At 64.3% G+C, this 46,872-nt stretch carries 41 protein-coding genes; 23 read left to right on the top strand and 18 right to left on the bottom strand.

The window, feature by feature from the left end:
- Nucleotides 1-183: 183 nt before the first annotated feature.
- The 4 genes from C6A77_RS17275 to C6A77_RS17260 all read right to left on the bottom strand — a co-directional run bounded on the left by C6A77_RS17275 (nucleotide 184) and on the right by C6A77_RS17260 (nucleotide 4,340).
- Entirely contained in the window at nucleotides 184-948 is a 765-nt protein-coding gene (locus C6A77_RS17275; RefSeq protein WP_003251792.1) for an amino acid ABC transporter ATP-binding protein, read from the bottom strand.
- Nucleotides 949-958: 10 nt separating this feature from the next.
- The gene (locus C6A77_RS17270) at nucleotides 959-2,056 is read right to left on the bottom strand and encodes an amino acid ABC transporter permease (RefSeq protein WP_114170551.1); all 1,098 of its coding nucleotides are present in this window, start codon (nucleotides 2,054-2,056) and stop codon (nucleotides 959-961) included.
- 10 nt (nucleotides 2,057-2,066) lie between these two features.
- Nucleotides 2,067-3,245, bottom strand: a complete 1,179-nt coding sequence (locus C6A77_RS17265; protein WP_114170550.1) for an amino acid ABC transporter permease — start codon at nucleotides 3,243-3,245, stop codon at nucleotides 2,067-2,069.
- A 66-nt stretch (nucleotides 3,246-3,311) separates the two neighbouring features.
- A complete protein-coding gene (locus tag C6A77_RS17260; RefSeq protein WP_015271736.1) occupies nucleotides 3,312-4,340 on the bottom strand; it encodes an amino acid ABC transporter substrate-binding protein in 1,029 nt (342 codons plus the stop codon).
- A gap of 332 nt (nucleotides 4,341-4,672) precedes the next feature.
- Between C6A77_RS17260 and C6A77_RS17255 the strand changes: the two genes are divergently transcribed.
- Nucleotides 4,673-5,329, top strand: a complete 657-nt coding sequence (locus tag C6A77_RS17255; RefSeq protein WP_114170549.1) for an alpha/beta fold hydrolase — start codon at nucleotides 4,673-4,675, stop codon at nucleotides 5,327-5,329.
- A gap of 101 nt (nucleotides 5,330-5,430) precedes the next feature.
- Complete coding sequence (gene rhlB / locus C6A77_RS17250) at nucleotides 5,431-6,888, top strand: ATP-dependent RNA helicase RhlB (protein ID WP_114170548.1); 1,458 nt, start codon at nucleotides 5,431-5,433, stop codon at nucleotides 6,886-6,888.
- 128 nt (nucleotides 6,889-7,016) lie between these two features.
- On the opposite strand, the gene moaE is transcribed toward rhlB, so the two are convergent.
- The 5 genes from moaE to C6A77_RS17220 all read right to left on the bottom strand — a co-directional run bounded on the left by moaE (nucleotide 7,017) and on the right by C6A77_RS17220 (nucleotide 11,163).
- Complete coding sequence (gene moaE, locus C6A77_RS17240; protein WP_114170547.1) at nucleotides 7,017-7,463, bottom strand: molybdopterin synthase catalytic subunit MoaE; 447 nt, start codon at nucleotides 7,461-7,463, stop codon at nucleotides 7,017-7,019.
- A 2-nt stretch (nucleotides 7,464-7,465) separates the two neighbouring features.
- Nucleotides 7,466-7,711 (bottom strand): molybdopterin converting factor subunit 1, encoded by a 246-nt coding sequence (moaD, locus tag C6A77_RS17235; protein WP_114170546.1) that lies wholly within the window; start codon nucleotides 7,709-7,711, stop codon nucleotides 7,466-7,468.
- Nucleotides 7,711-8,181 carry a cyclic pyranopterin monophosphate synthase MoaC gene (gene moaC, locus C6A77_RS17230; protein WP_085692187.1) on the bottom strand — a complete coding sequence of 157 codons (471 nt, stop codon included), beginning with the start codon at nucleotides 8,179-8,181 and terminating at the stop codon, nucleotides 7,711-7,713. Before moaC ends, moaD begins: the two co-directional genes overlap by 1 nt.
- Nucleotides 8,182-8,359: 178 nt before the next feature.
- Nucleotides 8,360-9,754, bottom strand: a complete 1,395-nt coding sequence (locus tag C6A77_RS17225; protein WP_114170545.1) for a PhoH family protein — start codon at nucleotides 9,752-9,754, stop codon at nucleotides 8,360-8,362.
- Nucleotides 9,755-10,035: 281 nt separating this feature from the next.
- Entirely contained in the window at nucleotides 10,036-11,163 is a 1,128-nt protein-coding gene (locus C6A77_RS17220) for a polysaccharide deacetylase family protein (RefSeq protein WP_114170544.1), read from the bottom strand.
- 136 nt (nucleotides 11,164-11,299) lie between these two features.
- Here C6A77_RS17220 and yaaA point away from each other — a divergent pair, with 136 nt between their 5' ends.
- The 15 genes from yaaA to C6A77_RS17135 all read left to right on the top strand — a co-directional run bounded on the left by yaaA (nucleotide 11,300) and on the right by C6A77_RS17135 (nucleotide 30,528).
- Nucleotides 11,300-12,079, top strand: coding sequence for a peroxide stress protein YaaA (gene yaaA / locus C6A77_RS17215; RefSeq protein WP_114170543.1), 780 nt, complete (start codon nucleotides 11,300-11,302; stop codon nucleotides 12,077-12,079).
- Between the two features lie 832 nt (nucleotides 12,080-12,911).
- Complete coding sequence (locus C6A77_RS17210; protein ID WP_114170542.1) at nucleotides 12,912-14,228, top strand: UDP-glucose/GDP-mannose dehydrogenase family protein; 1,317 nt, start codon at nucleotides 12,912-12,914, stop codon at nucleotides 14,226-14,228.
- 73 nt (nucleotides 14,229-14,301) lie between these two features.
- A complete protein-coding gene (locus tag C6A77_RS17205) occupies nucleotides 14,302-15,783 on the top strand; it encodes a glycosyltransferase family 2 protein (RefSeq protein WP_114170541.1) in 1,482 nt (493 codons plus the stop codon).
- Nucleotides 15,784-15,819: 36 nt separating this feature from the next.
- Entirely contained in the window at nucleotides 15,820-16,986 is a 1,167-nt protein-coding gene (locus C6A77_RS17195) for an alginate biosynthesis protein Alg44 (protein ID WP_114170540.1), read from the top strand.
- Between the two features lie 51 nt (nucleotides 16,987-17,037).
- On the top strand, nucleotides 17,038-18,477 hold the full coding sequence (gene algK, locus C6A77_RS17190) for an alginate biosynthesis TPR repeat lipoprotein AlgK (protein WP_114170552.1): 1,440 nt from the start codon (nucleotides 17,038-17,040) through the stop codon (nucleotides 18,475-18,477).
- Entirely contained in the window at nucleotides 18,474-19,952 is a 1,479-nt protein-coding gene (locus C6A77_RS17185; protein ID WP_114170539.1) for an alginate export family protein, read from the top strand. Before algK ends, C6A77_RS17185 begins: the two co-directional genes overlap by 4 nt.
- Before the next feature lie 22 nt (nucleotides 19,953-19,974).
- Nucleotides 19,975-21,534, top strand: a complete 1,560-nt coding sequence (gene algG, locus C6A77_RS17180; protein ID WP_114170538.1) for a mannuronan 5-epimerase AlgG — start codon at nucleotides 19,975-19,977, stop codon at nucleotides 21,532-21,534.
- Between the two features lie 13 nt (nucleotides 21,535-21,547).
- Nucleotides 21,548-22,990, top strand: coding sequence for an alginate O-acetyltransferase (locus C6A77_RS17175; RefSeq protein ID WP_114170537.1), 1,443 nt, complete (start codon nucleotides 21,548-21,550; stop codon nucleotides 22,988-22,990).
- 7 nt (nucleotides 22,991-22,997) lie between these two features.
- Entirely contained in the window at nucleotides 22,998-24,101 is a 1,104-nt protein-coding gene (locus C6A77_RS17170; RefSeq protein WP_114170536.1) for a mannuronate-specific alginate lyase, read from the top strand.
- A gap of 130 nt (nucleotides 24,102-24,231) precedes the next feature.
- A complete protein-coding gene (locus C6A77_RS17165) occupies nucleotides 24,232-25,689 on the top strand; it encodes an MBOAT family protein (protein WP_114170535.1) in 1,458 nt (485 codons plus the stop codon).
- A gap of 10 nt (nucleotides 25,690-25,699) precedes the next feature.
- A complete protein-coding gene (locus C6A77_RS17160) occupies nucleotides 25,700-26,857 on the top strand; it encodes an alginate O-acetyltransferase (protein ID WP_114170534.1) in 1,158 nt (385 codons plus the stop codon).
- A gap of 19 nt (nucleotides 26,858-26,876) precedes the next feature.
- Nucleotides 26,877-27,524 (top strand): alginate O-acetyltransferase AlgF, encoded by a 648-nt coding sequence (locus C6A77_RS17155; protein ID WP_114170533.1) that lies wholly within the window; start codon nucleotides 26,877-26,879, stop codon nucleotides 27,522-27,524.
- Between the two features lie 36 nt (nucleotides 27,525-27,560).
- The gene (locus C6A77_RS17150) at nucleotides 27,561-29,015 is read left to right on the top strand and encodes a mannose-1-phosphate guanylyltransferase/mannose-6-phosphate isomerase (protein WP_114170532.1); all 1,455 of its coding nucleotides are present in this window, start codon (nucleotides 27,561-27,563) and stop codon (nucleotides 29,013-29,015) included.
- 84 nt (nucleotides 29,016-29,099) lie between these two features.
- Entirely contained in the window at nucleotides 29,100-29,564 is a 465-nt protein-coding gene (locus tag C6A77_RS17145; protein WP_114170531.1) for a multidrug transporter, read from the top strand.
- A gap of 151 nt (nucleotides 29,565-29,715) precedes the next feature.
- Nucleotides 29,716-30,528: an SDR family oxidoreductase gene (locus C6A77_RS17135; protein ID WP_114170530.1), complete on the top strand. Its 813-nt coding sequence runs from the start codon at nucleotides 29,716-29,718 to the stop codon at nucleotides 30,526-30,528.
- A gap of 127 nt (nucleotides 30,529-30,655) precedes the next feature.
- Here the strand turns inward: C6A77_RS17135 and C6A77_RS17130 are convergent, their stop codons facing one another.
- From C6A77_RS17130 to C6A77_RS17115, 4 genes are all read right to left on the bottom strand, one after another.
- Nucleotides 30,656-32,107, bottom strand: coding sequence for an efflux transporter outer membrane subunit (locus C6A77_RS17130; RefSeq protein WP_114170529.1), 1,452 nt, complete (start codon nucleotides 32,105-32,107; stop codon nucleotides 30,656-30,658).
- Nucleotides 32,104-33,165 (bottom strand): HlyD family secretion protein, encoded by a 1,062-nt coding sequence (locus C6A77_RS17125; RefSeq protein ID WP_114170528.1) that lies wholly within the window; start codon nucleotides 33,163-33,165, stop codon nucleotides 32,104-32,106. The genes C6A77_RS17130 and C6A77_RS17125 overlap by 4 nt, the downstream gene beginning before the upstream one ends.
- A 28-nt stretch (nucleotides 33,166-33,193) precedes the next feature.
- Nucleotides 33,194-34,735, bottom strand: coding sequence for an MFS transporter (locus C6A77_RS17120; RefSeq protein ID WP_114170527.1), 1,542 nt, complete (start codon nucleotides 34,733-34,735; stop codon nucleotides 33,194-33,196).
- 196 nt (nucleotides 34,736-34,931) lie between these two features.
- Complete coding sequence (locus C6A77_RS17115; RefSeq protein WP_114170526.1) at nucleotides 34,932-35,840, bottom strand: LysR family transcriptional regulator; 909 nt, start codon at nucleotides 35,838-35,840, stop codon at nucleotides 34,932-34,934.
- A gap of 269 nt (nucleotides 35,841-36,109) precedes the next feature.
- Here C6A77_RS17115 and C6A77_RS17110 point away from each other — a divergent pair, with 269 nt between their 5' ends.
- The 3 genes from C6A77_RS17110 (at nucleotide 36,110) to C6A77_RS17100 (ending at nucleotide 37,444) form a co-directional block, all read left to right on the top strand.
- Nucleotides 36,110-36,556, top strand: coding sequence for a universal stress protein (locus tag C6A77_RS17110; RefSeq protein ID WP_114170525.1), 447 nt, complete (start codon nucleotides 36,110-36,112; stop codon nucleotides 36,554-36,556).
- Nucleotides 36,557-36,647: 91 nt separating this feature from the next.
- Nucleotides 36,648-36,974, top strand: coding sequence for a type II toxin-antitoxin system PrlF family antitoxin (locus tag C6A77_RS17105; protein WP_114170524.1), 327 nt, complete (start codon nucleotides 36,648-36,650; stop codon nucleotides 36,972-36,974).
- Nucleotides 36,971-37,444, top strand: a complete 474-nt coding sequence (locus tag C6A77_RS17100; RefSeq protein WP_114170523.1) for a type II toxin-antitoxin system YhaV family toxin — start codon at nucleotides 36,971-36,973, stop codon at nucleotides 37,442-37,444. Before C6A77_RS17105 ends, C6A77_RS17100 begins: the two co-directional genes overlap by 4 nt.
- An 80-nt stretch (nucleotides 37,445-37,524) precedes the next feature.
- On the opposite strand, the gene C6A77_RS17095 is transcribed toward C6A77_RS17100, so the two are convergent.
- The 4 genes from C6A77_RS17095 to C6A77_RS17080 are packed head-to-tail and all read right to left on the bottom strand — an operon-like array spanning nucleotide 37,525 to nucleotide 42,319.
- Nucleotides 37,525-38,385 (bottom strand): HlyD family secretion protein, encoded by an 861-nt coding sequence (locus tag C6A77_RS17095; RefSeq protein ID WP_114170522.1) that lies wholly within the window; start codon nucleotides 38,383-38,385, stop codon nucleotides 37,525-37,527.
- Nucleotides 38,386-38,395: 10 nt separating this feature from the next.
- Complete coding sequence (locus tag C6A77_RS17090) at nucleotides 38,396-38,596, bottom strand: DUF1656 domain-containing protein (protein WP_008097766.1); 201 nt, start codon at nucleotides 38,594-38,596, stop codon at nucleotides 38,396-38,398.
- A gap of 19 nt (nucleotides 38,597-38,615) precedes the next feature.
- Complete coding sequence (locus tag C6A77_RS17085) at nucleotides 38,616-40,793, bottom strand: FUSC family protein (protein ID WP_114170521.1); 2,178 nt, start codon at nucleotides 40,791-40,793, stop codon at nucleotides 38,616-38,618.
- Entirely contained in the window at nucleotides 40,790-42,319 is a 1,530-nt protein-coding gene (locus tag C6A77_RS17080; protein WP_114170520.1) for an efflux transporter outer membrane subunit, read from the bottom strand. Before C6A77_RS17080 ends, C6A77_RS17085 begins: the two co-directional genes overlap by 4 nt.
- A 191-nt stretch (nucleotides 42,320-42,510) precedes the next feature.
- Here C6A77_RS17080 and C6A77_RS17075 point away from each other — a divergent pair, with 191 nt between their 5' ends.
- Together C6A77_RS17075 and C6A77_RS17065 are read left to right on the top strand one after the other, a co-directional pair.
- Nucleotides 42,511-43,458 (top strand): LysR family transcriptional regulator, encoded by a 948-nt coding sequence (locus tag C6A77_RS17075; RefSeq protein ID WP_114170519.1) that lies wholly within the window; start codon nucleotides 42,511-42,513, stop codon nucleotides 43,456-43,458.
- A 178-nt stretch (nucleotides 43,459-43,636) separates the two neighbouring features.
- The gene (locus C6A77_RS17065; protein ID WP_114170517.1) at nucleotides 43,637-44,611 is read left to right on the top strand and encodes a D-glycerate dehydrogenase; all 975 of its coding nucleotides are present in this window, start codon (nucleotides 43,637-43,639) and stop codon (nucleotides 44,609-44,611) included.
- A 119-nt stretch (nucleotides 44,612-44,730) separates the two neighbouring features.
- On the opposite strand, the gene C6A77_RS17060 is transcribed toward C6A77_RS17065, so the two are convergent.
- Complete coding sequence (locus C6A77_RS17060) at nucleotides 44,731-45,633, bottom strand: DMT family transporter (RefSeq protein ID WP_114170516.1); 903 nt, start codon at nucleotides 45,631-45,633, stop codon at nucleotides 44,731-44,733.
- Between the two features lie 264 nt (nucleotides 45,634-45,897).
- On the opposite strand from C6A77_RS17060, the gene C6A77_RS17050 reads away from it, so the two are divergent.
- Entirely contained in the window at nucleotides 45,898-46,773 is an 876-nt protein-coding gene (locus tag C6A77_RS17050; RefSeq protein WP_114170514.1) for an AraC family transcriptional regulator, read from the top strand.
- Nucleotides 46,774-46,872 lie beyond the last annotated feature (99 nt).

Raw genomic sequence — 46,872 nt, 5'->3', positions numbered from 1 at the left:
CACAAGGCTTGAGGCCGGTGCTATCCCTGTGGGAGCCGGCTTGCCGGCGATGGGCCGCAAAGCGGCCCCAACAGCATCAATGCAGGATTTGGCTCCCACAAGTACTGCACAAGGCTTGAGGCCGGTGCTATCCCTGTGGGAGCCGGCTTGCCGGCGATGGGCCGCAAAGCGGCCCCAACAGCATTAATGCAGGATCTGGCTGAGGAACAGCTTGGTCCGGTCACTGCGCGGCCGGTCGAAGAAGTCGTCCGGGGCCGCCTGCTCGACGATTTCACCCTTGTCCATGAAGATCACCCGGTTCGCCACGGTCCGGGCAAAGCCCATTTCGTGGGTCACGCAGAGCATGGTCATGCCATCCTCGGCCAGGCCAACCATGGTATCGAGCACTTCCTTGACCATTTCCGGGTCCAGCGCCGAGGTCGGTTCGTCGAACAGCATGATCTTCGGCTTCATGCACAGCGCGCGGGCAATCGCCACCCGCTGCTGCTGACCACCGGACAACTGCCCCGGGTACTTGTGCGCCTGCTCCGGAATCCGCACCCGCTCCAGATAGTGCATGGCGATTTCCTCGGCCTTGCGCCGCGGCATCTTGCGCACCCACATCGGCGCCAAAGTGCAGTTCTCCAGGATGCTCAAGTGCGGGAACAGGTTGAAGTGCTGGAACACCATGCCCACTTCGCGGCGGATGGCCTCGATCTGCTTGAGGTCGTTGGTCAGTTCCACGCCGTCGACGACGATGCGCCCCTGCTGATGTTCCTCCAGACGGTTGAGGCAACGGATGGTAGTGGACTTGCCCGAGCCGGACGGCCCGCACAGCACGATGCGCTCGCCCTGGCGCACGTTCAGGTTGATGTCCTTGAGCACATGGAACTGGCCGTACCACTTGTTCACGCCCTGCATCTGGATGATGCCTTCGGGGCCGGCAGGCTGCTTGATCGCTTCACTCATTTCGAAACTCCTAACGCTTGTGGCCAGTGTCCAGCTTGCGCTCCAGGTGCATGGAGTAGCGGGACATACCGAAACAGAAAATCCAGAACACCAGGGCGGCGAACACGTAGCCCTCGGTGGCCATACCCAGCCAGGCCGGGTCGGCAGCGGCTTGCTTGACGCTGTTCAGCAGGTCGAACAGGCCGATGATGATCACCAGGCTGGTGTCCTTGAACAGGGCAATGAAGGTGTTGACGATGCCGGGGATCACCAGCTTGAGCGCCTGTGGCAGGATCACCAGGCCCATCGCCCGCCAGTAGCCCAGGCCCATGGCCGCGGCTGCTTCGTACTGGCCCTTGGGAATGGCCTGCAGGCCGCCGCGCACCACCTCGGCGATGTACGCCGACTGGAACAGGATCACGCCGATCATGGCCCGCAGCAGCTTGTCGAAGCTCATGCCTTCGGGCAGGAACAACGGCAGCATCACCGACGACATGAACAGCACGGTGATCAACGGCACGCCGCGCCAGAACTCGATGAAGGTCACGCAGACCACCTTCACCGCCGGCATCCGCGAACGCCGCCCAAGGGCCAGCAGGATCCCCAGTGGCAAGGCGCCGACGATACCCACGGTGGCGATCACCAGGGTCAGCATCAGCCCGCCCCACTGGCTGGTCGGTACGCTTTCCAGGCCCAGCACGCCACCATGCAGCAGGGTATAGGCCAGTACCGGGTACAGCACCAGGAAGCCCAGGCCGTAGAAGGCCTTGCGCGGGAAGCGCTTGATGAACAGCGGTGCGGCGCCAAGCACGGCGAGCCACACGGTGAGGTCCACGCGCCAGCGCAGCTCGGCCGGGTAATAGCCATACATGAACTGGCCGAAGCGCTGCTGCACGAACACCCAGCAGGCGCCTTCCTTGGTGCAGTCGGCGCGCGTGGTGCCGACCCAGTTGGCATCAAGCAACGCCCACTGCAGCAACGGTGGCACGATCAGCCACACCAGATAAATGGCAAACAGGGTCAGCAGCGTGTTGAGCCAGCTGGAGAACAGATTGGCACGCATCCATGCGAGCACGCCGACGGTTTTTACCGGTGGCGGCATGTCGGGTTTGAAAACATGGGCATTCACAGGCGTATCCTCACCGCTCGATCAGCGCAATGCGCTTGTTGTACCAGTTCATCAGCAGCGAAATGCTGATGCTGATGGCGAGATAGACACTCATGGTGATGGCGATCACCTCGATGGCCTGACCGGTCTGGTTGAGCACGGTACCGGCGAACAGCGAGACCATCTCCGGGTAGCCGATACCGGCCGCCAACGACGAGTTCTTCGCCAGGTTCAGGTACTGGCTGGTCAGCGGCGGAATGATCACCCGCAGTGCCTGCGGAATGATCACCTTGCGCAGGGTCGGTCCCTCGCGCAGGCCCAGCGAGCGCGCGGCCTCGGTCTGGCCGTGGCTGACCGAACGGATACCGGAACGCACGATCTCGGCGATGAACGCTGCGGTATAGATGGTCAACGCCAGGGTCAGCGCCAGCAGCTCGGGGATCAGTACCCAGCCACCGACGAAATTGAATCCTTTCAATTGCGGCACTTCCCAGTGCACCGGGGTGCCGAACAGCAGCGCGCAAGCGCCCGGAATGGCAATGAACAGCGCCAGCCCGACCCAGAACTTGTGGAACGGCACGCCGGTTTCGTCGAAGCGCTTGTTGGCGTACCGCACCATCGCCACGATGGCCAGCAGGGCCAGGGCCAGGGCAATGACGAACGGCCAGAAGCCCTCGGCCATGGTCGCGCCAGGCATGTTCAGGCCGCGGTTGCTGATGAAGAAGGTGTCTTCGATGCTGATGCTGCCCCGTGGCCCTGGCAGGGTCAGGAACACGGCGAAGTACCAGAACAGGATCTGCAACAGCGGCGGGATGTTGCGGAAGGTTTCCACATACACCGTCGCCAGCTTGTTGATCATCCAGTTCGGCGACAGCCGCGCCACGCCGATGATGAAGCCGAGGATGGTCGCCAGCACCACGCCGATGAAGGTCACCAGCAGGGTGTTGAGCAGGCCGATGACGAACACCCGCGCGTAGCTGTCGGATTCCACGTAGGGGATCAGATGCTGGGCGATGCCGAAGCCGGCACTGCGCTCGAGGAAGTCGAAGCCCGAGGTGATGCCCCGGTGTTGCAGGTTGGTTTGCGTGTTATGGAACAGATACCAGCCCAGACCGACCACGAAGGCTATCGTGAGAATCTGGAACAGCCACGCGCGCACACGTGGATCGCTCAGGGATAACCCCTTTTGTGCGCCGATTCGATTTTGCATGAAGTGCCCCGGAAAGTAGGGTTCCGAACAGCCTGCGGCGGCGGGATGCCGCCGCAGGTGCAGCCATCAGCGCACAGGTGGCGCGTACTGGATGCCGCCGTTGTTCCACAGGGCGTTCATGCCACGGTCGATCTTCAGGTCGGTGCCCTGGCCGAGGTTCTTCTCGAACACTTCGCCGTAGTTGCCGACTTGCTTGACGATCTGCACTACCCAGTCTTTGGGCAGTTTGAGGTCCTTGCCGTACTCGCCATCGGCGCCCAGCAGACGGGCGACGTCCGGGTTCTTGGTGCCTTTGGCCTCAGCCTCGACGTTCTTCGAGGTGATGCCCGCCTCTTCGGCGTTGAGCATGGCGAACAGGGTCCACTTGACGATGCTGAACCACTCCTCGTCGCCCTTGCGCACCACCGGGCCCAGTGGCTCCTTGGAGATGGTTTCCGGCAGTACCACGTACTCGGTTGGCGCGGCCAGCTTGGAACGCTGGGCGAACAGCTGCGACTTGTCCGAGGTCAGCACGTCGCAACGGCCGGACTCCAGCGACTTGGCGCTTTCGTCAGAGGTATCGAAGGTGATCGGGGTGTATTTCAGGCCATTGGCACGGAAGAAGTCCGACACGTTCAGCTCGGTGGTGGTGCCGGCCTGGATGCAGATGGTCGCGCCATCGAGTTCCTTGGCGCTGGATACGCCCAGCTTCTTGTTGACCAGGAAACCGACGCCGTCATAGTAGGTGACACCGGCGAATACCAGGCCCATGCCGGCATCGCGCGAGCTGGTCCAGGTGGTGTTGCGCGACAGCACATCGACCTCGCCCGACTGCAGGGCGGTGAAGCGTTCCTTGGCGTTGAGCTGGCTGAACTTGACCTTGGTCGCATCGCCGAACACGGCGGCGGCCACGGCGCGGCACACATCGGCGTCGATACCGACGATCTTGCCCTGCGCATCAGGTACCGAGAAGCCTGGAAGACCGTCGCTCACGCCACACTGGACGAAGCCCTTCTTCTTTACCGCGTCGAGGGTGGCGCCGGCCTGGGCATTGCTCACGGCGCCCAGCGCGGCGGCAGCGGTCAGGACTGCCAGGGTGGTTTTCAACATCTTCATTCACAACCTCCAAATCGCTCTTGTTGTATCGAGCCGGAATTGCACCGCACCCTTTTGAGGCGTATCCGACCCGTATTGGCTTGTTATTGGGTCAATTGGCGCAATGGACTGTTCTTTGACAGCCTTCGCGTGCAAAGGGTGTTACCGTCACGGCCTGCCCTTTGCATCACTGGTTGGATTGCAAAGCGCGTACCAGCTTCGCTGGCTGTAGCGTTTAAGCGCTCGTCAAGTAGGGAAAGTTGTATCGTTGCGACATTCTTTTTCCGACAATCATTTGCGGCGCCTTCTTTTTACGCACGCCATTACAAGATCCGCACACTTTCGGAGCAGTCATGACCAACCCGCTGATTCTCGAACCACAGAAAACCGCTGATGCCTGTGTGATCTGGTTGCACGGCCTGGGGGCCGACCGTTACGACTTCCTACCGGTTGCCGAATTCATGCAGGAGCGCCTGCTCGGTACCCGCTTCATCATGCCCCAGGCCCCGACCCGGCCGGTGACCATCAACGGCGGCTACGCCATGCCCAGCTGGTACGACATCAAGGCCATGACCCCGGCCCGCGCCATCGACGAAGCGCAGCTTGAAGCGTCGGCCGAGCAGGTCGTTGCCCTGATCAAGGCCGAGCAGGCCAAAGGCATCAGCCTGTCGCGGATTTTCCTCGCCGGTTTCTCCCAGGGTGGCGCGGTGGTGCTGCACACTGCCTATATAAAGTGGCAAGAGGCCCTGGGTGGGGTGATCGCTCTGTCCACCTATGCGCCCACCTTCAACGACCAGCACCAGTTGAGCGCCTGCCAGCAACGCACGACGGCCCTGTGCCTGCATGGCGTGCATGACCCGGTGGTGATCCCGGCGATGGGCCGCACCGCCTTCGAGTACCTCAACAGCTGGGGCGTGGCCGCCCGCTGGCACGAATACCCGATGGAGCACGAAGTGGTGGTCGAAGAGCTGAACGACATCCACCACTGGCTGGCCGACCAACTGCAATAAGCCACAGCCGCCTGTAGTTGTAAGGCTATTCCACTACGCCGCACCTGAATCTTGCATTACACTGCCCGGCGTACATTCCTTAACCAGTTGATGAGACGACCGTGCTCAAGGCACTCAAGAAAATATTCGGCAAGGGAGACGCCGCGCCTCAGGCCGCCGCTCCTGCTGCCAGCGTGACGCCGCCGGCGCCCGCCAGCGAGGCCCGGGCTGCAGCCCAGCCGGCCGCCCCGCGCGCCACCCCCGCCGCCAAGGCTGAACAACCTGTCGCCGTTGCGCCAGCCGCTGAAAAGCCGGCCAAGGACAAACCACGTCGCGAGCGCAAGCCCAAGCCGCAGGCCAGCCTGTGGAAACCGGAAGACTTTGTGGTCGAGCCGCAGGAAGGCAAGACCCGCTTCCACGACTTCAAGCTGTCCAACGAGCTGATGCACGCCATCCACGACCTGGGCTTCCCGTACTGCACGCCGATCCAGGCGCAGGTGCTGGGCTACACCCTGCGTGGTCAGGACGCCATCGGCCGGGCCCAGACCGGTACCGGCAAGACTGCGGCGTTCCTGATTTCGATCATTTCCCAGCTGCAGCAGACGCCGCCGCCCAAGGAGCGCTACATGGGCGAGCCGCGCGCGCTGATCATCGCGCCCACCCGCGAGCTGGTGGTGCAGATCGCCAAGGACGCCGTCGCCCTGACCAAGTACACCGGCCTGAACGTGATGAGCTTTGTCGGCGGCATGGACTTCGACAAGCAGCTCAAGGCCCTGGAAGCGCGCCATTGCGACATTCTGGTGGCCACCCCAGGCCGCCTGCTGGACTTCAACCAGCGCGGCGAGGTGCACCTGGACATGGTCGAGGTGATGGTGCTGGACGAAGCCGACCGCATGCTCGACATGGGCTTCATCCCGCAAGTGCGTCAGATCATTCGCCAGACGCCACCGAAAAGCGAGCGCCAGACCCTGCTGTTCTCGGCCACCTTCACCGACGATGTGATGAACCTGGCCAAGCAGTGGACCACCGACCCGGCCATCGTCGAGATCGAGCCGGAGAACGTGGCCAGCGAAACCGTGGAGCAGCATGTGTACGCGGTGGCCGGCAGCGACAAGTACAAGCTGCTGTACAACCTGGTGACCCAGAACAAATGGGAACGGGTGATGGTGTTCGCCAACCGCAAGGACGAAGTGCGACGCATCGAGGAAAAACTGGTGCGCGACGGCATCAATGCCGCGCAGTTGTCGGGTGACGTGCCGCAGCACAAGCGTATCCGCACCCTGGAGAGTTTCCGCGAAGGGCGTATTACCGTGCTGGTGGCCACCGATGTGGCGGGGCGCGGGATCCATATCGATGGCATCAGCCACGTGATCAACTTCACCCTGCCGGAAGACCCGGACGACTACGTGCACCGCATCGGCCGTACCGGTCGCGCCGGTACCAGCGGTGTGTCGATCAGCTTTGCCGGGGAGGATGACTCGTATCAGCTGCCGGCGATCGAATCGCTGCTGGGGCGCAAGATCAAGTGCGAGATGCCGCCGGACGAACTGCTCAAGCCGGTGCCGCGCAAGCACCACTGACCTGTGCCGGCCTCTTCGCGGGCTTGCCCGCTCCCACAGGTACTGCACAGCTTTCGAAACCTGTGCAGTACCTGTGGGAGCGGGCAAGCCCGCGAACCGGGGCAAAGCCCCGGCCATCGGTATCCTGTCTACCAGCGCCCTGCAGCATCCTGGTCACTCTGCCTGCCTTCCACCCACCGCGGCCCTTCCTGGGTATTCTCTTTCTTCCAGAACGGCGCCCGGGTCTTCAGGTAGTCCATGATGAAGTTGCAGGCATCGAACGCCGCCTGCCGGTGGGCACTGGCCACCCCGACGAAGACGATCGGTTCGCCCGGTTCCAGCGCCCCGATGCGGTGCAACACCTCGACCTTGAGTAACGGCCAGCGCTGCTCGGCCTCGACCACGATCTTCGCCAAGGCCTTTTCGGTCATGCCCGAATAGTGCTCGAGAAACATTCCGGCCACTTCACGGCCGTCGTTGAAATCCCGCACATAGCCGACAAAGCCGACCACCGCGCCCACACCGACATTGGCCGCATGCATGGCATTGGTCTCGGCACCCGGGTCGAACGGGCTTTCCTGTACGCGCACAGCCATGCTCAGCCTCCGGTCACCGGCGGGAAGAACGCCACTTCATCACCGTCCTGCAGCGGCTCATCAAGCTTGCACAGCTCTTCGTTGCGCGCGCACATCAGGTTCTGCTCGGCCAGTACCGCATACTGCCCGCCCTTGGCCACCAAGGCCTGGCGCACATCGTCGAGCACCTTGAACGCGCCCTCCAACCGCTCCGCATCCACGCCCAGCAGCTCGCGGTAACGGGCGAAGTACATCACCTTGACCTTCATCACGCCTCCGCCTTGTAGTGGCCGCTCTTGCCGCCGAGTTTCTCCAGCAGGCGCACCTGCTCGATGACCATGCCTTTATCCACAGCCTTGCACATGTCATAGATCGTCAGGGCCGCAACGCTGGCCGCAGTCAGCGCTTCCATCTCCACGCCGGTCTGCCCGGCCAGTTTGCAGCGGGCGACGATGCGCACGGCATCCTGCCCCTCGGCGCTGAGCTCGACCTTGACGCTGGTCAGCATCAGCGGGTGGCACAGCGGGATCAGGTCGCTGGTCTTCTTCGCCGCCTGGATCCCGGCAATGCGCGCCACGGCGAACACGTCGCCCTTGGGATGCTCACCGTCGACGATCATCTGCAAGGTCTGCGGCAACATGCGCACCCGCGCCTCGGCGGTGGCCTCGCGCTCGGTCACGGCCTTTTCAGTGACGTCGACCATGTTGGCCCGCCCCTGGGAATCAAGATGTGTCAGCACTGCTCTGCTCCTGTGAAGGGAACCCGCAGTGTAAACCTGTGGGTCAGGTTTGAGCAGCGATATGTGTCAACAGGAATGGCCTCTTCGCGGGCTCGCCCGCTCCCACCCAGGCGTAGAACCTGTGGGAGCGGGCGTGCCCGCGAAAAGGCCGGGCAGTGATCTGCCCGGCTGCATAGCTTTACAAATGCGACTCGGCGTACTCGGCCAGCACCGAGCGGGGCACGCCCTGCAGGGTGATGTGCACGCCATGGGGGAAGTCCTTGAAGCGCTCGGTCAGGTAGGTCAGGCCCGAGCTGGTCGCGGACAGGTAGGGGGTGTCGATCTGCGCCAGGTTACCCAGGCAGACCACCTTGGACCCGGAGCCGGCACGGGTGATGATGGTTTTCATCTGGTGCGGCGTCAGGTTCTGGCACTCGTCGATCAGGATCAGGCTCTGCTGGAAGCTGCGGCCGCGGATGTAGTTCAGCGACTTGAACTGCAACGGTACGCGCTCGAGGATGTACTCGACGCTGCCGTGGGTGCTTTCGTCATCCATGTGCAAGGCTTCGAGGTTGTCGGTGATGGCGCCCAGCCAGGGCTCCATCTTCTCGGCCTCGGTACCCGGCAGGAAGCCGATCTCCTGGTCCAGCCCCTGCACACTGCGGGTGGCGATGATGCGCCGGTAGCGCTTGCTGACCATGGTCTGTTCGATGGCCGCAGCCAGGGCCAGGATGGTCTTGCCGGAACCGGCGGCGCCGGTCAGGTTGACCAGGTGGATATCCGGGTCGAGCAGGGCGAACAGCGCCAGGCTCTGGTGGATGTCCCGTGGCTTCAGGCCCCAGGCCTCCTGGTGCAGCAGCGGCTCCTGGTGCAGGTCGAGCAACAGCAGTTCATCGTTGCGGATGCCCTTGATCCAGCCGACGAAGCCCTGCTCGTCGATGATGAACTCGTTGACATGCACCGCCGGCAGGTTGTCGGTCAGCTGCACCCGGTGCCAGGTGCGGCCACGCTCCTGACGGGTATCGACCTTGCTCACCCGGTCCCAGAACGAGCCACTGACGGAGTGATAGCCCTTGGACAGCAAGGACACGTCATCGACCAGTTGGTCCGTGCTGTAGTCCTCGGCGGCGATGCCACAGGCGCGCGCCTTCAGGCGCATGTTGATGTCTTTGGTGACCAGCACCACATCCAGGTCGGTGCGCCGGGCCCGGACTTCCAGCAGCTGGTTGATGATGATGTTGTCGTTGAGGTTTTCCGGCAGCAGCTTGTTCGGCTCGTTGCGCGGGGTCATCAGGATGGACAGGAAGCCCTTGGGCCCGCTTTTGCCACGCTGGATCGGCACGCCCTGCTCGACGTCGCTGGGCGAGGCATCACCGAGGGTCTGGTCGATCAGGCGGATGGCCTGGCGGCATTCGGCGGCGATGCTCTGCTTGCCGGCCTTGAGTTTGTCGAGTTCCTCCAGCACCGTCATCGGGATGGCGACGTGGTGCTCCTCGAAGTTGAGTAACGCGTTGGGGTCGTGAATCAGGACGTTGGTATCGAGCACATACAGGATAGGCTTGCTGGAGGAAGGGTTGCGTCCTTGGTCATCCATACTCGGTCACCTTATGTCGAAGCCACACGGCGTGGTCTGTTACGCCGCAGAGTGACTGCCGTTCTCCCGTGGCCGCGTTGTTACGGGCGGGAAGGAAACCTGGCTAGGTGGGGCCTGGATGACGCCACCTGTGCTGCAGGAATCGGCTGTCTGGTTTCTTCATACAGCAAAAACGATGACCGAAAAAAGCATTTTTACGCCTTTTTGAAGTTTATTTTTCCGATTGACGAAGGGGCCTTGGCGACAGCCCGAGAGGGGACTACAGTCAGAAGTCACACCCTCTATTCGCGATATCCATATTCCCGACAATCTTCCCAGCCGATGCCGCTCTGCGCGGTATTGCGCAACAACCATTCCAGCGCCGGCTGGGCCTTGGCCTGGCTGTCATGGAACTGCACCACCCCCTTGCGCCATAGCAGCATCAAGGTCAGTACGCGCTGCGCCGAAGCCTCGGCGCTCAATGCGCCATCATCCTGGGCATCGATATCCCACAGCGACACGCGCAACTGCTGGCTGGCCATGAACGCCTCGCCATCGGCCCGACGCTGGCCGTACGGCGGCCGGAACAACGGTACATAGTGCTCCGGCAGGTCCGCCTGCACCTGCGCCTGGCTGCGCCGCAGCGAGTCCTGCCAGGCTGTCCACTGCGCGTGCGACCGGTACTCCCACCCCTGAATCCCCACGCACTGCCCGCCATACAGCCGGCGCAAGGCATTCGCCGCACCGGCGTCGCGGCGTTGCTGCAGGCGGTTGCCGAGCACGAAGAACGTGCCCGCGAGCTTCTGTCGGCGCAGGTACTCGGCCAGCAGGTCGGTAGCCCCGCCATCCGGCCCAGGCCCGCCAACGAAGGTCAGTAGAAACACCCGGTCGTTCAGTTCATCGCCATTGCGCTCACGGGCCGACAGCCGCTCCACCTCGCTGCTGGTCTGTGGCAGCAAAGCGGCCTTGCGCAGTTGCTCGTCCAGGTAGCGCACATGGAACTGGTGGCTCGGCTCGATCCAGGCTGTATAGAACGTGCCGACATCGGTGGCGAACGTCGCCGCCTGGGTGCGCAATTCTGTCATCGTAGTGACCGGGTAGCAGAACGACGCATCTTGCTCGCAACTGCGTTGCGCCTGTTGATAACCCTCCCACAACCGCTGCCACATGCGCGCGCGCAGCTGGCGCACCTTCTGCAGGTTGATCTGCCGCAGCCCCAGCCTGGCCGCCAGCGCCGCGTCGTCCAGCAGCTCGCTTTCGTGCAGCACCCGGGCGAATGAAAGGATCTCGGCCCGCGAGGCGACATCGAACAGCGCCGGGCTGTCCAGCTGTTCGGGCCACAGGCTGCGGTCCAGGCTGGCCTGGGGGGATGGGGCGGCTTGCGCGGCCAGGCTCAGCAGAGCGGCCAGCAAGGCAGAAGCAATGCGCACGGTTGAAGGCTCCGCAACGGCGAAACGCGCACTATAGCGCCTGCATCGGGCAGGGTCTGTGACTATCGTCGCGATAGTTTGGACTTGCACCGCCCAGCCCGTAGAATTCCCGCCAACGATGCCAGGAGCCGACCCGATGCTGACGGTGATTTCCCCCGCCAAGACCCTCGACTACGACACCCCGCCGGTGACCGAGCGGTTTACCCTCCCCCAGTACCTGGATGACTCCCAGGAATTGATCCAGCAATTGCGCGAGCTGTCGCCGGCGCAGATCAGCGAACTGATGCACCTGTCCGACAAGCTCGCCGGCCTGAATGCCGCGCGCTTCGGTAGCTGGACGCCGGATTTCACCCCGGCCAATGCCAAGCAGGCGCTACTGGCGTTCAAGGGTGACGTTTATACCGGCCTGGACGCCGAGAGCCTCGCCGAGGACGACTTCAGTTACGCCCAGGGCCACTTGCGCATGCTCTCGGGCCTGTACGGCCTGCTGCGCCCGCTCGACCTGATGCAACCCTACCGCCTGGAAATGGGCACCAAGCTGGCCAACGCCCGCGGCAAGGACCTGTACGCCTTCTGGGGCACACGCATCAGCGAATGGCTGAACCAGGCCCTGGCCGAACAAGGTGATGATGTGCTGCTGAACCTGGCCAGCAACGAGTATTTCAGCGCGGTGAAACGCAGTGCGCTGCAAGCCCGGGTGATCAATGTCGACTTCAAGGACCTGAAGAACGGCCAGTACAAGATCATCAGCTTCTACGCCAAGAAAGCCCGCGGAATGATGAGCCGCTTCGTCATCCAGCAACGCATCAGCGACCCGGAGCAACTCAAGCGGTTCGATGTGCAGGGCTACTACTACAGTGCCGAGCAGTCGAAGACCGATCACCTGGTGTTTCTGCGCGATCACCCTGCCGAGTGAGCCTGTAACGCCCGCCCTCTCAAGTCACCATTGCACCCAGTGCAATGCCTGTGGGAGCGGGCGTGCCCGCGAATGGGCGAAAAACGCCCGCCCTCGCCCCGCAACGGGGCACACTTCACTTCGCCATCGCGCCACTAATTCGACGCCAAAAAAACGACTCATCAGTACTTATAGCCAAACGCCATAAGACCGTTCGTAGCTTTTTTGACGAATTTTTCAAAATTTTTTTCGATGCTGGCACAAAAATATCTCGCAACAGTTTCGCCCTTTATATATCGGGGCGAAACCCCTGTGTGCTATCAAATTGAAATCTGTCCGCCACTGAAAAAATATTTAGAAATCTTTCATCCGCGTCGAACCACCCAGGAACTTCTGCTACGACGGATCGCTCATAGTGCCGTAACGATTTTCCCGCCCCCGGGTTGTGAGAAATGACTTACAGATGACAGCAGGTATCCACTGCCTGCCTCGATATAACTAGACAGGTATCACGGGAACCCCCGAAGCCCCCTGTCCAAGCAGGAGAAGCGCGTCCTTACAATTCGTCCTAGTGGTTGATTTCAAAGGATTTTTCCACTTGAAAGAACAAGCACAGCAACGCGCCACGTAGCGCATTGCAATAAAGACGGCTGCATTCCAGGGCACGTTTTTTAATTAATGGCTTTTTACTGCCACATTTGAGCGCATAACTTTTTGCGTTCCGGATTTATTTTGCCTGCGCTCGGCGAAGTGTGCATTCGCCACGGATCCGTGCGCCCGAAAACTGTTGTTAATCAACCCAGTCCGGCGCTCTTCGCAGAGGCCGACGTGATAAACACATGAGGTGATAGCGATGCGTATCAGCATCTTTGGTTTGGGTTATGTGGGTGCAGTCTGTGCAGGCTGCCTGACGGCGCGAGGCCATGAAGTGATCGGTGTGGACGTGTCCAGCACCAAGATCGACCTGATCAATCAGGGCAAGTCGCCCATCGTCGAACCTGGCCTGGAAGCACTGCTGCAACAAGGCATCGCCAATGGCCGCCTGCGCGGTACTACCGATTTCGCCGAAGCCATCCGTGCCAGCGACGTGTCGATGATCTGCGTGGGTACCCCAAGCAAGAAAAACGGCGACCTGGGCCTGGAGTACATCGAGTCGGTGTGCCGCGAAATCGGCTACGTGCTGCGTGACAGCGAGCGCCGCCACACCATCGTGGTGCGCAGCACCGTGCTGCCGGGCACCGTGAAGAACGTAGTGATCCCGATCCTCGAAGACTGCTCGGGCAAAAAGGCCGGCGTCGACTTCGGTGTCGCGGTCAACCCGGAATTCCTCCGCGAAAGCACCGCGATCAAGGACTACGACCAGCCACCGATGACCGTCATCGGCGAACTGGACACCGCCAGCGGCGACATCCTGCAGGCCCTGTACGAAGAACTCGACGCGCCGATCATCCGCAAGCCGATCGAAGTGGCCGAGATGATCAAGTACACCTGCAACGTGTGGCACGCCACCAAGGTCACCTTCGCCAACGAAATCGGCAACATCGCCAAAGCCGTAGGCGTGGATGGCCGTGACGTGATGGACGTGGTCTGCCAGGACAAGGTGCTGAACCTGTCCCAGTACTACATGCGCCCTGGCTTCGCCTTCGGCGGCTCGTGCCTGCCAAAGGACGTGCGCGCCCTCACCTACCGCGCCGCCAGCCTCGATGTCCGCGCCCCGCTGCTCGACTCGCTGATGCGCAGCAACGAATCGCAGGTGCAGAACGCCTTCGAGCTGATCGAAGCCCACGACAAGCGCAAGGTCGCCCTGCTCGGCCTGAGCTTCAAGGCCGGCACCGACGACCTGCGTGAAAGCCCGCTGGTGGAACTGGCCGAGCGCCTGATCGGCAAGGGCTACCAGCTGGACATCTACGACGAGAACGTCCAGTACGCCCGCGTTCACGGCGCCAACAAGGACTACATCGAGTCGAAGATCCCGCACGTGTCGTCGCTGCTCAACGCCGACTTCCAGAAGGTGATCGACAACGCCGACATCATCGTCCTCGGCAACCGTGACGAGCAGTTCCGTGCCCTGGCCCAGCAAGCGCCGGCCGGCAAGCACGTGATCGACCTGGTCGGCTTCATGAACAAACCGACCTGCACCACCAGCCGTACCGAAGGCATCTGCTGGTAAGTGCCTGGCCGGGCAGCGGCGGCTCCCCAACGCCGCTGCCCACCTTTTCCCGAATTCTCGACGGATGCTGAACATGCAAAGGCTCCAGACAGTGCTGTTGCAGTGCGCCGGGTGGCTGCTCTACGTGAGTCTGCTCATGCTGATCGCCCTGGCCCTGCCAGCCGATATCTTCGACTCGCAGTCGAAGCACTTCATCTTCCTGGTCGGCGCAGTCGGCATCTGGCGCTATTCCATGGGCGCCACCCATTTCATCCGCGGCATGATCTTCCTCTACGGCGTGTACCCGTACCTGCGCCGCAAGGTGCAGAAAATGGGCGACGCCGCCGACCCGTCGCACGTGTACCTGATGGTCACCAGCTTCCGTATCGAAGCGCTGACCACTGCCCAGGTGTACAGCTCGGTGATCCGCGAGGCGATCAACTGTGGTTTCCCCACCACCGTGGTCTGCTCGCTGGTGGAGATGTCGGACGAACTGCTGGTGAAAAGCCTGTGGGCCAAGTACAACCCGCCAGCCCATGTAAAGCTGGACATCGTGCGCATCGCCGGTACCGGCAAGCGTGACGGCCTGGCCTACGGCTTCCGCGCCATCTCGCGCATGCTGCCGGACGAAAACGCCGTGGTGGCGGTGATCGACGGCGATACCGTGCTGGCCGATGGCGTGGTGCGCAAGACCGTGCCGTGGTTCAAGCTGTTCCCCAACGTCGGCGGCCTGACCACCAACGAGTTCTGCGAAGTGCGCGGCGGCTACATCATGAGCGAGTGGCACAAGCTGCGCTTCGCCCAGCGCCACATCAACATGTGCTCGATGGCCCTGTCCAAGCGGGTGCTGACCATGACCGGGCGCATGTCGATGTTCCGCGCCAGCGTGGTGACCAACCCCGAGTTCATCGCCGACGTCGAAAGCGACTCGTTGATGCACTGGCGCCTGGGCCGCTTCAAGTTCCTCACCGGCGACGACAAGTCCAGCTGGTTCAGCCTGATGCGCCTTGGCTACGACACCTTCTACGTGCCGGACGCCGCCATCAACACGGTCGAGCACCCGCCGGAGAAGAGCTTCCTCAAGGCCAGCCGCAAGCTGATGTACCGCTGGTACGGCAACAACCTGCGGCAAAACTCCCGCGCACTGGGTCTGGGCCTGCGCCGCCTGGGTCTGTTCACCAGCGTCGTGCTGTTCGACCAGCGCGTGTCGATGTGGACCAGCCTGCTGGGCCTGACCGTGGCGGTGATCGCCAGCCTCAAGTTCGGCCTCGGCTTCCTGCTGGTGTACCTGCTGTGGATCGGCATCACCCGCCTGATCCTCACCATCATGCTGCTGTGCTCCGGCCACAGCGTAGGCCCGGCCTACCCGTTGATTCTCTATTACAACCAGATCGTCGGCGCGCTGATGAAGATCTACGTGTTCTTCCGCCTCGACAAGCAGTCCTGGACGCGTCAGCCCACTGCCCTCAAGCGTGACCTCGCCAGCTTTCAACAATGGTTCAACACCTGGTCCTCGCGGACCATGACCTTCTCGGCTGCCAGCATCTTCGTTGCTGTGCTGTTCATGGTCGTGTGAGCCCAACCCGGATCGGAACTAACAGGAACAAACCACATGAATACCGCCGTGAACGTCAACGTCGTGCATGAGTCCGAAGCCCAGCGCCAGCATGCACGGGTACGCATCCCCGCCAAGCTGCGGTTCCTGGATGCCCAGCGCCAGGCCCATGATGTGAAGGTCGACGACCTCTCCGCCGGTGGCCTGAGCTTCCATACCAAGCAACCCCTGTCGGCCGGCGAAGTGCTGCGCGGGCGGCTGCAGTTCACGGTCGACAACCTCGGCCTGTCGATGGACATCGAGTTCCAGGTGCGCTCGTTCAACCCGGACAGCGGCCGTACCGGCGCGCAGTTCCAGAACCTCGAACCACGCGACATCGCCACCCTGCGCCACATCATCACCTCGCACCTGTCGGGTGAGCTGATCAGCGTTGGCGACGTGCTCAGCACCCTGCAGCGCGACAACTTCACCAAGGCGCGCAAACAGAAGGACGGCGGTTCCGGCCTGAGCGCCTTCGGTCGCCTCAAGGCGGTTACCGTCACCCTCGGCGTGTTCGTGGTCGGCGTCGCTGCCTTCGGCTTCATCGCCAAGTCGCTGTACGGCATGTACTTCGTCAGCCATGCCGAAGCCGGCGTGGTCGCGGTACCCACCACCAACGTCACCATGCCGCGCGACGGCACCGTCAACAGCCTGGTCGAAAGCGGTGGGCAGATCGCCAAGGGCGCGCCACTGGCCAGTTTCACCACCAGCATGCTGGACATGCTCAAGGGCAACCTGGAAGACGCCCAGCTGGAGCCGGCGAAGATCGAAGAACTGTTCGGCAAGCAGCTGTCCGGCACCCTCACCAGCCCGTGTGACTGCGTGGTTGCCCGCCAGCTGGTGGACAACGGCCAATACGCCGCCAAGGGCCAGCCGATCTTCCAGCTGATCCCGCGCACCACCAACCCGATGGTCGAGGCACGCTTCAGCTACCGCCAGTTCGACGAGGTCAAGCCAGGTACCCGGGTCAACTTCCAGGTCGCCGGCGAAGACGAAGTGCGCACCGGCCAGATCGTCAGCAGCGCCAGCCTCAACAGCGAAGACCTGGCTGCCGACATCCGCGTGCAGATCAAGCCAGACAGCGCGATGCCTGCCGAACTTGCCGGCCGCCCGGCTTCGGTCAACAGCGACCGTGGCCCATCGCTGGACTGGCTGATCGACAAAGCCATGGCCCGTGGGCTGTAAGAGGGTCGGACGATGATCTCTGATACCAACACCTACCCTGTGGGAGCGGGCATGCCCGCGAAGAAGCCAGCAGGAGCACTGCGCGTGAACCTGGGCCTGTGTGGCCTGGCCATGGCCATCGCATTGGCCGGCTGTGCCGGCCTGCCTGACCAGCGCCTGGCCAACGAAGCCATGAAGCGCGGTGACACGGCATTGGCCGAGCGCAACTACAAGGCGTTGGCCGACCTGGGCTACAGCGAAGCGCAAGTGGGCCTGGCCGATATCAAGGTCGCCACCCGCGACCCGGCGAAAATCAAGGAAGCCGAGGCCACCTACCGCGCCGCGGCGGCCACTTCGCCGCGTGCCCAGGCGCGCCTTGGCCGCCTGCTGGTGGCCAAGCCCGACAGCACCCAGGCCGAGCGCGAAGAAGCCGAGACCCTGCTCAAGCAGGCCGCGCGTCAGGGCGAAAGCAACACCCTGATTCCGCTGGCGATGCTCTACCTGAGCTACCCGCAGAGCTTCCCCAAGGTCAACGCGCAGCAACAGATCGACCAGTGGCGCGCTGCCGGCAACCCGGAAGCGGGCCTGGCCCAGGTGCTGCTGTACCGCACCCAGGGCACCTACGACCAACACCTGAGCGATGTGGAAACCATCTGCAAGGCCGCACTGAACAGCACCGACATCTGCTACGTCGAACTGGCCACCGTGTACCAGAAGCGTGGCCAGGCCGACCAGCAGGCTGCCCTGCTCGACCAGCTCAAGGCCGCCTACGCCCGTGGCGCGGTGCCGGCCAGCCGGGTCGACAGCGTAGCCCGGGTGCTGGCTGACCGCAGCCTCGGCCAGACCGACGAGAAAACCGCCAAGGACCTGCTCGAGCAGGTGGCCCCGGCCAACCCGGCATCCTGGGTCAGCCTGGCGCAGCTGGTCTACGACTTCCCCGAACTGGGCGACACCGACCAGCTGATGGCCTACATCGACAAGGGCCGCGAAGCCGAACAGCCACGCGCCGAACTGTTGCTCGGCCGCCTGTACTACGAAGGCAAGACCCTGCCTGCGGATGCGCTGAAAGCCGAGCAACACCTGCAGGCCGCCGCCGACGCCGGCGAAGTCAGCGCCCATTACTACCTGGGCCAGCTGTACCGCCGCGGCTACCTGGGCAACGTCGAGCCGCAGAAGGCCGTCGACCACCTGCTGGCCGCCGCCCGTGGCGGGCAGAACAGCGCCGACTACGCCCTGGCCCAGCTGTTCAGCGAAGGCCACGGCATTCGCCCGCAACCGGGCAACGCCTGGGTATTCGCCCAGCTGGCCCAGGTCAACCCGTCGCCGCAGTCCGCAGAACTGCTGCAGCAACTCGACCAGCAACTCACGCCTGACCAGCGCAGCCAGGCGCAAACCCTGCTCGCCCAAGAGAAGCAGGCCCGCGGCAGCATGAGCCAGGGCGCCAACAGCACCCTGGCCATCGAAGCCCTGCAAGACGACGAACAAGAAGTAACCGGTGAGGACTCGCTATGACGCTCAATCCCTTCGTGAAAGCCGGCATCGGCCTGAGCTTCGCCCTGCTGTGGTCCTGCCCGACCCTGGCGGAAATGACCGCTGAAAAGAACTTCGGCCTGGATGTGAAAATCACCGGCCAGTCGGAAGACGACCGTGACCTGGGTACCCGCTCGGGCGGCGACGTCAGCGGCCTGGGCCTCGACCTGCGCCCCTGGGTGTATGGCGAGCGTGGCAACTGGAGCGCCTATGCCATGGGCCAGGCGGTCACCGCCACCGACACCATCGAAACCGACACCCTGCGCCAGAACGACGACGGCACCACCACCGACACCGCCGCCGACGGCCGCGAGCAGGACAAGAGCTACCTGGCCATGCGCGAATTCTGGGTCGGCTACAGCGGCCTTACCGCCTACCCCGGCGAGCAGTTGCGCTTCGGTCGCCAGCGCCTGCGCAGCGACGATGGCATGTGGCGTGACACCAACATCGAAGCGCTGAACTGGACCTTCGACACCACCCTGCTCAAGGCCGACCTGGGCGTGGCCCAGCGCTTCAGCGAATACCGCACCGACCTCACCGAGCTGGCCCCGGAAGACAAGGACCGCACGCACCTCTACGGCAACGTCGCCACGCAGTGGACCCCTGGCCACTGGGTCGGCGTACGCGCCCACCACAGCCACGACAGCGGCAGCCTGAAAAACCCCGGCGAAACCGTCGATGCGCTGGACAAGACCCGCACCGGCGACCTCACCTGGCTGGGCCTGGAAGCCAACAGCGACGCCTACAACTGGCGCAACGATCACACCGTCAATTACTGGGGCAGCGTCACCTGGCTGACCGGTGACCGCGATACCCTCAGCAGCCAGGTGGTCGGTGATGAAACCGTAGCCACCGGAAAGCAAAGCGGTGACGTCAACGCCTGGGCCACCGACCTCGGTATCCGCCTGCGCCTCGACCCGCAGTGGCAGGTCGGCGCGGCCTACGCCCGTGGCAGCGGCGGCGGTGGCGATGACGGTTCGAGCAACTACGAGCAGACCGGCCTGGAGAGCAACCGCTCCAACTACACCGGTACCCGTTCGCGCGTGCACCGCTTCGGTGAAGCCTTCCGTGGCGAGCTGGGCAATCTGCAGGCCGCCACCCTGTTCGCCTCCTGGCAGCTGCGCGACGACTACGACGCCAGCTTCATCTACCACAAGTTCTGGCGTGTCGACGGTAACCAGAACATCGGTTCCAGCGGCATCAACGCGGTGGTCAACGACAACGGCGTCAACCGCCCGCTGGTCGATGGCGAAAAAGACCTCGGCCAGGAAATGGACGTGGTCGTGACCAAGTACTTCAAGCAAGGCCTGCTGCCCGCGTCGATGAGCCAGGCCATCGACGAACCGTCCGCCCTGGTACGCCTGCGTGCCGGCGTGTTCAAGCCGGGCGACGCCTACGGCAAGGAAGCGGACTCGTACATGCACCGTGCCTTCGTCGATGTGATCTGGCGCTTCTGAGGCCGGTAGGGGACTTACCGTTATGAACCTTCACCCGCACCTACGTCACAGCCTCCTGGCCAGCGCTTTGCTGCTGGCCGCAGGCCTGGCCGTCGCCGCCGAGCCGACGACGATTGCCAAGGAGCTGCAGCAGGCCAAGACCTATACGGTTTCCAGTGCACCGGTCGAACCGCTGCACATGGACCCGCCGAAGCTGCCCGACCTGACCGGCTATACCGCCGAGGCGGTGCAGAAGAAGATCGACCGCCGCCACAAGGGCAAGGTCAGCGTGCGCCGCATGTTCCAGGAGGACACCCTCAAGGAATTCGTCGGCGGCGACAACAAGGCGGCCGAATGGGTCCAGCGCCAGCATGGCATTCCGCAGGCGATCTTCGTCGACGACGGCCATATCGACCTGGTCGAGCTGAGCAAGAAGGTGCCTAAACAGTACCTCAGCGAAGTGCAGCCGGGCGTGTACCTGGCGCGCCTGCCGATCGTGGTCGGGCAGAAGGGCATCCTCGAGATCGACGGCAAGGTCAAACAGCTGCGCCTGTCGCAGGAAGGCGGTTCGTTCCTGGTCAACGACGGCAAGCTGTTCGTCACCGATACCCAGGTGACCGGCTGGCGCGAAAAGGACAACGGCCCGGCGACCTTCCGCTCGCCCAAGGAATTCCGCCCGTTCCTGCTGTCGTGGGGCGGTACCGAGACCTACATCGTCAATACCAAGATGGCCAGCTTCGGCTATGCCAAGTCCAAGTCGTACGGCGTGAGCATCTCGCAGTACACGCCGAACATGGCCAAGCGCATGGGCCGTGCCGAACCCACCGGCTGGATCATCGGCTCGGAGTTCAGCGACATGTGGTACGGCTTCTACTGCTACGAGACCTCCGATTTCGTGGTCAAGGACAGCACCTACCGCGACAACATCGTCTACGGCATCGACCCGCACGACCGCTCGCACCGGCTGATCATCGCCGGCAACACGGTCTACGGCACCAAGAAGAAGCACGGCATCATCGTCTCGCGTGAGGTCAACGACAGCTGGATCATCAACAACAAGAGCTTCGACAACAAGCTCTCGGGCGTGGTGATCGACCGTAACAGCGTCAACAACCTGATCGCCTACAACGAGATCTACCGCAACCACACCGACGGCATCACCCTATACGAAAGCGGCGACAACCTGATCTGGGGCAACAAGCTGATCAACAACCGCCGCCACGGCATCCGCGTGCGTAACAGCGTGAACATTCGCCTGTACGAAAACGTCGCCATGGCCAACGGCCTGGTGGGTGTGTACGGCCACATCAAGGACCTGTCCGACACCGACCGCGACATCGCCCTCGACCCGTTCGACACCAAAGTGTCGCTGATCGTGGTTGGCGGCGAACTGGCCGCCAACGGTTCCGGCCCGCTGTCGATCGACTCGCCGCTGTCGGTCGAACTGTACAAGGTGTCCATGCTCGCCCCGCGCAAAGCCAGCGGCATCAGCCTCAACGGCGTACTGGGCGAACGCCAGGACGAAATCCTCGACCTGCTGGTACGCCAGCAAAAGGCTGTGCTGATCGACCCGGTCGAACGCCAGACCGAAATGATCGATTAAGGAAGCCCAGACCATGACTCCACACCTGATGAAACTGCTGGGCCTGTCCGCCGCCCTCCTGGCGATCAGCCAGGGCGTGCGCGCCGAAGACGTCAAGGCCCCGACCTTCACTGCCGAGCCTTGCTGCCAGCTGTGCCCTGAAGCGCATGACGCCAGCCGCTACACCACCCGCTACCAGCAGAACTTCACCACGCTGGTGCAGGCCCAGGGCGACTGGCTGTTCCGTACCCGCGAAGACCTGCGCACCGAGTTCAACACCACCGCGGCCGGCTACAAGCGCCTGCAGCAAGTGCACGACGCCTTCAAGAAGCGCGGCGTGGAACTGGTCGTGGTGTACCAGCCGACCCGCGGCCTGGTGAACCGCAACATGCTCAACCCGGCCGAAAAAGCCGCGTTCGACTACCAGAAGGCGCTGGGCAACTACCAGGCCATGCTCAAGCGCTTCGCCAGCATGGGCTACAACGTCCCCGACCTGTCGCCGCTGACCAACGAACAACTGGCCGCTGCCGACCAGGGCAAGGACTTCTACTTCCGTGGCGACCAGCACTGGACGCCATATGGCGCCGAGCGCGCAGCCAAGATCGTGGCCGACACCGTGCACAACATGCCGGCTTTCGAAGGCATCCCGCGCAAGGAATTCGAAACCAAGAAGTCCGGGCGCATGGGCAAGACCGGCACCTTGCACAACGTCGCCGGCCAGCTTTGCGGCACCAGCTACGCGGTGCAGTACATGGACCAGTTCGCCACCGAGCCGAAAGGCTCCGACGCTGGCGGTGACGACCTGTTCGGTGACACCGGCAACGCGCAGATCACCCTGGTGGGTACCAGCCACAGTGGCAAGAACTACAACTTCGCCGGCTTCCTGCAGCAATACATCGGTGCCGACGTGCTCAACGTCGCCTTCCCCGGCGGTGGCCTGGAAGGCTCGATGATCCAGTACCTGGGCAGCGAGGAATTCCAGAAGAACCCGCCGAAGATCCTGATCTGGGAATTCTCGCCGCTGTATCGCCTGGACCAGGAAACCATCTGGCGGCAGATCCTCGGCCTGCTCGACGACGGCTGCGAGGACCGCCCGGCGCTGATGAGCGCCAGCACCACGCTCAAGCCCGGCAAGAACGAGCTGATGGTCAACGGCAAGGGCGGCGTGCTCAAGGACCTGGTCAACCGCAACATCCAGATGGACGTGAAGTTCGAAGACCCGTCGGTGAAGGTGCTGCAGGCCACCCTCTGGTACCTCAACGGCCGTCACGAGGACATCAAGCTGGAAAAACCGGAAACCTCCGAAACCGACGGGCGCTTCGTCTTCCAGATGCGCGAAGACGAAGACTGGGCCAGCCAGAGCCTGCTCGCGTTCGAGGTCCAAGGGCCGGAAAGCGGCACCCAGAAGGTCGAGGCCAAGCTCTGCAAACGCAACAACTTCGCCGCGCCCGCGCAGACTGCGCAGGCCGGCCAGTGAGGCGATCATGACCAAGCTCAAGCGAATCCTGCGCCCTGCCCTGCTCACCCTGGCCTTGTTCGGCGCTGCCGCGCAGGCCGCGCTGGTGCCACCGCAGGGGTACTACGAGGGCATCGAGAAGCTGAAGACCGGTGACGGCAATTTCCGCTGCGAAGCCGCGCCCAAGCCTTACACCGGCGCGCTGCAGTTCCGCAGCAAGTACGAAGGTTCGGACAAGGCCCGGGCAACGCTGAACGTTGCCTCGGAAAAAGCCTTCCGCAAGTCGACCGAGGACATCACCACGCTCGAGAAGGGCGTGAGCAAGATGGTCGGCCAGTACATGCGTGACGGCCGCCCGGCACAACTCGACTGCGCCCTGACCTGGCTGGGCACCTGGGCGCGTGCCGATGCGCTGCTGTCCACCGATTACAACCATACCGGCAAGTCCATGCGCAAATGGGCGCTGGGCAGCATGAGCGGGTCGTGGCTGCGCCTGAAGTTCTCCAACTCGCAGCCGCTGGCTGCGCACCTGGCCGAGGCCGAGCTGATCGAGAAGTGGCTCGCCCGCCTCGCCGAACAGACCGTGCGCGACTGGAGCGACCTGCCGCTGGAGAAGATCAACAACCACAGCTACTGGGCAGCCTGGTCGGTAATGGCCACGGCCGTGGCCACCGACCGTCGCGACCTGTTCGACTGGGCCGTGAAGGAATTCAAGGTCGGCGCCAACCAGGTGGATGAGCAAGGCTTCCTGCCCAATGAAATCAAGCGCAAGCAACGCGCCCTGGCCTACCACAACTACGCGCTGCCGCCGCTGGCGATGATCGCCAGCTTCGCCCAGGCCAATGGTGTCGACCTGCGCAGCGAGAACAATTTCGCCCTGCAGCGTTTGGGCGAAGGCGTGCTGGCAGGTGTCCGTGACCCCAGCCACTTCAAGACACGCGCCGGCCAGAAGCAGGACATGAGCGACCTGAAGATCGACAGCAAGTACTCCTGGCTCGAGCCGTGGTGCGCGCTGTACCGCTGCGTGGGTGACACCCTCGAACGCAAGCACGACATGCAGCCGTTCAACAGTTTCCGGCTCGGTGGCGATCTGACCCGGGTCTACGACCCGAGCGCAGAGAGCAAGAAGTAACAACCCCGATTCGGGTGTGACAACTGTGGGAGCTGGCTCCCACAGAGCTACTAGGTTGCCTTCCGGTGTTGCACTGGGGGGTTTGGGGGGCGCTGTGCCCCGGATGCTGTGAACAAAAAGGAGAACCGGGATGGTCTTCTCGTCCAACGTGTTCCTGTTCCTGTTCTTGCCGATCTTCCTCGGCCTGTACTACTTGAGCGGGCAACGTTATCGCAACCTGCTGCTGCTGGTCGCCAGCTACATCTTCTACGCCTGGTGGCGGGTGGACTTCCTGGCCCTGTTCGCCGGGGTCACCCTGTGGAACTACTGGATCGGCCTGAAAGTTGGTGCCGCCGGTGTGCGCACCAAGCCGGCGCAGCGCTGGCTGCTGCTCGGCGTCGGCGTCGACCTGGCGATCCTCGGCTACTTCAAGTACGCCAACTTCGGCGTCGACAGCCTGAACGCGATCATCACCTCGTTCGGCCTGGAGCCGTTCATCCTTACCCACGTGCTACTGCCGATCGGTATCTCGTTCTACATCTTCGAGTCGATCAGCTACATCATCGACGTGTACCGCGGCGACACCCCGGCCACCCGCAACCTGATCGACTTCGCGGCGTTCGTGGCGATCTTCCCGCACCTGATCGCCGGCCCCGTGCTGCGCTTCAAGGACCTGGTCGACCAGTTCAACAACCGCACCCACACCCTGGACAAGTTCTCCGAAGGCTGCACCCGTTTCATGCAGGGCTTCATCAAGAAAGTGTTCATCGCCGACACCCTGGCGGTGGTGGCCGACCACTGCTTCGCGCTGCAGAACCCGACCACCGGCGACGCCTGGCTCGGCGCCCTGGCCTACACCGCGCAGCTGTACTTCGACTTCAGCGGCTACAGCGACATGGCCATCGGCCTGGGCCTGATGATGGGCTTCCGCTTCATGGAGAACTTCAAGCAGCCGTACATCAGCCAGTCGATCACCGAGTTCTGGCGGCGCTGGCACATCAGCCTGTCGACCTGGCTGCGCGACTACCTGTACATCACCCTGGGCGGTAACCGCAAAGGCACCTTCAACACCTATCGCAACCTGTTCCTGACCATGCTGCTGGGCGGCCTGTGGCACGGCGCCAACTTCACCTACATCATCTGGGGCGCCTGGCACGGCATGTGGCTGGCCATCGAGCGCGCGCTGGGCCTGGACACCAACCCGCAGCGCTTCAACCCGGTGAAGTGGGCCTTCACCTTCCTGCTGGTGGTGGTCGGCTGGGTGATCTTCCGCGCCGAGAACCTGGAGGTGGCCGGTCGCATGTACGGCGCCATGTTCAGCTTCGGCGAATGGCAGCTGTCGGAACTCAACCGTGCCCAGCTCACCGGCCTGCAGATCGCCACCCTGGTGGTCGCCTACATCACCCTGGCGTACTTCGGCCTGCGCGACTTCTACCGCAACGCCCGGCCAACGCCCAAGGCCACCCCGGTGCAGGTCAACAGCGACGGCTCGATCGGCCTGGACTGGACCCGGGTCATGACCCGCGCGCTGGTACTGCTGCTGTTCGTGGCCTCGATCCTCAAGCTTTCGGCGCAGAGCTACTCGCCGTTCCTGTACTTCCAGTTCTGAGGTAGATGACATGACCCGGACATTACGCATTACCTATTCGCTGTCGTTCCTCGGCCTGCTGGTGGGCATGGGCGTGTGGTCCACCGGTGGCCTGCAGAGCTTCCAGCGCACCGAGCAGATGACCCTGCTCAACGGCAAGCTGGCCAAGGCCGCCGAGACCCACTACGACGAGCAGTTCCCGATCAAGCGCCTGGGCACCAACCTGTGGGCGGCGATGGACTTCAAGCTGTTCAACGAAGGCCGCCCCGGCGTGGTACTGGGCCGCGACCAGTGGCTGTTCAGCGACGAAGAGTTCAAGCCCACCGCCGGTGCCGACCAACTGATGGAAGAAAACCTGGCGCTGATCCGTGGCGTGCGCGACACCCTGCAGCAGCACGGCAGCCAGCTGGTGCTGGCGATCGTGCCGGCCAAGGCGCGGGTGTACGCCGAGTACCTGGGCAAGGAGCTGCCGACCAGCCTGCACGATGACCTGTACAACCGGTTCCATGCCCAGGCGCGCCAGGCCAACGTGTTCGCCCCGGACCTGATGGCGCCGATGGAGCAGGCCAAGGCCCGTGGCCAGGTGTTCCTGCGCACCGACACCCACTGGACGCCAATGGGCGCCGAAGTCGCCGCCCAGGCCCTGGCCGAAGCGGTCGGCCGCCAGAGCCTGCTCAACGGTGAGCCACAAACGTTCATCACCGAAGCCGGCAGCACCGCACCGTACAAGGGCGACCTGACCAACTTCCTGCCACTGGACCCGCTGTTCAGCAACCTGCTGCCGGCGCCGGACAACCTGCAGAAGCGCACCACCCGCCCGGCCGCGGCCGAGGGTGAAGGCGGTGACGCGCTGTTCGCCGACACGCAGATCCCGGTGGCACTGGTAGGCACCAGCTACAGCGCCAACCCGCACTGGAACTTCCTCGGCGCGCTGCAGCAGGCGCTGCGCAGCGACGTGGCCAACTACGCCGAGGACGGCCATGGCCCGCTGCTGCCGATGCTCAAGTACCTGCAAAGCGATGCCTTCAAGAACGCCGCGCCACAAGTGGTGGTGTGGGAATTCCCCGAACGTTATCTGCCAATGAAAAACGACCTCAGCAGCTTCGACCCGCAGTGGATCGCGCAGCTGAAGAACTCCCGTAAATCCGAAGAAAACCTGGCCTTGTCGTCCACCCGGACGAACCACTGATAAAGAGAGGAACACGCAAATGACTACCAAGACTTCCGTTGCCAAAGCCCTCACCCTCGCGGCCGGCCTGTCCCTGGCCTCGATGCAGGCCTTCGCCGGCGCCGACGCCGCGCTGTACGGCCCGAGCGCACCGAAGGGCTCGACCTTCGTACGCCTGTTCAACGCCTCCAGCGCACCGACCGCAGCGTCGGTCGGCAACACCCAGATCAAGCAGGTTGGCGCCCAGGCCAGCAGCGACTTCAGCTTCCTGCCAGGGGGTGACTACACCGCCCAGGTCGGCGGCAAGAGCGTGCCGGTCAAGCTGGCCTCGGACAAGTACTACACCCTGGTCAACAGCGCCAGCGGCGCGCCGAAGCTGATCGAGGAACCGCCGTTCAAGAACAAGCAGAAGGCCCTGGTTCGCGTGCAGAACCTGAGCGACCAGCAACTGACCCTGAAGACCGCCGACGGCAAGACCGAAGTGGTCAAGCCGGTAGCCGCCAACAGCCGTGGCGAGCGTGAAATCAACCCGGTCAAGGTCAACCTGGCGCTGTACCAAGGAGACAAGAAAGTGGGTGACGTGAAACCCGTCGCCCTGGAGCGCGGCGAAGCCGCAGTGCTGTACGTAACGGGTTCCGGCAACACCTTGTCGCCGGTGTGGGTAACTCGCCCCGTGGCTAGCAACTGATTGCCCCTGCCTCTCAACGACTATTGGAGAAACATGATGATCCCGGTAATTCTTTCTGGTGGTAGCGGTTCCCGTCTGTGGCCTCTGTCGCGCAAGCAGTTCCCCAAACAGTTCCTGGCCCTGACCGGTGAACACACCCTGTTCCAGCAAACCCTCGAGCGCCTGGTGTTCGAAGGCATGGACACGCCGATCGTGGTCTGCAACAAGGACCACAAGTTCATCGTCCAGGAACAGCTGGCCGCGCTGAAGCTGGAAACCCAGGGCATCCTGATGGAGCCGTTCGGTCGCAACACCGCGCCGGCGGTGGCCATGGCGGCCATGAAGCTGGTCAATGAAGGCCGCGACGAGCTGATGCTGGTGCTGCCGGCCGACCACGTGATCGATGACCAGAAGGCCCTGCAACGCGCCCTGGCCCTGGCCACCGTGGCCGCCGAGCGCGGCGAGATGGTGCTGTTCGGCGTGCCGGCGACCAAACCGGAAACCGGCTACGGCTACATCCGTTCCAGCCAGGACGCCCTGCTGCCCGAAGGCGTGGCACGCGTAGCGCAGTTCGTCGAGAAGCCCGACGAGAAACGCGCCGCCGAGTTCGTCCAGGCCGGTGGCTACTTCTGGAACAGCGGCATGTTCCTGTTCCGCGCCAGCCGCTTCCTCGAAGAGCTGAAAAAGCACGATGGCGACATCTACGACACCTGCGTGCTGGCCCTGGAGCGCAGCCAGGAAGACGGTGATGTGCTGAGCATCGACGAAGCCACCTTCGCCTGCTGCCCGGACAACTCCATCGACTACGCGGTGATGGAAAAGACCCAGCGCGCCTGTGTGGTGCCGATGTCGGCCGGCTGGAGCGACGTAGGCTGCTGGTCGTCGCTGTGGGAAGTGCACGAGAAGGACGACAACGGCAACGTCACCAAGGGCGACGTGGTGGTGCAGGACAGCCACAACTGCATGATCCACGGCAACGGCAAGCTGGTGTCGGTGATCGGGCTGGAGAACATCGTGGTGGTCGAGACCAAGGACGCCATGATGATTGCCCACAAGGACAAGGTCCAGGGCGTCAAGCAGATGGTCAAGACCCTCGACGAGCAGGGCCGCAGCGAAACCCAGAACCACCTGGAAGTGTACCGCCCGTGGGGCTCGTACGACTCGGTGGACATGGGCGGCCGCTTCCAGGTCAAGCACATCACGGTCAAACCGGGCGCCAGCCTGTCGCTGCAGATGCACCACCACCGTGCCGAGCACTGGATCGTGGTGTCCGGCACTGCCGAGGTGACCTGCGACGAGAACGTGTTCCTGCTTACCGAGAACCAGTCGACCTACATCCCGATCGCCTCGGTGCACCGCCTGCGCAACCCGGGCAAGATCCCGCTGGAGATCATCGAAGTGCAGTCCGGCAGCTACCTGGGCGAAGATGACATCGAGCGTTTCGAGGATGTATATGGCCGTACCTCCACGCCGATCAAGCGTGGTGTTTCGGTGAAGACCATCGCGCAGTAAGCCAGTACCAGGGGCCGCTTTGCGGCCCCTTCCCATTTCAGGCTACGATGCTCGGACCCTGCGCAACCAAGGTCTGCGAGCCCCATGATCATCGGTGCCTTCCTCATCCTCACCTGGCTGGTGCTGCTGTTGCGCTACCCGGCCAAGGCCTTGCCGATCTCGCTGGCTGCCGTGTGCGGCCTGGGCCTGGTGGCCCTGTTCGTCGTCTGGCAGGACAGCCGTGAAAGCTCGCGCCTGGCCCGCCTGGACTTGCGCCTGAGCTACGCCCCCGAACACTGCCCCGCCGACCGTGCCTTGCAAGTGCACATGAAGAACGGCAACGACGTGCCGCTGACCGAGTTGCGCTGGCGGGTGGCCGCGTATGCGCCGGGCGACACGGTGAACCTGGCCGAGAACACCTACAATGCCCCGCGCTACCGTGGGCCGGGCGAACTGCAGCCGGGGGCCGAGTGGAAAGACTGCCTGCCGCTGCCGCCGCTGCGTTCCGGCTACCGGCCGCAGACACTGGAGTTTCGTGCGGAGCATCTGCAAGGTACGTTTGCCAACTGATGTATCGCCTGTGCGGGCCTCTTCGCGGGTAAACCCGCTCCCACAGGGACTCCACAAGTCTCAAATTCTGTGGTGTACCTGTGGGAGCGGGTTTACCCGCGAAGAGGCCCGCACAGGAAAAACCAATCTCCCTGACAACAGGCCCCGAACCATGCCCACCGTCCTGATCACCGGTTGTTCCAGCGGCATCGGCCGCGCCCTGGCCGACGCCTTTCGCGATGCTGGCCACCAGGTCTGGGCCACCGCCCGCAAACCTGAGGATGTCGAGCAACTGAACGCCGCCGGCTTCACCGCCCGGCAACTGGATGTGAACGACAGCGAAGCGCTGGCGCGCCTGGCCGAGGAGCTGCAAAACCTCGATATCCTTATCAACAATGCCGGCTACGGCGCCATGGGCCCGTTGCTCGATGGCGGCGTGGACGCTCTGCGCCAGCAATTCGAGACCAACGTCTTCGCCGTGGTCGGCGTTACCCGCGCGCTGTTCCCGGTGTTACGCCGCTCACGGGGCCTGGTGGTGAACATCGGCAGCGTCTCCGGCGTGCTGGTCACCCCGTTCGCCGGCGCCTACTGCGCCTCGAAGGCTGCGGTACACGCCCTGAGCGACGCCTTGCGCCTGGAGCTGGCGCCGTTCGGTATACGGGTGATGGAAGTGCAGCCGGGGGCGATCGCCTCGCAGTTCGCCAGCAATGCCCAGCGCCAGGCGGAGCAAGTGCTGGCAGCGGATTCGGCGTGGTGGCCGTTGCGCGAGCATGTGCAGGCACGGGCGCGGGCATCGCAGGACAAGCCGACCCCGGCGGCGGTGTTTGCCCAGGGGGTATTGGCGGCGGTCGGCAAGTCGCCGGTTCCGGCGGTGGTGCGGCTGGGGAATGGCAGTACAGCGTTGCCGCTGATGGCCCGCTTGCTGCCACGGCGGGTGCTGGACTGGGCGTTACGCAAGCGCTTCGGCCTGTTGCGCCCGCTTTGAATTTTCGGCCGCCTGCGCTGGCCTCTTCGCGGGCTCGCCCGCTCCCACAGGGATGGCGCAGGTCCGGGCTCACACTGTACTTGTGGGAGCTGGCTTGCCGGCGATGGGCCGCACAGCGGCCCCACCTTCACACTTTGTTTTCCGGTCGCTCATCAAACGCCTGCCAGCCGCCACCCAGGGCCTTGTACAACCCTACCAGCGCCTGCGACACCGCCGCCGAACTGTCGATGAACTGCTCTTCGCTGGCCAGCAACGCACCTTGCACGGTCAGCACATTGAGAAAGTCCACCGCCCCTTCCACATACTGACGCTGGGCGGTTTCCAGGGCGATGCGGTTCTGCCGCACCGCCTCAGCCAGGTGGTCGCGGCGCAACTGGCTGGCGTTGTACAGGCGCAGCACATCGTCGATTTCATGCCAGGCCCCCAGCACCACCTTGCGGTAGGCCAGCGCTGCTTCCTGCTGCTGCGCCTCGCGCAGTTCCAGGGTGCCCTTGAGCCGGCCACCCTCGAAGATCGGCAGCGACAGCTGCGGCCCGAAGGCGAAGCGGCGCGAATCCCAGGCGCCGAAATCGGATAGCTGCATGGCCTGGAACCCGACACTGCCCGACAGCCGGATGCTGGGGTAGAAGTCGGCCTTGGCCACGCCAATGCTGGCGGTGGCTGCATGCAGGCGGGCCTCGGCCTGGCGAATGTCCGGGCGGCGCTCGGCCAGTTCGGAAGGCAAGCCAATCGCGAAGCGCTGCTGCGGCGCAGGCAGTTCACCGCCCTGCAGCAACTCGGCCTGCAGGCTGCGCGGGGGTTCGGCGGCGAGCAGGCTGAGGGCGTTGATCAAGTCATCGCGCCGCGCTTCCAGGCTGGGCAGGCGCGACTCGATCGAGGCGACCTGGGCACTGGCCTGGGCCACATCCAGGCGCGTGGCGACGCCTTCGGCCTGGCGGTTTTCGGACAGCTTCAGGCTGTGCCGGGCGACCTCGAGGTTATCGTGCGTCACCTCGAGCGTATGCTGCACCGCGCGCAGCTGGATGTAGTTGCCGGCAGTTTCCGCAAGCAAGGCCAACAGCACCCCGCGGCGGTCGTTCTCGGCCACTTCGACCGTGGCATCGGCAGCTTCGACCTGGCGCCGCACACGGCCCCACAGGTCCAGCTCCCAACCGGCCACCAGGTCGCCCTGCCAGAGGTTGAAGGCTTGCTTGCCGGCCTTGCCGGATGGGTCACTCAGGCCGTCGGCACTGTTGCGCGCGCGGCTGTAGCCGGCGTTCACATCCACCGACGGGGTTTCGTCGGCAGCCACGCTGCTGCGCAGGGCGCGGCTTTGCAGCAAGCGGGCGCTGGCCATCTGCAGGTCGAGGTTGCGCGCGGCAACGCGCTGAATCAGCGCACTCAGGCGGGCGTCGTGGAAGCTGTCCCACCAGCGCAGTTCCAGCGGTTCGGCCTGCGGCTGGCTGGCCGCTGCCGCGCCTTGCAACGGCGCCCACTGCTGCGGGGCCTGGCTGTGGGGGCGCTGGAAGTCCGGGCCCAGCGTACAGCCCGCCAGCCACATGGCCAGCAGCAACGGGCTCAAGCGTAATGCCGGTTTCATCGTGCGCTTACCTCGGTGCCTTGCAGCTTGTCGCCACGGGTGTCGATGGTCGCTTCCACCGACATGCCCACGCGCAGGCGGGCCAGCAGCGGCTGGCCGTCATCGAAGACGATCTTCACCGGGATGCGCTGCACCACCTTGGTGAAGTTGCCGGTGGCGTTGTCTGGCTTGACGGCGGCGAAGGTCACCCCGGTGGCCGGGGCGATGCTCTGCACATGGCCGTGCAGCTTCTCGCCGGCAAAGGTATCGACACTGATGCTCACCGCCTGGCCGGGCTGCACATGGGTCAGCTGGGTTTCCTGGAAGTTGCCGACCACATAGGCTTGCTGCAACGGCACCACCGACAGCAGGCGGGCGCCCGGGTTGACGTAGGCACCGACCCGCAGGGCGCGCTCGCCGACCATGCCGTCCACAGGCGCGGTGATGCGCGTGTAGGACAGATCGAGCCGGGCCTTTTCCAGCCCCGCCTCTGCCCGCTTCAGCTGCCCGTCGGCACTGGCCACCTGAGCAGTAAGGATATCCACCTGCTTGCGCGCCGCTACCAGCGCCGCCTGGGCATTGGCCAGGCGCGCGCGGGCCTGATCGACCCCGCTACGCGCCTGCTGGGCGTTCTGCACGGTGCCGGCGCCTTGCTCGGCCAGGCGGCTGTAGCGAGTGACCTCATGGTCGGCGAATGCGGCTTCGGCCTGGGCTGCTTTCACTGCGGCCTCGGCCTGGGCAATCAGCGCCGCCTGGCGCTCGAGGGTGGCGCGGGCATCGGCGCTTTGCGCCTGGGCCACCAGCAACTGCGCCTGCGCGGCATCCAGCGCGGCCTGGTAGTCACGCGCGTCGATGGTCGCCAGCAACTGCCCGGCCTTGACCTGCTGGTTGTCCTCTACCAGCACCTCCTTGATGAAGCCGGCGACCTTGGGCGCGACCACGGTGTAGTCGGCGATTACATAGGCGTCATTGGTGCTCTGGCGCTGGTCGCTGCCGAACATCCAGGGGCCGACGATGCCGGCCAGGACGGCCACGGCAAGCACCGCGCCGATGAACAGGGTTTTGCGCTTGTTGGTCATTTCAGTGGTTCTCGAATTCATCCAGGGTTCAGGCCACCGCGCGCGGCGGATAGACCCGGGTAGGCACGAAAGGAATCAGGCAGATCAGGGCCACGGCAATGCAGGCCATGACCAGATAGAGGTCGGCCGAGGTCAGCACCAGCGCCTGGTCGTGGATGCGCCTGGCCAGGCCGGCAGCGTTATCGTCGATCAGCGGGGCATTGCCCAGGCTGTCTACCAGGTGGTTGGAATGGAAATGCCGGCGCAGCGTGCCAAGGGCGTCCAGCAGGCCACCGGCGATCACCGCGGCCAGGCCCTTGACGGTGTTGAACCAGCTGGAAGCGAACGGGCCTTCCTGCGGGGTCATGCCGTTGGTGGACAGCATCAGCAAGGGCAGCACTGCCATCGGCTGGCCGAACACCTGCAGCAGATAGAACGGGTAGAAGTCGCCGCGGATCCACTCGGCGGTCAGCAGGCTGCTGCCGACACAGGACACCGCCAGCATCGCCAGGCCGATGCCCAGCACCCAGCGGCAGTCCACCGCACGGATGTTGCACAGCGCCGCCGTCAGTGGCAGGGCGAGCAGCTGCGGCATGGCCACCAGCAGCATCAGCGGGCTGGTCTGCGCCGGGCGGTAGCCCTGGATCTGCGCCAGGTAGGCCGACGGAATGCTGCCCACCCCCGAGAGCACGATCAGCACCCCGGCCAGGGTCACCAGGGCGAAACTCAGGTTGCGCCGCGACAGCATGCGCAACTGGAAGAACGGCAGTGGCTCGGACCATTCGTTGAACAGAAACAACACCAGCAACAGCAGGCCACCGCCGAGCAGCCAGCAGATCAGCGGCGAGTCGAACCAGCCCCAGCGGTCGCCAAGCGACAGGCCCAGCACGATGCAGCTGATGGCCGGCAGGCCGAGCAGCACGCCACGCCAGTCGAACTGCCTGAAGCGCTCCAGGCGCAGCGGGTCCTGCGGCAGGCCCCAGCCGACGCAGGCGATAGCCAGCGCCGAGGGCAGGATGATCTGCCAGAACGCCCATTGCCAGCCGACGTATTCGGTCCATAGCCCGGCCAGCGGGGTACCGAGGTTAGGCCCGAAGGTGGCGGTGAGGGCATAGCAGGCCAGGCCGTAGACCTTGATGCCCGGTGGCAGGAAGCGCAGGGCCACGCTCATCAGCATCGGCGGCAAGGCGCCGGAGGCGAAGCCCTGCAGCACCCGCAGCAGCATCAGGTTGTGCAGGTTGGGGGCGAACGGCTGCAGCAGGCCGAGCACGGCGAACAGGCCGATGGCGCTCATGGTGAAACGCCGCAGCGAGAAGGTGGTAGCCAGCCATGGTGCGAAGGCCATGGCGGACACCGAGGCGGCGCTGTACACCGCCAGCAGCCACGCGCCTTCGTCGGCGCCGATGCCCATCGCCCCACGGATATCGGCCAGGGAAATCTTGGTCACCGACTCGTTGAGGCCTGCGCACAACACAGCCAGCAACACGCCGAACAAGCCGACCACCACCTGCAGGCCAAACGCAGTCTGCGCAGGCGCGGCCGGCACGGGGGCAGCGGCCAGCGTGGCAGACGGGGCGGACAGGGAACTCATGAACAGACATCTCCAGCAACAAATTTGCGACTGGAGCAAGTCTAAGAAGGTCGAATGCTGACGAAAACTGACTTATCGGTAGGTTTATGTTGCGTCAGGCGCAATCCAGGGGAAAACCGAGTCGCCCTCTTCGCGGGTAAACCCGCTCCCACAGGCACCGCACATCCCTGTGGGAGCGGGTTTACCCGCGAAGCTTTCAAGGATCAACGCTGCAGCAAGCCTTCAAGGTCTGCCGCAACCAGCGATGCGCCGGGTCATTGTGAAACCGTGGGTGCCACGCCTGCAGCACCGTCACCCGCTCCAGCGGCACCGGGATCTCGAACGCGCGCAGCGGTAAGCCCAGCTTGTTCACGCTGTTGAGAATATTCGCCGGCATCGGCAGGATCAGGTCGGAATCCGGCAACGAGAACAGCGCCGAATGAAAGCTCGGGGTAATCAGCGCCACCCGCCGCTGCACCTTGCAGTTGGCCAGCTCGACATCGATCGGCCCGTTGGCCCGGCCACGGCGGGACACGCTGATCTGTGGATAACCGGCAAAGCTGGCCGGTGTGATCGGCTGCGCGAAGATCGGGTGGTCGCGCCGCGCCAGGCCCACGTAGTAGGTCTGGAACAGGCTCTGCACCTTGATCTCCGGCCCCAGGTCCACGGTCGAGCTGATGATCAGGTCGGTCCGCCCGTCGCGCAGCACGCTGTCGTCATCACCGCCAGGGCTTTCCGGCACGAAGCGCAGCACCGTGCGCGGCGCCTGCTCGTGCATGCGCCGCAGCAACTGGGCGCCGTACAGGGCGATGAACAGGTCGTTGGTGCGGATGTTGAAGGCCCGATCAAGCTTGGGCAGGTCGACCTCGTCGGCACTGCGGAACACCTCGCCGGCCTGCTCCACCAGGCTCGCCACCTGCTCGCGCAGGGCCAGCGCCCGGGGCGTCGGCACCAGGCCACGGCCAGCGCGCACCAGGATCGGGTCACCCAGGGCATCGCGGATCCGCCCCAGGGTCCGGCTCATCGCCGCCGGGCTCAGGTTCATGCGCTGCGCAGCGCCCACCACGCTGCCTTCATCGAGCAGCGCATCGAGGGCGACGAGCAGGTTCATGTCCGGGAGTTGCATGGCTGTTTTCCGATACAGCTGTGAGGAACGGCGATGGTAGCAGGTTGCTGGATTGCACCAGACGCAATGCGCTCGTGCGTGGTGGGGCATTTATTCAGCCGGCGGGTTGGGCCAAGAATGATGGGCGGCAGGTTCGGCCCTTTCGCGGGTGAACCCGCTCCCACAGCTACACCAGCATTGAAACCAGTGCAATTCCTTGTGGGAGCGGGTTCACCCGCGAAAGGGCCGGAACAGACAATCACTCAGCCAGCCCGGAACAAGGATCTTCAATGCCCAGCCCCGTCCTGATCGCCATCGACGCCTCCCCCGCTGCCACCACCCTGCTCACCCTAGCCCGCCGCTACTGCCGCCCCGACGAGCACGAACTGCATGTGCTGCTGGCCATCGACGCCACCTTCGCCGTGCACGACAAACCCGCGCCCTACACTGCCGAGGAACTCGAGGAATACCCCGCCGCCTGCGAGGAACAGCACCTGGCCGACCGTGCCGTGGCCGAGGCAGTGCGGGCATTGCAGCAAGCCGGCTTCGCCTGCCAGGGCTGCATGGTGGCCGGGCAGCCGGTCGAGGCCATCGTGGCCAAGGCGCAGGCGCTGAACTGCGAGCTGATCATCATGGGGCACCGCCACCTGTCGCGGCTGGGGCGAATGCTGGACCCGTCGATCAGTGCGAAAGTGATCGATCGGGTGGAGGTGCCGGTGTTGGTGGGGGTAGCCTGACCGCTTATCACATGGCAATGCATGTGCATTGACCCAGCAATGCAATCGCATTACCTTGGAAAGCACCGTTGCAAACCCAAGGACATCGCCCATGGCCAACTCCCTCGACGTCGAGTCCACGCTGACCGATCGCTATCAAACCACCGTTCCCGAAACGGTACGGCGTGCCTTGGGCTTGAAAAAGCGTGACAAGATTCATTACTCGATTCGCCCTGACGGTGGGGTAATACTCACCCGCGCAGAGGCGACCGAGGACGATCCGGTACTGGGCAAATTTCTGAATTTCCTGGCGCACGATATCGCCAGCAATCCTGAGCGGCTGCAGGTTGTCGATGCCGGCCTCATCGCTCGTCTCGACAAGCTTGTCGGCGACGCGGAGGTCGACCTGGATCAACCTCTGTCGGCGGACGATGAATGAGCGATGCGAACAGAAAGCCTCTGGTAATTAATGGATGGACCGTATTTGCCCACCCGCTGTTTCTGGCCCAGCTGGACGCGCTCAGCGATCAAGTCCTTGCCCAGATGAAGAAAGACCCTGCAGGCTACACAAAAAAGAACGCCTATAAACGGCTGGCGGCCATACAGCGGCTGGCTTTCGATGTGATTCCCCAAGACCCGACCAAAGCTGATTACCGACAAGGTGCAACGCTTGGCGGTGATCACAAGCACTGGTTCAGAGCGAAATTCTTCCAGCAATACCGATTGTTCTTTCGCTACCACACCCCCAGCAGGATCATCGTGCTGGCCTGGGTCAATGACGAGTCGAGCAAGCGGGCGTACGACAGTAGCGACGATGCTTACAAAGTCTTTCAGAAGATGTTGCATAGCGGCCACCCGCCGGACGACTGGGACCAATTACTGCAAGAGGCCGAGACTGCAGCAGATTGAGCTATCTCGCTCAAACACATTGTCATTGGCCAATGCGGCCGCTCCTCCGGGGCCGCGCCAGGCGGTGGTAACGGCGACGGTCACCCCTCGCTCGGCTTCACCACCACCGTACAGGTCGTCCCCGCTGCCAGCAGAAACCCTTGCGGCACTTCATCGATATGAATGCGCACCGGTACCCGCTGTGCCAGGCGCACCCAGTTGAAGGTCGGGTTCACGTCGGCGATCAGCTCGCGGCTCTGCGGGTTGTCGCGGTCGTAGATGCCGCGGGCGATGCTCTCCACATGGCCCTTGAGGCGCTCGCCGCTCATCATCTGCAGTTCGGCCTGATCGCCCACGTTCACATGCGGCAGCTTGGTCTCTTCGAAGAAGCCGTACACCCAGAACGAGTGCTCGTCGACCACCGCCATCACCGCTTCACCGGTCCGTGCATAGTCCCCCCTGTGGATATTCAGGTTGGTCACGTAACCGTCCACCGTGGCCACGATATGCGTGCGCTTGAGGTTCAGCTCGGCGGCGGCCAGTTCGGCCAGGGCCTGCTGGTAGTCGGCCTGGGCGGCGTTGGCGATGTTGCTGGCGTCGTCGCGGTTTTCTCTGGAGATCACCAGGTTGTCCATGTCGGCGCGGCGCTTGGCGTTGACCTTGCGCATCTCCCAGGTGGCCTTGCGCGAAGCGACCAGGGCCTTGGCCTGGTCGACCGCCAGCTGGTAATGCTCGGGGTCGATCTGGATCAACAGGTCGCCCTTCTTCACCCGCTGGTTGTCCTTGACCGGCACATCCACCACATAGCCAGGCACATCGGCGGCGACGTTGATGATGTCGGCACGCACGCGCCCGTCGCGGGTCCACGGCGTGGTCATGTAGTGCAGCCACAACTGGCGACCGATCACCACGGCAGCGGCCAGCACCAGCAGGGTGGCGATCAGGCTGAAGAACTTTTTCATCGAAGGATTCTCACCAGTAGAGCGACAGCGCCAGGGCGCCGAACAGGCAGACGAACAGGCTCAGGCGCAGCAACGCCGGGTGCCAGAAGAAGCGGTAGCCATCATGGCTGGCGATGAACCGGTCCAGGCCCCAGGCCAGGCCCAGGGCAAACAGGAACATCAGGGTCATGGTGGGCATGTACACGCCATGGAAGGCGATTTCACGGGGCATGATTTCAGGGAGCATGGTTTTACTGAGCACTGTGCAGTCCTTTCGCCGGGGCCAGCGGCGACTGTGGGTCGAGCAGGGAAGAACGGATGAAGTGCAAGTAGCTCTGCACGCGGCGCAGCACCGAGGTGTCGAAGTGCCGGGCGAAGGGCTCGTCGGTGGCCTGCACGCGGGCAATGGCGTGGTCCACCGCGACCAGGGCGCGCTCATGGTTGCTGGCACTGGGTTGCAGGAACAGCCGCGCCAGGGCGCGGCCCATGACGCGAATCGCCTGGCGCCACGCTTGCGACTCGGCGTAGGCCGGGTGCACCGGTGCGCGGGCCTGCTCCTTGCGCAGCTCGATGATGGCGTGGCCAACTTCCAGCACGGTGAACATCCAGCCCATCAACTGGCTCTGCACCTGCGGCTTGCCGGCGGCCAGGCCATAGGCCTGGTGCAGCAGATCGCGGGTGCGGCTTTCGAAGGCCGTGCCGATGCCGCGCAGGCGGCCGCTGATGGCGAACAGCACCTGCTCGCGCAATTCCTGCTCCAGGCGGCTCCACAACCAGCGGCTGTTCGGCGGCAGGATGATCGCCCCGGCAGCAGCGCAAACGAACATGCCGATGATCATGCCGATGTAGTCGTTGATGAAGCTGTACGGGTCATACACGGTGAGGTTGTTCGGCACCGAACCAATGGCGAAGAACACCAGCAGGCCGACACCGTAGCCGGCATAAGCCGGGCGCGACGAAAGGAACGCGCCAAGCACGAACACCGGCGCCAGCACCATGCACAGCAGCGCGAAACCGTCGATCCAGGGGAACACGAAGAACGTTTCGAAGAAGCCGACGAAAGCGCCGATGGCGGTGCCGCACGCCATCTGGAACGACATGCGCTTGGGGTTCGGCGAAGCCGCCGAAAGGCCCACGGTGACCGTCGCGATCAAGGTCATCATGGCGCCGCTGGGCCAGTCGCTGAGCAGCCAGTAGCTGCCCAGCAGCAACAGCACCGCCGAGGCGCGCACCCCGGCGGCCAGCGATACCAGCCAGCTGGTCTGCGCCACGTAGGGCTCGTCCCACTGCTCACGCTCGTGCCTGTGCGCGGCCAGCGAGGCGTGGGTTTCGGCGTAGCTGAACATCTCGTCGACGAAGCGGTACAGCAGCTCGAAGGCCGTGTGGAAGTCGAGCAGGTCGGCGTCGCTGGGGTCGGTCGCCAGGTACTCGGCACGCAACCCGCGCACCTGTGCCTGCAGGCCTTCCTTGTAGGCGGCCAACTCCAGCGTCAGGCGCAGTGCATCGGCGTCGGTCAGCGCCCGGCCGACGTAGGGCTGCAGCAGCTCCACCAAGGTATTCAGGCCCGGCTCGATGGCGCTGACGATCTGCAGCGGGCCACGCGCGCGCAGGCGCTCCAGCAACCGATGCAAGGCATTGAAACGGGTGGTGATGGCCATGAACTCGCTGTTCATGCGGACCAGGCGGCCAGAGCGGCGGCGCATGTGCGGGTCTTCGAAGGCGGTAACGTTGCGCAGGCTCTCCAGGCCCACCGCCTCGGCGACGAAGCGCACGTTGCTGGTTTCGAAGCGGTCGCGCTGGCTGTCGCCACGCAAGGCCTCCACCACCACCCCGGCGAACACGCCAAAGCGCTGGTACAGGGCGTTGCGCATGGCGGCACTGGCCGACTGCGGCAGGATCGCGGCGCTGACGAAGGTCGATACCAGAATGCCCAAGGCAATCTCCAGCACCCGCCATACCGCTGCCATGAACGCCTGGTCGGGGTGTTGCAGCACCGGCAGGCCGATCATTGCCGCGGTGTAGCCGGCCAGCACGAAGCCATAGGCGCGGAACGTGCGGTAGCGCATGGCCCCGGCCGAGCACAGGCCCACCCACAAGGCCAGGCTGGGCAGGAACAGCTCGGTGTTCTGCGGGAAGATGGCGATCAGCGCCACCATCATCGCCGAGCCGGCCAAGGTACCAAGCACCCGGTAGAAGCTCTTGGCGAACACGTGCCCGCTTTGCGGCTGCATGACGATGAACACGGTGATCATCGCCGTGCGCGGTTGCGGCAACTCCAGGCGCATGGCCAGCCACAGGGTGATGAACGCTGCGGCCAGCACCTTGAAGATATACACCCAGGTGACCCCGTCGGTGCGCGCCCAGGCAAAGAAGCCCCGGCGCCATTCCAGGCTTTGCAACCAGCGCACGGGCAAACTGGAAGTGCTCATTCGGCGTTATCCGGCTGCTGGTCGAAAATGGCCAGGCTGGCCGGGGTTTTCGGCGCCGCCTGGCGCTGCTGCGGCGGTACATCCTGGCCGGCCTGCAGGCCGCCACCCAAGGCGGTGACCAGCTCGGCATGGGCGCCAAGGCGGGCCGCTTGCACCTGCTGCTGCACCTGTTGCTGGCGGAACAGCAGGGTCTGCGCGTTGAGCACTTCGAGGTAGTCGGTGAGGCCACGCTGGAAGGCGACCATGGCGATGTCGTAGGTTTTCTGTGCGGCGGCGACCGATTCGGCGGCGAAGTGCGCTTGTTGCTTCATCGACTCGCGGCGGATCAGCTGGTCGGAGATGTTCTTCAACGCGCCGACCACGGTCTGGTTGTAGTGCGCCACGGCAATGTCATAGCCGGCCGAGGCCACGCCCAGCTGGGAGCGCAGGCGGCCACCGTCGAAGATCGGCAGGCTGATGGCCGGGCCGACGTTGTAGTTGAACTTGCGCCCGGTCAGAAACTCCAGCGGGCCACCACCGGTCGCCATGAAACCAAGGCTGCCGACCAGGTCGACATTGGGGAAGAAGCCGGCGTGGGCGACGTCGATACCCCGCGCCTGCGCGGCCACCTGCCAGCGGCTGGCGACCACATCGGGGCGCTGGCCGACCAGTTCGGCGGGCAGGTTCGACGGCAGTTTCAACGGCGCGGCCAGGGCCAGGCTCGGCCGCTGCAACTGCGCGCCCTCGCCCGGCCCCTTGCCGGCCAGCGCGGCCAGCTGGTTGCGGGTCAGGGCGATGTCTTCATCGAGGCTGTCGAGCTGGCGGTGGGTTTCCGGCAGCGGCGCTTCGGCCTGACTGACTTCGAAATGGGTGCCGATGCCAGCCTCCAGGCGGCGCTTGGCCAGGGCCAGGATCTGTTCCTGCTGCTGCAGCTGGGCCTTGACGATATCGCGCCGGGCGAAGTGCAGGCTCAGCTGGATGTAGGCGCGCACCACGTTGTTCTGCAGCTCGAGCTGTGCCTGGCGGGCCTCGGCGACGCTCATGTGTGCCTGGTCAACGGCCTGCTCGCTGGCATTGCGCTCGCGGCCCCACAGGTCGAGCGCGTAGCTGAAGCCGATGGCGGCGTTGTTGTCCCAGGTGTTGGCGCCCGACAACGCGCCAGGGCCGTAGAACTGGTCTTCAGGCCAGTTGTGCCGCTTGAGCGTGACCTGGCCATCGGCCTGAAGCTTTTCTGCCGATTCGATCACGCCGGCCATGGCCTTGGCTTCACGCACCCGTGCCGCCGCCATGGCCAGGCTCGGGCTGCCGGCCATGGCCAGGGCCACCCAACGGTCCAGTTGCGGGTCGCCATAGGCCTGCCACCACTGCTGGTCCGGCCAGTGGGCGTCGGTGGCGGCTGCGCGGATGGCCGCGTCGGTGCTCAGGGAGTTGGCTTGCAGCGTCTTGCTTTGCGGGGCAATGCCCCAGGTTCCGATACAGCCGCTCAAGGTGAGGGCAAGGGCACAGGCACTGAACGCATTGAGCGCTCTGATGATGCGACGCGGCACAGCTGCGATATCCCGAGGCAGAGGTGAAGGGGCCGGGCAATTCTAGGGGGCGGCGGCACTGGCGATAAGCGTGGATTCCTGCGAATCTTTGTTACCAAAACAGCGATAATCCGCCTTTGGTCGAAGGCAACTTTTCCGCTCTTTTACGTTACTTCGTGACACAATTTTGTCCTCTAGATCGAGAGTGACCCATGGACACCCTGCAAAACATGCGTGCTTTCAGTTGCGTCGCCCAGCTTGGCAGCTTCACCGCTGCCGCGGGGCAACTGGATACGACCACCGCGAACGTGTCGCGGGCGGTCTCCAACCTGGAAGCCCATCTGCAAACGAGGCTGCTCAACCGCACCACCCGCCGCATCGCCCTGACCGAAGCCGGCAAGCGCTACCTGATGCGTTGCGAACAGATTCTTACCTATGTGGAAGAAGCCGAGGCCGAGGCCAGCGACGCCCACGCCCGCCCGGCCGGGCAATTGAAGGTGCACTCGATGACCGGCGTCGGCCAGCACTTCGTGGTCGATGCCATCGCCCGTTACCGCGAATCGCACCCGGATGTGACCTTCGACCTGACCATGGCCAACCGCGTGCCTGACCTGCTCGACGAAGGCTATGACGTGTCCATCGTGCTGGCCACCGAACTGCCCGACTCGGGGTTCGTGTCGCAGCGCCTGGGCATCACCTACAGCATCGTCTGCGCCTCGCCCGCCTACATTGCCCGCCACGGTGTGGCGCACAAGCCCGCCGACCTGCTCAAGCACGCCTGCCTGCGCATGGTCAGCCCGGTGATCCCGCTGGAAAAGTGGCTGTTCGACGGCCCCGAGGGCCAGGAGATGGTCAACATCACCAGCTCGCCGTTCATGGTCAACACCGCCGATGCCATGAAGACCGCGATTCGCAGCGGCATGGGTGTGGGGGTGTTGCCGATCTATGCGGCCATCGACGGCCTGCGTGACGGCAGCCTGGTGCGGGTGCTGCCCGAGTACCGCCTGCAGGAGCTGAACCTGTATGCCATCTACCCGTCGCGGCAGTACCTGGATGCCAAGATCAAGACCTGGGTCGAGTACCTGCGCAATTCGCTGCCAGAGATCCTCGCGGCGCACGAGGCAGACCTGAAAACCCATCAGGTGCTGATCGCCAATTAAAAAGCTGCTGCATTGCGGGGGCGGACAATGGTAGGTTGCTAACCATTGTTGGCCTCTTCGCGGGTAAACCCGCTCCCACAGGTACAGCGCTGCCCTCAGGCCAATGCAATCCCTGTGGGAGCGGGTTTACCCGCGAAGAGGCCACCACCGCCCAACCGCCTTGCAGAGAAGTAGCCCGATGAAAAAGACCGTCCTGGCCTTCAGCCGCATCACCCCGGCCATGGCCGAGCGCCTGCAGCAAGACTTCAACGTGGTCCTGCCCAACCCCAAGCTCGGCGACATCAACGCCCAGTTCAACGAAGCGCTGCCCGAGGCGCACGGCCTGATCGGCGTGGGCCGCAAGCTCGGCCGTGCCCAGCTCGAAGGCGCGGCCAGGCTGGAGGTGGTGTCCAGCGTATCGGTCGGTTACGACAACTATGACCTGGACTACTTCAACGAACGCGGCATCGCCCTGACCAACACCCCCGATGTACTCACCGAAAGCACTGCCGACCTGGGCTTCTCGCTGATCATGGGTTGCGCCCGGCGCACTGCCGAGCTGGATGCCTGGACCAAGGCCGGCAACTGGCAGGCCACGGTGGGCCCGGCGCATTTCGGCAGCGACGTGCACGGCAAGACCCTGGGCATCGTCGGCATGGGCAATATCGGCGCTGCCGTGGCGCGCCGTGGCCGCTTCGGTTTCAACATGCCGATCCTGTACAGCGGCAACAGCCGCAAGGCCGCGCTGGAACAAGAGCTGGGCGCGCAGTTCCGCAGCCTGGAGCAACTGCTGGCCGAAGCGGACTTCGTGTGCATCGTGGTGCCGCTGTCGGCTGCTACGCGCAAGTTGATCAGCACCCGCGAGCTGAAGCTGATGAAGCCGAGCGCGTTCCTGATCAACATCGCCCGCGGGCCGGTGGTGGACGAGGCGGCGCTGGTCGAGGCACTGCAGAGCGGCACCATTCGCGGAGCCGGCCTGGATGTGTACGAGAAAGAGCCGCTGAGCGATTCACCGCTGTTCAAGCTGCCCAACGCCCTGACCTTGCCGCACATCGGCTCGGCCACCGCCGAAACCCGCGAAGCCATGGCCAACCGGGCCATCGACAACCTGCGCGCGGCGCTGCTGGGTGAGCGGCCACGGGACCTGGTGAACCCGCAGGTGTGGAAGGGCTGATATACCTTTGTAACCTGCACCGGCCCTTTCGCGGGCGCGCCCGCTCCCACAAGTATTGCAACGCTGTAACTGTGGGAGCGGGCATGCCCGCGAAGAGGCCAGTGTAGGCAATCCAGTACCTACTTGGCTGCCACTACCACCCCGGGCACCCTGGCTCGCGGCTTGCGAAACACCAGCACATTCCCCGCCATCACCGCCACCAGCCCCAGCAACGCCGGCGCCGTCCACTGATAGCCCTCGGCCACCGCCGACACGTTCAACGCCACCAGCGGGAACAGCACCGTGCAATACGCTGCCCGCTCCGGCCCCATGCGCCCGACCAAGGTCAGGTAGGCGGTGAAGGCAATCACCGAACCGGGAACCACCAGATACAGCAGCGAGCCGATATACCGCACGTTCCACTCCACACTGAACGGTACGCCGCTGACCACGCAGAACACCGCCAGCATCGCCGCCCCGTAGGCCATGCCCCAGGCATTGGTGGTCATGGGCCGCAGCCCAGCCTTCTGCTGCATGCTCGACAGCAGGTTGCCCGCCGAGAAGCACAGCGTGCCGAGCAAGGCCAGGCCTAGGCCATACAGCGTTTCGCGGCTGGCCGAATGGTGGGCCAGCTCCGGCCAGAACAGCAGGCCCAGGCCGAACAAGCCCAGCGCGCCGCCGCCCAGCACGTTGCTGGCGATCTTCTGGCCGAAGAAGATTCGCGCATTGAGTGCGTTCCACAGGGTGGCCGTGGAGAACACCACGGCGATCAGCCCGCTGGCGATCCACTGGCTGGCACTGAGGAAGCAGATGAAGTTGACGCAGAACAGGCACAGGCCTTGAGCCAGGCAGATCTGGTGACCACGCCGGTTCATCGGTTGCAGGCGGCGGGTGAGCAGCAGGAAGACGAACAGGATCAGGCCGGCCAGGGCGAAGCGGTAAACGATCGAGACCGGAATGGCGACCACGCCCAGCTGGAGTTTCAGGGCGATCCAGGTGGTGCCCCAGATCAGGACGGTGAGCAGGTAGAGTGACAGGTTCATGGCGACGGTTCCTTGGGCCTTTCAAGATCGGTGCCCGGCGCTTCGCGGGTGAACCCGCTCCTACAGGGACTGCGCCGCTTGCAAGGCTGGCGCAGTCCCTGTGGGAGCGGGTTCACCCGCGAATCGAGGGCGCAGCCCTCGCCGAGGCAGGTCAGTGTTCCCCTGCCGGGCCACCACGCGCTTGCACAAACTTGCGCATTTGTCCTGCCGGTAGCTGTAAGCCAGCGCAAGGCGCAGTAGCATGGCAGGCAAGAGGAACCGCCCATGACCCCACTCACCCAACTACAAGTGTTCAATGCCATGCACGCCTCGCCCCACGCGCGGCTGGAGCTGAGTGCGCAGCTGGGCGATGGGCTGGCGGCGGCGTTGTGGCGCAACCGTGACGATGCCCGCGACTACCAGGCACCCAGCCATCACACCCTGTCGTGCTACATCGCCGACGGCACCGGCACCTTCCGCCGCCAGCGCCCGGCGGACAAAGGCGCGCCCGGCAAGCTCTGCGTGATGCCGGCCGGGCAGGAATCCAACTGGGTGGTCAATGGCGCGATCCGCCTGGCCCATCTGTACGTCAGCGAGGCGCAGTTCGCCCTGGGCTGCGTGCGCCTGCTCGACCGCGAACCGCGCGAGCTGCAATTGCAGGAAGCGACCTTTCTCGAGGACCCGCAGCAGGCCACGCGCTTTCGCCAGCTGATCACCCTGGCCTGGGACGAGCCTGGCGAGCGCTTGCTGGCCAGCAGCCTGGCGCACGAGATCGTCGACCACGCGCTGCTCAACCAGGTCGGGCTGCGCCAGGGCCTGCGCCTGAAAGGCGGGCTGGCACCGAACCTGCGTCGGCAACTGGTCGATTACATCGAAGCGCACCTGGACCTGCCGATCACCCTGGGTGAACTGGCGTTGCGCTGCAACCTGTCCGAATACCATTTCGCGCGCATGTTCCGCGCCAGTTTCGGCTTACCGCCGCACCAGTACTTGCTGGCGCGGCGGCTGCATCGGGCCTGCCAGCTGTTGCGGCTGGGGGTGATGCCGCTGGGGGAAATTGCCCTGTTGTGCGGGTTTGCCAGTGCCAGCCATTTCAGCAACCGGTTCCGGCAAGCGATGGGGGCCACACCGGGCGAGTACCGTCTGGCTTTCAATCTGTGAAATTGGGGCTGCTGTGCAGCCCATCGCCGGGGGGGCCCCCCCCCCCCGGGGGGGGGGCCCGGGGGGGGGGGGGGGGGGGGGGGGGGGGGGGGGGGGCGG

Source organism: Pseudomonas sp. AFG_SD02_1510_Pfu_092 (genome assembly GCF_003331055.1).
GTDB lineage: Bacteria > Pseudomonadota > Gammaproteobacteria > Pseudomonadales > Pseudomonadaceae > Aquipseudomonas.
This window is presented reverse-complemented; position numbering and strand designations above follow the sequence as displayed.

What these genes read in the sequence shown, in the direction of transcription:
- C6A77_RS17275 (WP_003251792.1), bottom strand. Translation starts at nt 948, where the DNA reads ATGAGTGAAGCGATCAAGCAGCCTGCCGGCCCCGAAGGCATCATCCAG.
- C6A77_RS17265 (WP_114170550.1), bottom strand. Translation starts at nt 3,245, where the DNA reads ATGCAAAATCGAATCGGCGCACAAAAGGGGTTATCCCTGAGCGATCCA.
- C6A77_RS17260 (WP_015271736.1), bottom strand. Translation starts at nt 4,340, where the DNA reads ATGAAGATGTTGAAAACCACCCTGGCAGTCCTGACCGCTGCCGCCGCG.
- C6A77_RS17255 (WP_114170549.1), top strand. Translation starts at nt 4,673, where the DNA reads ATGACCAACCCGCTGATTCTCGAACCACAGAAAACCGCTGATGCCTGT.
- moaE (WP_114170547.1), bottom strand. Translation starts at nt 7,463, where the DNA reads ATGGCTGTGCGCGTACAGGAAAGCCCGTTCGACCCGGGTGCCGAGACC.
- moaD (WP_114170546.1), bottom strand. Translation starts at nt 7,711, where the DNA reads ATGAAGGTCAAGGTGATGTACTTCGCCCGTTACCGCGAGCTGCTGGGC.
- C6A77_RS17225 (WP_114170545.1), bottom strand. Translation starts at nt 9,754, where the DNA reads ATGGATGACCAAGGACGCAACCCTTCCTCCAGCAAGCCTATCCTGTAT.
- yaaA (WP_114170543.1), top strand. Translation starts at nt 11,300, where the DNA reads ATGCTGACGGTGATTTCCCCCGCCAAGACCCTCGACTACGACACCCCG.
- C6A77_RS17210 (WP_114170542.1), top strand. Translation starts at nt 12,912, where the DNA reads ATGCGTATCAGCATCTTTGGTTTGGGTTATGTGGGTGCAGTCTGTGCA.
- C6A77_RS17205 (WP_114170541.1), top strand. Translation starts at nt 14,302, where the DNA reads ATGCAAAGGCTCCAGACAGTGCTGTTGCAGTGCGCCGGGTGGCTGCTC.
- C6A77_RS17195 (WP_114170540.1), top strand. Translation starts at nt 15,820, where the DNA reads ATGAATACCGCCGTGAACGTCAACGTCGTGCATGAGTCCGAAGCCCAG.
- algK (WP_114170552.1), top strand. Translation starts at nt 17,038, where the DNA reads ATGCCCGCGAAGAAGCCAGCAGGAGCACTGCGCGTGAACCTGGGCCTG.
- C6A77_RS17185 (WP_114170539.1), top strand. Translation starts at nt 18,474, where the DNA reads ATGACGCTCAATCCCTTCGTGAAAGCCGGCATCGGCCTGAGCTTCGCC.
- algG (WP_114170538.1), top strand. Translation starts at nt 19,975, where the DNA reads ATGAACCTTCACCCGCACCTACGTCACAGCCTCCTGGCCAGCGCTTTG.
- C6A77_RS17175 (WP_114170537.1), top strand. Translation starts at nt 21,548, where the DNA reads ATGACTCCACACCTGATGAAACTGCTGGGCCTGTCCGCCGCCCTCCTG.
- C6A77_RS17170 (WP_114170536.1), top strand. Translation starts at nt 22,998, where the DNA reads ATGACCAAGCTCAAGCGAATCCTGCGCCCTGCCCTGCTCACCCTGGCC.
- C6A77_RS17165 (WP_114170535.1), top strand. Translation starts at nt 24,232, where the DNA reads ATGGTCTTCTCGTCCAACGTGTTCCTGTTCCTGTTCTTGCCGATCTTC.
- C6A77_RS17160 (WP_114170534.1), top strand. Translation starts at nt 25,700, where the DNA reads ATGACCCGGACATTACGCATTACCTATTCGCTGTCGTTCCTCGGCCTG.
- C6A77_RS17155 (WP_114170533.1), top strand. Translation starts at nt 26,877, where the DNA reads ATGACTACCAAGACTTCCGTTGCCAAAGCCCTCACCCTCGCGGCCGGC.
- C6A77_RS17150 (WP_114170532.1), top strand. Translation starts at nt 27,561, where the DNA reads ATGATCCCGGTAATTCTTTCTGGTGGTAGCGGTTCCCGTCTGTGGCCT.
- C6A77_RS17145 (WP_114170531.1), top strand. Translation starts at nt 29,100, where the DNA reads ATGATCATCGGTGCCTTCCTCATCCTCACCTGGCTGGTGCTGCTGTTG.
- C6A77_RS17135 (WP_114170530.1), top strand. Translation starts at nt 29,716, where the DNA reads ATGCCCACCGTCCTGATCACCGGTTGTTCCAGCGGCATCGGCCGCGCC.
- C6A77_RS17130 (WP_114170529.1), bottom strand. Translation starts at nt 32,107, where the DNA reads ATGAAACCGGCATTACGCTTGAGCCCGTTGCTGCTGGCCATGTGGCTG.
- C6A77_RS17125 (WP_114170528.1), bottom strand. Translation starts at nt 33,165, where the DNA reads ATGACCAACAAGCGCAAAACCCTGTTCATCGGCGCGGTGCTTGCCGTG.
- C6A77_RS17120 (WP_114170527.1), bottom strand. Translation starts at nt 34,735, where the DNA reads ATGAGTTCCCTGTCCGCCCCGTCTGCCACGCTGGCCGCTGCCCCCGTG.
- C6A77_RS17115 (WP_114170526.1), bottom strand. Translation starts at nt 35,840, where the DNA reads ATGCAACTCCCGGACATGAACCTGCTCGTCGCCCTCGATGCGCTGCTC.
- C6A77_RS17110 (WP_114170525.1), top strand. Translation starts at nt 36,110, where the DNA reads ATGCCCAGCCCCGTCCTGATCGCCATCGACGCCTCCCCCGCTGCCACC.
- C6A77_RS17105 (WP_114170524.1), top strand. Translation starts at nt 36,648, where the DNA reads ATGGCCAACTCCCTCGACGTCGAGTCCACGCTGACCGATCGCTATCAA.
- C6A77_RS17100 (WP_114170523.1), top strand. Translation starts at nt 36,971, where the DNA reads ATGAGCGATGCGAACAGAAAGCCTCTGGTAATTAATGGATGGACCGTA.
- C6A77_RS17095 (WP_114170522.1), bottom strand. Translation starts at nt 38,385, where the DNA reads ATGAAAAAGTTCTTCAGCCTGATCGCCACCCTGCTGGTGCTGGCCGCT.
- C6A77_RS17090 (WP_008097766.1), bottom strand. Translation starts at nt 38,596, where the DNA reads ATGCCCCGTGAAATCGCCTTCCATGGCGTGTACATGCCCACCATGACC.
- C6A77_RS17085 (WP_114170521.1), bottom strand. Translation starts at nt 40,793, where the DNA reads ATGAGCACTTCCAGTTTGCCCGTGCGCTGGTTGCAAAGCCTGGAATGG.
- C6A77_RS17075 (WP_114170519.1), top strand. Translation starts at nt 42,511, where the DNA reads ATGGACACCCTGCAAAACATGCGTGCTTTCAGTTGCGTCGCCCAGCTT.
- C6A77_RS17065 (WP_114170517.1), top strand. Translation starts at nt 43,637, where the DNA reads ATGAAAAAGACCGTCCTGGCCTTCAGCCGCATCACCCCGGCCATGGCC.
- C6A77_RS17060 (WP_114170516.1), bottom strand. Translation starts at nt 45,633, where the DNA reads ATGAACCTGTCACTCTACCTGCTCACCGTCCTGATCTGGGGCACCACC.
- C6A77_RS17050 (WP_114170514.1), top strand. Translation starts at nt 45,898, where the DNA reads ATGACCCCACTCACCCAACTACAAGTGTTCAATGCCATGCACGCCTCG.